Source organism: Streptomyces sp. A3M-1-3, assembly GCF_024213665.1.
Lineage (GTDB): Bacteria > Actinomycetota > Actinomycetes > Streptomycetales > Streptomycetaceae > Streptomyces.
This window is the reverse complement of record NZ_JANAVP010000030.1, coordinates 1-55,507: the sequence shown is the minus strand read 5'-3', so window position 1 is coordinate 55,507 and position 55,507 is coordinate 1. Positions and strand designations below refer to the sequence as shown.

At 70.3% G+C, this 55,507-nt stretch carries 56 protein-coding genes and 2 pseudogenes (1 of these 58 cut by a window edge); 28 read left to right on the top strand and 30 right to left on the bottom strand.

Annotation, left to right across the window (positions count from 1 at the left end; translation table 11 throughout):
* From NLX86_RS27710 to NLX86_RS27685, 6 genes are all read right to left on the bottom strand, one after another.
* A protein-coding gene (locus tag NLX86_RS27710) for a multifunctional oxoglutarate decarboxylase/oxoglutarate dehydrogenase thiamine pyrophosphate-binding subunit/dihydrolipoyllysine-residue succinyltransferase subunit (protein ID WP_254374534.1) crosses the window boundary here: on the bottom strand, window positions 1–2,887 show its 5' portion. 1,046 nt of this gene lie to the left of the window's left edge; 2,887 of the gene's 3,933 nt are visible here — the first part of the coding sequence; the start codon lies at window positions 2,885–2,887; its stop codon lies off the left edge, out of view.
* Window positions 2,888–3,124: 237 nt separating this feature from the next.
* On the bottom strand, window positions 3,125–4,189 hold the full coding sequence (locus tag NLX86_RS27705; protein ID WP_254374533.1) for an ATP-binding protein: 1,065 nt from the start codon (window positions 4,187–4,189) through the stop codon (window positions 3,125–3,127).
* Window positions 4,186–4,923 carry a response regulator transcription factor gene (locus tag NLX86_RS27700; RefSeq protein ID WP_254374532.1) on the bottom strand — a complete coding sequence of 246 codons (738 nt, stop codon included), beginning with the start codon at window positions 4,921–4,923 and terminating at the stop codon, window positions 4,186–4,188. Before NLX86_RS27700 ends, NLX86_RS27705 begins: the two co-directional genes overlap by 4 nt.
* A gap of 75 nt (window positions 4,924–4,998) precedes the next feature.
* Window positions 4,999–5,748, bottom strand: coding sequence for a spermidine synthase (locus NLX86_RS27695; protein ID WP_374213970.1), 750 nt, complete (start codon window positions 5,746–5,748; stop codon window positions 4,999–5,001).
* 47 nt (window positions 5,749–5,795) lie between these two features.
* On the bottom strand, window positions 5,796–6,413 hold the full coding sequence (locus NLX86_RS27690) for a hypothetical protein (RefSeq protein ID WP_254374561.1): 618 nt from the start codon (window positions 6,411–6,413) through the stop codon (window positions 5,796–5,798).
* Between the two features lie 14 nt (window positions 6,414–6,427).
* On the bottom strand, window positions 6,428–7,483 hold the full coding sequence (locus NLX86_RS27685; RefSeq protein ID WP_254374530.1) for a hypothetical protein: 1,056 nt from the start codon (window positions 7,481–7,483) through the stop codon (window positions 6,428–6,430).
* Window positions 7,484–7,617: 134 nt separating this feature from the next.
* Here NLX86_RS27685 and lon point away from each other — a divergent pair, with 134 nt between their 5' ends.
* The gene (gene lon / locus NLX86_RS27680) at window positions 7,618–10,014 is read left to right on the top strand and encodes an endopeptidase La (protein WP_254374529.1); all 2,397 of its coding nucleotides are present in this window, start codon (window positions 7,618–7,620) and stop codon (window positions 10,012–10,014) included.
* A 640-nt stretch (window positions 10,015–10,654) separates the two neighbouring features.
* Complete coding sequence (locus NLX86_RS27675; RefSeq protein ID WP_374213969.1) at window positions 10,655–11,110, top strand: MarR family winged helix-turn-helix transcriptional regulator; 456 nt, start codon at window positions 10,655–10,657, stop codon at window positions 11,108–11,110.
* 20 nt (window positions 11,111–11,130) lie between these two features.
* Here NLX86_RS27675 and NLX86_RS27670 read toward each other — a convergent pair whose 3' ends face one another.
* Window positions 11,131–11,913: a protein phosphatase 2C domain-containing protein gene (locus tag NLX86_RS27670; RefSeq protein ID WP_254374527.1), complete on the bottom strand. Its 783-nt coding sequence runs from the start codon at window positions 11,911–11,913 to the stop codon at window positions 11,131–11,133.
* A 364-nt stretch (window positions 11,914–12,277) separates the two neighbouring features.
* Here NLX86_RS27670 and NLX86_RS27665 point away from each other — a divergent pair, with 364 nt between their 5' ends.
* The 5 genes from NLX86_RS27665 (at window position 12,278) to NLX86_RS27645 (ending at window position 17,790) form a co-directional block, all read left to right on the top strand.
* Complete coding sequence (locus tag NLX86_RS27665) at window positions 12,278–14,947, top strand: nitrate- and nitrite sensing domain-containing protein (protein ID WP_374213968.1); 2,670 nt, start codon at window positions 12,278–12,280, stop codon at window positions 14,945–14,947.
* On the top strand, window positions 14,944–15,420 hold the full coding sequence (locus NLX86_RS27660) for a roadblock/LC7 domain-containing protein (protein ID WP_254374525.1): 477 nt from the start codon (window positions 14,944–14,946) through the stop codon (window positions 15,418–15,420). The genes NLX86_RS27665 and NLX86_RS27660 overlap by 4 nt, the downstream gene beginning before the upstream one ends.
* Complete coding sequence (locus NLX86_RS27655) at window positions 15,417–15,830, top strand: DUF742 domain-containing protein (RefSeq protein ID WP_254374524.1); 414 nt, start codon at window positions 15,417–15,419, stop codon at window positions 15,828–15,830. The genes NLX86_RS27660 and NLX86_RS27655 overlap by 4 nt, the downstream gene beginning before the upstream one ends.
* On the top strand, window positions 15,811–16,464 hold the full coding sequence (locus tag NLX86_RS27650) for an ATP/GTP-binding protein (protein WP_308409650.1): 654 nt from the start codon (window positions 15,811–15,813) through the stop codon (window positions 16,462–16,464). Before NLX86_RS27655 ends, NLX86_RS27650 begins: the two co-directional genes overlap by 20 nt.
* A gap of 78 nt (window positions 16,465–16,542) precedes the next feature.
* Window positions 16,543–17,790 carry a styrene monooxygenase/indole monooxygenase family protein gene (locus NLX86_RS27645; RefSeq protein ID WP_254374523.1) on the top strand — a complete coding sequence of 416 codons (1,248 nt, stop codon included), beginning with the start codon at window positions 16,543–16,545 and terminating at the stop codon, window positions 17,788–17,790.
* Here NLX86_RS27645 and NLX86_RS27640 read toward each other — a convergent pair.
* The 4 genes from NLX86_RS27640 to NLX86_RS27625 form a co-directional block, all read right to left on the bottom strand.
* Window positions 17,751–18,938, bottom strand: a complete 1,188-nt coding sequence (locus NLX86_RS27640) for a C40 family peptidase (protein ID WP_254374522.1) — start codon at window positions 18,936–18,938, stop codon at window positions 17,751–17,753. The genes NLX86_RS27645 and NLX86_RS27640 overlap by 40 nt on opposite strands.
* A gap of 185 nt (window positions 18,939–19,123) precedes the next feature.
* Window positions 19,124–19,399, bottom strand: a complete 276-nt coding sequence (locus NLX86_RS27635; protein WP_254374521.1) for a hypothetical protein — start codon at window positions 19,397–19,399, stop codon at window positions 19,124–19,126.
* Between the two features lie 10 nt (window positions 19,400–19,409).
* Complete coding sequence (locus NLX86_RS27630) at window positions 19,410–20,141, bottom strand: TetR/AcrR family transcriptional regulator (RefSeq protein WP_254374520.1); 732 nt, start codon at window positions 20,139–20,141, stop codon at window positions 19,410–19,412.
* Between the two features lie 30 nt (window positions 20,142–20,171).
* Window positions 20,172–21,101, bottom strand: coding sequence for a diiron oxygenase (locus NLX86_RS27625; protein ID WP_254374519.1), 930 nt, complete (start codon window positions 21,099–21,101; stop codon window positions 20,172–20,174).
* Window positions 21,102–21,281: 180 nt separating this feature from the next.
* Between NLX86_RS27625 and NLX86_RS27620 the strand changes: the two genes are divergently transcribed.
* Window positions 21,282–22,394: a ferritin-like domain-containing protein gene (locus NLX86_RS27620; RefSeq protein WP_254374518.1), complete on the top strand. Its 1,113-nt coding sequence runs from the start codon at window positions 21,282–21,284 to the stop codon at window positions 22,392–22,394.
* A 160-nt stretch (window positions 22,395–22,554) separates the two neighbouring features.
* Window positions 22,555–23,196 carry a Uma2 family endonuclease gene (locus NLX86_RS27615; RefSeq protein ID WP_254374517.1) on the top strand — a complete coding sequence of 214 codons (642 nt, stop codon included), beginning with the start codon at window positions 22,555–22,557 and terminating at the stop codon, window positions 23,194–23,196.
* On the opposite strand, the gene NLX86_RS27610 is transcribed toward NLX86_RS27615, so the two are convergent.
* From NLX86_RS27610 to NLX86_RS27595, 4 genes are read right to left on the bottom strand one after another with little or no spacing between them, the layout of a single operon-like run.
* Window positions 23,197–23,658, bottom strand: a complete 462-nt coding sequence (locus tag NLX86_RS27610) for a DUF3291 domain-containing protein (RefSeq protein ID WP_254374516.1) — start codon at window positions 23,656–23,658, stop codon at window positions 23,197–23,199. It lies immediately after the preceding gene.
* A gap of 33 nt (window positions 23,659–23,691) precedes the next feature.
* Window positions 23,692–25,158, bottom strand: coding sequence for a penicillin-binding transpeptidase domain-containing protein (locus tag NLX86_RS27605; protein ID WP_254374515.1), 1,467 nt, complete (start codon window positions 25,156–25,158; stop codon window positions 23,692–23,694).
* Entirely contained in the window at window positions 25,155–26,543 is a 1,389-nt protein-coding gene (locus NLX86_RS27600) for an FtsW/RodA/SpoVE family cell cycle protein (protein ID WP_254374514.1), read from the bottom strand. The genes NLX86_RS27605 and NLX86_RS27600 overlap by 4 nt, the downstream gene beginning before the upstream one ends.
* Before the next feature lie 53 nt (window positions 26,544–26,596).
* A complete protein-coding gene (locus NLX86_RS27595) occupies window positions 26,597–26,908 on the bottom strand; it encodes a zinc-ribbon domain-containing protein (RefSeq protein ID WP_254374513.1) in 312 nt (103 codons plus the stop codon).
* A gap of 144 nt (window positions 26,909–27,052) precedes the next feature.
* Here NLX86_RS27595 and NLX86_RS27590 point away from each other — a divergent pair, with 144 nt between their 5' ends.
* Window positions 27,053–27,898, top strand: a complete 846-nt coding sequence (locus NLX86_RS27590) for a nuclease-related domain-containing protein (RefSeq protein WP_254374512.1) — start codon at window positions 27,053–27,055, stop codon at window positions 27,896–27,898.
* 99 nt (window positions 27,899–27,997) lie between these two features.
* Here NLX86_RS27590 and NLX86_RS27585 read toward each other — a convergent pair whose 3' ends face one another.
* Window positions 27,998–28,900 carry an ATP-dependent DNA ligase gene (locus NLX86_RS27585; protein ID WP_254374511.1) on the bottom strand — a complete coding sequence of 301 codons (903 nt, stop codon included), beginning with the start codon at window positions 28,898–28,900 and terminating at the stop codon, window positions 27,998–28,000.
* Window positions 28,897–29,781, bottom strand: coding sequence for a non-homologous end-joining DNA ligase (ligD, locus tag NLX86_RS27580; RefSeq protein WP_254374510.1), 885 nt, complete (start codon window positions 29,779–29,781; stop codon window positions 28,897–28,899). The genes NLX86_RS27585 and ligD overlap by 4 nt, the downstream gene beginning before the upstream one ends.
* Before the next feature lie 60 nt (window positions 29,782–29,841).
* On the opposite strand from ligD, the gene NLX86_RS27575 reads away from it, so the two are divergent.
* A complete protein-coding gene (locus NLX86_RS27575) occupies window positions 29,842–30,816 on the top strand; it encodes a Ku protein (protein WP_254374509.1) in 975 nt (324 codons plus the stop codon).
* Window positions 30,817–30,897: 81 nt separating this feature from the next.
* Here the strand turns inward: NLX86_RS27575 and NLX86_RS27570 are convergent, their stop codons facing one another.
* The 3 genes from NLX86_RS27570 to NLX86_RS27560 form a co-directional block, all read right to left on the bottom strand.
* Window positions 30,898–32,454: a M28 family metallopeptidase gene (locus NLX86_RS27570; RefSeq protein WP_254374508.1), complete on the bottom strand. Its 1,557-nt coding sequence runs from the start codon at window positions 32,452–32,454 to the stop codon at window positions 30,898–30,900.
* Between the two features lie 198 nt (window positions 32,455–32,652).
* Entirely contained in the window at window positions 32,653–32,790 is a 138-nt protein-coding gene (gene pqqA, locus NLX86_RS27565; protein ID WP_254374507.1) for a pyrroloquinoline quinone precursor peptide PqqA, read from the bottom strand.
* Window positions 32,791–32,816: 26 nt separating this feature from the next.
* Window positions 32,817–33,752 carry a PQQ-dependent sugar dehydrogenase gene (locus NLX86_RS27560; RefSeq protein ID WP_254374506.1) on the bottom strand — a complete coding sequence of 312 codons (936 nt, stop codon included), beginning with the start codon at window positions 33,750–33,752 and terminating at the stop codon, window positions 32,817–32,819.
* A gap of 419 nt (window positions 33,753–34,171) precedes the next feature.
* Here NLX86_RS27560 and NLX86_RS34870 point away from each other — a divergent pair, with 419 nt between their 5' ends.
* From NLX86_RS34870 to NLX86_RS27550, 4 genes are all read left to right on the top strand, one after another.
* On the top strand, window positions 34,172–34,420 hold the full coding sequence (locus NLX86_RS34870; protein ID WP_308409649.1) for a hypothetical protein: 249 nt from the start codon (window positions 34,172–34,174) through the stop codon (window positions 34,418–34,420).
* 14 nt (window positions 34,421–34,434) lie between these two features.
* Complete coding sequence (locus tag NLX86_RS34865; protein WP_308409648.1) at window positions 34,435–35,508, top strand: DUF6880 family protein; 1,074 nt, start codon at window positions 34,435–34,437, stop codon at window positions 35,506–35,508.
* Window positions 35,502–35,840, top strand: coding sequence for a hypothetical protein (locus tag NLX86_RS34860; RefSeq protein WP_308409647.1), 339 nt, complete (start codon window positions 35,502–35,504; stop codon window positions 35,838–35,840). Before NLX86_RS34865 ends, NLX86_RS34860 begins: the two co-directional genes overlap by 7 nt.
* A 67-nt stretch (window positions 35,841–35,907) precedes the next feature.
* Entirely contained in the window at window positions 35,908–36,063 is a 156-nt protein-coding gene (locus tag NLX86_RS27550; RefSeq protein WP_308409652.1) for a DUF397 domain-containing protein, read from the top strand.
* A 48-nt stretch (window positions 36,064–36,111) separates the two neighbouring features.
* On the opposite strand, the gene NLX86_RS27545 is transcribed toward NLX86_RS27550, so the two are convergent.
* The 3 genes from NLX86_RS27545 to NLX86_RS27535 all read right to left on the bottom strand — a co-directional run bounded on the left by NLX86_RS27545 (window position 36,112) and on the right by NLX86_RS27535 (window position 39,350).
* Window positions 36,112–37,386: a type II toxin-antitoxin system HipA family toxin gene (locus NLX86_RS27545; protein ID WP_254374504.1), complete on the bottom strand. Its 1,275-nt coding sequence runs from the start codon at window positions 37,384–37,386 to the stop codon at window positions 36,112–36,114.
* Between the two features lie 903 nt (window positions 37,387–38,289).
* Complete coding sequence (locus NLX86_RS27540) at window positions 38,290–38,514, bottom strand: hypothetical protein (protein ID WP_254374503.1); 225 nt, start codon at window positions 38,512–38,514, stop codon at window positions 38,290–38,292.
* 161 nt (window positions 38,515–38,675) lie between these two features.
* Window positions 38,676–39,350 (bottom strand): hypothetical protein, encoded by a 675-nt coding sequence (locus tag NLX86_RS27535; RefSeq protein ID WP_254374502.1) that lies wholly within the window; start codon window positions 39,348–39,350, stop codon window positions 38,676–38,678.
* A gap of 49 nt (window positions 39,351–39,399) precedes the next feature.
* Here NLX86_RS27535 and NLX86_RS27530 point away from each other — a divergent pair, with 49 nt between their 5' ends.
* A complete protein-coding gene (locus NLX86_RS27530) occupies window positions 39,400–39,621 on the top strand; it encodes a hypothetical protein (protein ID WP_254374501.1) in 222 nt (73 codons plus the stop codon).
* A 1,111-nt stretch (window positions 39,622–40,732) separates the two neighbouring features.
* Here NLX86_RS27530 and NLX86_RS27525 read toward each other — a convergent pair.
* Both NLX86_RS27525 and NLX86_RS27520 read right to left on the bottom strand, forming a co-directional pair.
* A pseudogene (locus NLX86_RS27525) lies at window positions 40,733–41,047 on the bottom strand (DNA-binding protein); the annotation flags it as partial.
* Window positions 41,048–42,191: 1,144 nt separating this feature from the next.
* Complete coding sequence (locus tag NLX86_RS27520; RefSeq protein WP_254374500.1) at window positions 42,192–42,899, bottom strand: class I SAM-dependent methyltransferase; 708 nt, start codon at window positions 42,897–42,899, stop codon at window positions 42,192–42,194.
* Between the two features lie 113 nt (window positions 42,900–43,012).
* On the opposite strand from NLX86_RS27520, the gene NLX86_RS27515 reads away from it, so the two are divergent.
* From NLX86_RS27515 to NLX86_RS27490, 6 genes are all read left to right on the top strand, one after another.
* On the top strand, window positions 43,013–44,110 hold the full coding sequence (locus NLX86_RS27515) for a radical SAM protein (RefSeq protein WP_254374499.1): 1,098 nt from the start codon (window positions 43,013–43,015) through the stop codon (window positions 44,108–44,110).
* A 39-nt stretch (window positions 44,111–44,149) separates the two neighbouring features.
* Complete coding sequence (locus NLX86_RS27510; RefSeq protein ID WP_254374498.1) at window positions 44,150–44,428, top strand: hypothetical protein; 279 nt, start codon at window positions 44,150–44,152, stop codon at window positions 44,426–44,428.
* 181 nt (window positions 44,429–44,609) lie between these two features.
* Window positions 44,610–45,038, top strand: coding sequence for a hypothetical protein (locus NLX86_RS27505; RefSeq protein ID WP_254374497.1), 429 nt, complete (start codon window positions 44,610–44,612; stop codon window positions 45,036–45,038).
* A gap of 44 nt (window positions 45,039–45,082) precedes the next feature.
* On the top strand, window positions 45,083–45,997 hold the full coding sequence (locus NLX86_RS27500; protein WP_254374496.1) for a putative selenate ABC transporter substrate-binding protein: 915 nt from the start codon (window positions 45,083–45,085) through the stop codon (window positions 45,995–45,997).
* The gene (locus tag NLX86_RS27495) at window positions 45,994–46,737 is read left to right on the top strand and encodes a phosphonate ABC transporter ATP-binding protein (RefSeq protein ID WP_254374495.1); all 744 of its coding nucleotides are present in this window, start codon (window positions 45,994–45,996) and stop codon (window positions 46,735–46,737) included. Before NLX86_RS27500 ends, NLX86_RS27495 begins: the two co-directional genes overlap by 4 nt.
* Window positions 46,734–48,449, top strand: coding sequence for an ABC transporter permease (locus NLX86_RS27490; protein WP_254374494.1), 1,716 nt, complete (start codon window positions 46,734–46,736; stop codon window positions 48,447–48,449). The genes NLX86_RS27495 and NLX86_RS27490 overlap by 4 nt, the downstream gene beginning before the upstream one ends.
* Window positions 48,450–48,698: 249 nt before the next feature.
* Here the strand turns inward: NLX86_RS27490 and NLX86_RS27485 are convergent.
* A pseudogene (locus NLX86_RS27485) lies at window positions 48,699–48,812 on the bottom strand (DM13 domain-containing protein); the annotation flags it as partial.
* Window positions 48,813–49,339: 527 nt separating this feature from the next.
* Between NLX86_RS27485 and NLX86_RS27480 the strand changes: the two are divergent.
* Together NLX86_RS27480 and NLX86_RS27475 are read left to right on the top strand one after the other, a co-directional pair.
* Complete coding sequence (locus NLX86_RS27480) at window positions 49,340–49,870, top strand: hypothetical protein (protein WP_254374493.1); 531 nt, start codon at window positions 49,340–49,342, stop codon at window positions 49,868–49,870.
* 4 nt (window positions 49,871–49,874) lie between these two features.
* Entirely contained in the window at window positions 49,875–50,846 is a 972-nt protein-coding gene (locus NLX86_RS27475) for a cyclic nucleotide-binding domain-containing protein (protein WP_254374492.1), read from the top strand.
* 123 nt (window positions 50,847–50,969) lie between these two features.
* On the opposite strand, the gene NLX86_RS27470 is transcribed toward NLX86_RS27475, so the two are convergent.
* Window positions 50,970–51,350 carry a hypothetical protein gene (locus NLX86_RS27470; RefSeq protein ID WP_254374491.1) on the bottom strand — a complete coding sequence of 127 codons (381 nt, stop codon included), beginning with the start codon at window positions 51,348–51,350 and terminating at the stop codon, window positions 50,970–50,972.
* Window positions 51,347–51,934, bottom strand: a complete 588-nt coding sequence (locus tag NLX86_RS27465; protein ID WP_302061835.1) for a TetR/AcrR family transcriptional regulator — start codon at window positions 51,932–51,934, stop codon at window positions 51,347–51,349. The genes NLX86_RS27470 and NLX86_RS27465 overlap by 4 nt, the downstream gene beginning before the upstream one ends.
* Before the next feature lie 198 nt (window positions 51,935–52,132).
* Between NLX86_RS27465 and NLX86_RS27460 the strand changes: the two genes are divergently transcribed.
* Window positions 52,133–52,306, top strand: coding sequence for a hypothetical protein (locus tag NLX86_RS27460; RefSeq protein WP_254374489.1), 174 nt, complete (start codon window positions 52,133–52,135; stop codon window positions 52,304–52,306).
* Window positions 52,240–52,851 carry an FAD-dependent monooxygenase gene (locus NLX86_RS35180; protein WP_374213975.1) on the top strand — a complete coding sequence of 204 codons (612 nt, stop codon included), beginning with the start codon at window positions 52,240–52,242 and terminating at the stop codon, window positions 52,849–52,851. The genes NLX86_RS27460 and NLX86_RS35180 overlap by 67 nt, the downstream gene beginning before the upstream one ends.
* Here NLX86_RS35180 and NLX86_RS27450 read toward each other — a convergent pair.
* Window positions 52,734–53,279 (bottom strand): ABATE domain-containing protein, encoded by a 546-nt coding sequence (locus NLX86_RS27450; RefSeq protein ID WP_254374487.1) that lies wholly within the window; start codon window positions 53,277–53,279, stop codon window positions 52,734–52,736. The two genes, NLX86_RS35180 and NLX86_RS27450, sit on opposite strands and share 118 nt — an antisense overlap.
* 107 nt (window positions 53,280–53,386) lie before the next feature.
* Here NLX86_RS27450 and NLX86_RS27445 point away from each other — a divergent pair, with 107 nt between their 5' ends.
* Window positions 53,387–53,686 carry a hypothetical protein gene (locus NLX86_RS27445; protein WP_254374486.1) on the top strand — a complete coding sequence of 100 codons (300 nt, stop codon included), beginning with the start codon at window positions 53,387–53,389 and terminating at the stop codon, window positions 53,684–53,686.
* Between the two features lie 28 nt (window positions 53,687–53,714).
* Window positions 53,715–54,797 carry a DNA alkylation repair protein gene (locus tag NLX86_RS27440; RefSeq protein WP_254374485.1) on the top strand — a complete coding sequence of 361 codons (1,083 nt, stop codon included), beginning with the start codon at window positions 53,715–53,717 and terminating at the stop codon, window positions 54,795–54,797.
* 183 nt (window positions 54,798–54,980) lie between these two features.
* On the opposite strand, the gene NLX86_RS34570 is transcribed toward NLX86_RS27440, so the two are convergent.
* On the bottom strand, window positions 54,981–55,382 hold the full coding sequence (locus tag NLX86_RS34570) for an MgtC/SapB family protein (RefSeq protein WP_302061840.1): 402 nt from the start codon (window positions 55,380–55,382) through the stop codon (window positions 54,981–54,983).
* Window positions 55,383–55,507: the final 125 nt, after the last annotated feature.

The window sequence follows — 55,507 nt, the reverse complement described above, 5'->3', positions numbered from 1 at the left end:
CGATCGTGCCGTCCTCGACCGAGGCCGCGCGGCGCTGCATCTGCGGCATCAGACGCGGGTGCACGGTGACCCCGTCGGGGATGTTGACCTGGGACTCCGCGATCCGCTTGACGTTCTCCTGGGAGATCGCGGTGGTCACGGCGACCGGGAACTCGGGCAGAGCCTCCGGGACGTGGGCCGTGGCCGGGTGCGAGGTGGCCTCGCGGACCTCCGCGAACACCTTCTCCAGCTGACCCTGGAAGTCCTGCAGCGCCTGCTCGGCCTCTTCCAGCGTGATGTCACCGCGACCGATGAGCGACTCGGTGTAGAGCTTGCGCACCGAACGCTTCTTGTCGATCAGGTTGTACATCTGCGGGTTGGTGAACTGCGGGTTGTCGCCCTCGTTGTGACCGCGGCGGCGGTAGCAGATGAGGTCGATCACGACGTCCTTGTTGAACGTCTGCCGGAACTCGAAGGCGAGCCGCGCGACGCGGACCACGGCCTCCGGGTCGTCACCGTTGACGTGGATGATCGGCGCCTCGATCATGCGCGCCACGTCGGTCGCGTACATGGAAGAACGCGAGGACTCCGGGGCGGCGGTGAAGCCGACCTGGTTGTTGATGACGATGTGTACCGTGCCGCCGGTGCGGTAGCCGCGCAGCTGCGACATGTTGAGCGTCTCGGCCACGACACCCTGGCCGGCGAAGGCCGCGTCACCGTGCAGCGCGACGGGCAGGACGGTGAAGTCCGTACCGCCCTTGTTGATGATGTCCTGCTTGGCGCGGGCGACACCCTCCAGGACCGGGTCGACCGCCTCCAGGTGGGAGGGGTTGGCGACGAGCGAGACCTTGATCTGCTCGCCGTCCAGGCCGGTGAAGGTGCCCTCGGCGCCCAGGTGGTACTTGACGTCGCCGGAGCCGTGCATCGACTTCGGGTCGAGGTTGCCCTCGAACTCCCGGAAGATCTGCGCGTACGACTTGCCGACGATGTTCGCCAGGACGTTCAGGCGGCCGCGGTGGGCCATGCCGATGACCACCTCGTCGAGGCGGGCCTCGGCGGCCGAGTCGATGACGGCGTCGAGCAGCGGGATGACGGACTCGCCGCCCTCCAGGGAGAACCGCTTCTGGCCGACGTACTTGGTCTGCAGGAAGGTCTCGAACGCCTCGGCAGCGTTGAGGCGGCGCAGGATCCGCAGCTGCTCCTCGCGCTCCGGCTTGGAGTGCTGGCGCTCGACGCGGTCCTGGAGCCACTTGCGCTGCTTCGGGTCCTGGATGTGCATGAACTCGATGCCGGTGGTGCGGCAGTACGAGTCGCGCAGCACACCCAGGATGTCGCGCAGCTTCATCAGCTGCTTGCCGGCGAAGCCGCCGACCGCGAACTCGCGCTCCAGGTCCCACAGGGTGAGGCCGTGCTCGATGATGTCGAGGTCGGGGTGCTTGCGCTGCTTGTACTCGAGCGGGTCGGTGTCGGCCATGACATGGCCGCGGACCCGGTAGGAGTGGATCAGCTCGAAGACGCGCGAGGCCTTGGCCACGTCGTCGTCGTGCGAGACGTCGATGTCGCGGAGCCAGCGGACCGGCTCGTACGGGATGCGCAGCGACTCGAAGATCTCGTCGAAGAAGCCGTTCTCGCCGAGGAGGAGCTGGTTCACGACGCGCAGGAACTCGCCGGAGGCGGCGCCCTGGATGACCCGGTGGTCGTACGTCGAGGTCAGCGTCATGACCTTGGAGATGCCCAGCTTGTTCAGGGTGTCCTGGGAGGTGCCCTGGAACTCGGCCGGGTAGTCCATCGCGCCGACGCCCATGATGAGGCCCTGTCCGGGCATCAGGCGGGGCACGGAGTGGACGGTGCCGATGCCGCCGGGGTTCGTCAGCGACGCGGTGACTCCGGTGAAGTCGTCCATGCCGAGCTTGCCGGTGCGGGCGCGGCGGACGATGTCCTCGTACGCCTGCCAGAACTCGAAGAAGTTGAGCGTCTCGGCCTTCTTGATCGCCGCGACGACCAGCTGGCGGTCACCGTTCGGCTTCACCAGGTCGATGGCGAGGCCGAGGTTGACGTGCGCCGGCTTGACCAGCGTCGGCTTGCCGTCCTTCTCCGCGAAGGAGTAGTTCATCGACGGCATGGCCTTGAGGGCCTGCACCATCGCGAAGCCGATGAGGTGGGTGAAGGAGACCTTCCCGCCCCGGGCGCGCTTGAGGTGGTTGTTGATGACGATGCGGTTGTCGAAGAGCAGCTTCACCGGGACCGCGCGGACGGACGTGGCCGTCGGCAGCCCCAGCGAGGCGTTCATGTTCTTCGCCACGGCCGCGGACGGGCCGCGCAGCGTCACGAGCTCCGGGCCCTCGGGGGCTTCCTTCGCCTCCTTGGCCTCCTTGGCCGGCGACCCGGCAGGGGGCGCGGCGGCAGCCGCTCCAGTGGAGCCGGTGCTTGCACCGGGCTTGAGGCCGGCCGGCTGTGCGGCGGCCGGAGCGGGGGCAGAGGCGGGCTTCGCGGCTGCCGGAGAGGCCGGGGCCGGGGCGGGAGCCGGGGCAGCGGCCTGAGCGGCGGGCGCGGCGGCGACTGGGGGCGCGGCGGCAGCCGCTCCAGTGGAGCCGGTGCTTGCACCGGGGGGCGTCGCCGGGGCAGGAGCCGGGGCCTGGGCCGGGGCGGCCTGGGGCGCGGGGGACGCAGCCCCCGCGGCTGCGGCCTCGTCCGTGGGCTTCACCGCGGCCGGAGCGCCGGCCGCGCCCGGCTTGTAGTCGGCGAAGAAGTCCCACCAGGCGCGGTCGACCGAATTCGGGTCCTGGAGGTACTGCTGGTAGATCTCGTCGACGAGCCACTCATTGGGACCGAACGCGGCAGCAGGGTTCTTTCCCTGCCCGTCTTGGTCGGTCGAGATGCTCGGGTTACTGGGGGACTGTGGCGACACGGCGGTAACCGCCCTCTTCCGCTTCACAAGGTGATGGACAGCGGGAATAAAGGCTACGCCTCCCTGGCCCGGAGATGCAGGCCGGGCGGGCGATCCGTCGTGCAAGTCACATCGAAACCCGTGTTTCGCCGCTTGAAATGGCGGGAAACAAGCGGGGTTCCGGTGCATAGCGGGTACGCGCCACCGTGGGTGCGGCCCCACGGCCCGCACCCCTGCCTGATCTCCTCGAACCCTACGTCAACGCTGCGACGGGACGATTCCCGGAAGAGTGACCTGTATCCGGCAGCCACGGGATGATTCGGCCACTCCTATGCGTCCGCCGTGCAGATCGACGGCCCAGCGGGCGATGGCGAGCCCCAGCCCCGTACCGCCGTCGCCGCCGGACGCGCTGCCGCGGTTGAAGCGCTCGAAGACCCGGTGCCACTCCGACTTCGGAATGCCCGGGCCCTCGTCCAGCACCTCCAGGTCCAGGCTCTCCGGCTGGGCGCCGCGCCGGGCGCGGACGGTGACCCGGCCGTGTGGCGGGCTGTGCTTGACCGCGTTGTCGATCAGGTTGGCCACCACCTGGTGCAGCCGCTCCGCGTCGGCGTGAGCGGTCAGCTCGGGCGGCGAGACGTCGAGGTGGAGATGGACGTCCTTGCGGGTGTGGCTGCCGGAGCCGGAGGTGAGACCGCGCTGCGCGGCCACCAGATTGGCTTCCTTCAGGACGCCCGACAGATAGGGCCACACCTCGAAGCGGCGCGCCTTCAGCGGTACCACCCCGTTGTCGAGCCGTGACAGGTCGAGCAGCGTCTCCACCAGCCGGCCGAGGCGCTCGGTCTGCTTCAGCGCGGTCCGCATCGTCTCCGGGTCGGCGGCGGAGACGCCGTCGACGACGTTCTCCAGTACGGCCCGCAGCCCCGCGATGGGAGTGCGCAGCTCGTGCGAGACATTGGCGACCAGCTCCTTGCGGTGCCGGTCCACCGCCTCCAGGTCGTCCGCCATGCGGTTGATCGTGTCGGCCAGGTCGCCCAGCTCGTCGCGCCGGCCGGCGCCGCGCACCCGCCGCGTGTAGTCGCCGTGCGATATGGCCCGCGCCACGGTCGTCATCTCGTCCAGCGGTGCGGTCAGGCTGTGCGCCACGAACTGGGTGATCAGCATCGAGGCGATCACCGAGAAGACCGTGATGAAGCGCAGCTCGGTCTCGGTGCGCAGGGCCACCAGCAGCAGGCCCGTCGTGATGAAGACCGAGACGACGACGAGCGTGCCCAGCTTGGTCTTGATCGAGAACGGGCGCAGCCCCGTCCCGGGCCGGCGGCTCATGGCGCCGGTGTCTCCAGGGCGTATCCGACTCCGTGGACGGTACGGATCCGCTCGGCGCCGATCTTGCGCCGCAGCGCCTTGATGTGGCTGTCGACGGTCCTGGTCCCCGAGGCGTCCGCCCAGTCCCACACCTCGGCCAGCAGCTGCTCGCGCGAGAGCACCGCGCGGGGTGTGTTCGCCAGGCAGACCAGCAGGTCGAACTCGGTGGGGGTCAGGTGTACGTCCTCGGTACGGACCCGCACCCGCCGCTGGGCGTGGTCGATCTCCAGCTCACCGAGGCGCAGTATGCCGCTGCGCGGGGTGTGCGCGGCCTGCGTCGCGCGCTCCACGCGCCGCAGCAGGACATGCACCCGGGCCGCGAGCTCGCGCATCGAGAACGGCTTGGTCATGTAGTCGTCCGCGCCGACACCGAGTCCTACCAGCATGTCGGTCTCGTCGTCACGCGCCGTGAGCATCAGTACCGGAACCGGCCGCTGCGCCTGGACGCGGCGGCAGACCTCCAGGCCGTCGAAGCCCGGCAGCATGATGTCCAGTACGAGCAGGTCGGGCAGCCATGCCTCCGCCGCTTCCACGGCGGCAGGGCCGTCGGTGGCCGTCTGCACCTGGAACCCCTCGGCGCGCAGGCGCGCGGCGATGGCGTCGACGATCGTCGGGTCGTCCTCGACGACCAGCACCCGGCGCTGGGCGCCGGGGGTGGCGGGTACGCCGTTGTGCGTGGTGTGTGTCTGATCCATCGCCCCGCCCCTGGGAGTGCGCTTCCAAAGATCCGCGTACAGGGGAGCAGCGTAAAGGCAGTCGGACGCTCCCGGCTACGCAGGGCGATGTGCGAGGTGGACGACGTCGGGGACGCCTCGGGCAACCTGGACCTCTTTGGTCCGTACCCCGCTGAATCCGGCATTCCGCAATGACTCTTCGAAGCTGGCCGACGGTTGCGCGGACCAGACGGCGAGGACTCCGCCGGGGTTCAACCGCGCCTGGCAGGCGGCCAGTCCGGCCGGTGAGTAGAGGCTGCTGTTGTCCTCGGTGACCGTCCAGTCGGGGCCGTTGTCGATGTCGAGGCAGAGCGCGTCATATGTGTCCGAAGCGGTACGAGCGTACGCAACGAGATCCGTGTGCAGAATCACGGTCCGCGGATCGCTCAGCGCCTCGCGCGAGATGGCGCCGAGCGGGCCCTCGCGGTGCCAGTCGATGATCGCCCGCTCGCGCTCGACGACCGCGATCCGGCCCCAGCCGGGATTCGCCGCGGCTCGGGCGAGCGAGAAGCCGACCCCGAGCCCGCCGATGAGTACGGAGGCACCGCCGTACAGCGCTGCTCCATCCAGTGTCTCGAACGCGGCGTCGACCAGCAGCCGTTCGGAGCGGCCGTCGGAAGTGTCCATCAGGAAGCACCCGTTGGCGATGATCTCGTACCGCGCCCCGCGCTGCCGCAGGACGACCTCGCCGTGCGGTCCGTCACGCCGGTCGAGGACGACCGGTACTTGTGCGTCGGTGTCGGCGGGGTGCGGCGAGAGCACGGCGGTTCCTCCAGGTGACGGTTCGGCCTGCGGATGTCCGCACATCCTCGCAAAAGCCGTCCGGCGAAGCCACGCGAAAACGACCCCACGGGTCAGGTCCACGACCCCTCGGCGCGCGCCCCGCGCCACACGTAGAGCGCCCCGCCGCACAGGAACGCGGCGGCAGCAACGCCCCAGGCCGCGGCCTGGGGCCCCGGTTGCGTCCACCAGGCCCATACGGCGGCGAACCCGCCCGGGGTACGCGGCGCCGCCAGATGGACCGCGCCCGCGTAGACCGCCATGGGCAGCCAGCTCAGCCGCGCCCCCAGCACCGCCGCAGCGCCCGCTGTGACTCCACAGGCGCCCAGCACATTGCGCGCGACGGCCGGTGCCCCGAACTGCTCCGGGTGTCCGGGGGCGGCGTGGGCGAGGAGTCCGACCGCGAGGGCGAGGAGCCCGACCGCCAGGGCGGTCAGCGCCAGCAGGTGCACCAGCCGCCGGGGCCACCAGGGGCGGCCTGCCGTGGGGTCCAGCTCCTCGGCGTGCGTGTAGAGGCTGACGCCGACGGCGGCGGAGGCGAGCAGCGGGGCCGGCGTGAGGACCAGGAAGCGAGCGGCGTGGTCGAAGTGCAGCCCGTCCTGGAACCCGTACGCGGCCCAGGCGGCGGACGCCGAGATGGCGGCGAGGGCGCCGAGGGTCAGCGGGAGCCGGCGCGAACGGGCGTACAGCATCAGCGGGTTGACGCTCACAGAGACGGCACCTTCCGCGGGTCGCAGTCGCCACGGGTGGCGAAGTAGCGGCTGAGCCAGGCGCGGCGTTCCTCGTCGCCCATGGCCTTGAGGCGTGGCAGCTGCTTGGGTGGGCCGAACGGTTCGAAGTACCCGTGCGGCGGCGGTGCGAGCCAGTCCTGTACTGCCGTGTCGAGTTCTCTCAGCCGCTCGGCTCCGGCCCCGTCGCAGTCCCGCCAGGTCAGTGCGGCGGCGGCTTCCCAGGCGTACTGCTGGAGGTCGGTCAGCCGCCCGCGCAGCACGGACTGCCCGAGGGGCTCCAGCATGGGCAACTGGACCTCGTCCGCGCGCGGTTCGCCGGCAACGTCCTCGAACCGGACCGGAACGCCCTCCACCCCCTTCAGTCGGCCGGTGACGCCGGACAGAGCCCGGGAGACCTGGGGCAGCAACTTGGCGTTGGTGCTGTTGACGCAGACCTGCGGGGTGGAGTCGTCGCAGACCTGTCGGTTCAGCGCCGGGTCCATGCGCCACATGCCGTCGCCCGTCTGCGCGATGGCGATGGCCGCGGCGGTGGCGACCGCCAGGGGCAGCAGCGCGGTGGCCCGGCGGCGGGCTGCGTACGCGAGCCGGATGGCGTAGATGAAGGCGGCGGGCACCGGCTCGCCCATCGAGACGCGCGGCAGGTGCGGAAAGTCCGCCTCCTCCAGGGCCTTACGGAGCCAGGCGAGTTCGGGGGGCGTCAGCCTGCCCGGTGCGCCGGTCTTGCTTCCGGTCCGTGTGGTGTACGTGCCGTCGCCGTTGACCAGCCGCTGTCGTGCCGTCCGGCGATGCCGCCGGTTACCGTCACCGTGACCAGTCGCTCGTCCCGGCCGGTGGGCGCGGGGTCGGACGGGGTGGCGGACGGGGTGGCGGTTGCCGGGGGCGTCGACTCCGGTGCGGGGGACGAGGCCGTCCTCCGGTCCGGCGCATGGCTCGGCTCCGCGCCGCCGCCCGCGGTGCAGCCCGCCAGCAGCAGGGCGGCCGCCGGCAGCCCGCTCGTCGTCCACCCGGTCGGTCTCATGCCTGCCGAGCATGCCGGATCGCGCGTTCGTACGGGAGAGAGCGGGCGCGCAGAGCGATCGCTCAGAGCGAACGCCGGTGGGGGAACATCCCGGAGCGCCGAAGCATTGAGTCCGTACAGCTCAACTTCGCTGCCGAAGGGAAGATCATGGCTTCGACGTCCGCATCACTCACTCTCCCCGTGCTGCCGCTCGACGACGAGGTCGTGCTGCCCGGCATGGTGGTGCCCCTCGACCTCTCCGACAACGACGTACGGGCCGCGGTCGAGGCCGCGCAAGCCGCGGCCCGCGCGGGCGGCAAACCCAAGGTGCTGCTCGTGCCGCGCGTCGACGGGACGTACGCCGCGACCGGTGTGCTCGGCACCGTCGAGCAGGTCGGCCGGCTCTCCGACGGCGACCCCGGGGCCCTCATCCGGGGCCGCAGCCGGGTGAAGATCGGGGCGGGAACGACCGGTCCCGGCGCGGCCCTGTGGGTCGAGGGCGCCCCGGTGGACGAGACCGTCCCCGATCCGCTGCCCGGCTCGGTCGCAGAACTCGTCAAGGAGTACAAGGCACTCGCCACCAGCTGGCTGAAGAAGCGTGGCGCGTGGCAGGTCGTGGACCGCGTCCAGCAGATCGACGGGGTCTCCGCCCTCGCCGACAACTCCGGCTACTCGCCCTTCCTGACGTTGGACCAGAAGGTCGAACTGCTGGAGACCGCCGACCCGGTGGCCCGGCTCAAGGTCGCGGTCAAGTGGCTCGGCGAGCACCTCGCCGAGCAGGACGTCGCGGAGTCCATCGCCAAGGACGTGCAGGACGGCGTGGACAAGCAGCAGCGTGAGTTCCTGCTGCGCAGGCAGCTGGAGGCCGTACGCAAGGAACTCGCCGAGCTGAACGGCGACCCGGAGGACGAGACCGACGACTACCGGGCTCGCGTCGAGGCCGCGGACCTGCCCGAGAAGGTCCGCGAGGCCGCGCTCAAGGAGGTCGAGAAGCTGGAGCGGTCCAGCGACCAGAGCCCGGAGGGCAGCTGGATCCGCACATGGCTCGACACCGTCCTCGAACTCCCCTGGAACGAGCGGACGGAGGACGAGTACGACATTCAGAGCGCCAAGGCGATCCTGGACGCCGAGCACGCGGGCCTGCAGGACGTGAAGGAGCGGATCACCGAGTACCTGGCGGTGCGCAAGCGGCGTGCCGACCGCGGGCTGGGCGTGGTCGGCGGCCGGCGCGGCGGCGCGGTGCTCGCGCTCGTGGGCCCGCCGGGCGTCGGCAAGACGTCGCTGGGTGAGTCGGTGGCGCACGCGATGGGGCGCAAGTTCGTACGGGTGGCGCTGGGCGGAGTCCGCGACGAGGCGGAGATCCGCGGTCACCGGCGTACGTACGTCGGTGCGCTGCCCGGTCGTATCGTCCGCGCCATCAAGGAGGCCGGTTCGATGAACCCGGTCGTCCTGCTCGACGAGATCGACAAGGTCGGCTCGGACTTCCGCGGCGATCCGGCGGCGGCGCTGCTGGAGGTCCTGGACCCGGCGCAGAACCACACCTTCCGGGACCACTACCTGGAGGTCGAACTCGACCTGAGCGATGTCGTCTTCCTGGCCACGGCGAACGTCCTGGAGGCGATTCCGGAGGCGCTGCTCGACCGGATGGAACTGGTCCGGCTGGACGGCTACACGGAGGACGAGAAGGTCGTCATCGCCCGCGACCACCTGCTGCCGAGGCAGCTGGAGCGCGCGGGTCTGGAGCCGGGCGAGATCGTGCTGGAGGACTCCGCCCTGCGGAAGCTGGCCGGCGAGTACACCCGGGAGGCGGGTGTACGGAACCTGGAGCGCGCCGTTGCCAGGCTGCTGCGGAAGGTGGCGGCCCAGCACGAACTGGGTGAGCGGGAGCTGCCGTTCACGATCGGTGCGGAGCAGTTGCGCAAGCTGATCGGCCGTCCGCACCATGTGCCGGAGTCGGCGCAGGACCCGGCGGAGCGCCGCACGGCGGTGCCCGGCGTGGCCACCGGACTCGCCGTGACCGGCGCGGGCGGGGACGTCCTCTTCGTCGAGGCGTCGCTGGCGGACCCGGAGACGGGCGCCGCCGGTCTGACGCTCACCGGTCAGCTCGGTGACGTGATGAAGGAGTCGGCGCAGATCGCGCTGTCGTTCCTGCGCTCGCGGGGAGCGGAGCTGGAACTGCCGGTCGCCGACCTCAAGGACCGGGGCGTGCACATCCACTTCCCGGCGGGTGCGGTCCCGAAGGACGGGCCGAGCGCGGGCATCACGATGACGACGGCGTTGGCGTCGCTGCTGTCCGGCCGCCAGGTGCGGACGGATGTGGCGATGACCGGTGAGGTGTCGCTGACGGGCCGGGTCCTGCCGATCGGCGGCCTGAAGCAGAAGCTGCTGGCCGCGCACCGGGCGGGGATCACGACGGTCGTGATCCCGAAGCGGAACGAGCCGGACTTGGACGATGTGCCGGCCGAGATCCTGGACCGCCTGGAGGTCCACCCGGTAACGGACGTCCGCCAGGTCCTGGACCTGGCCCTGTCCCCATCGGAGGTGGAGGTCGCGGCGGCGGCGTGAGGGGGGCGTGGTTCGGGGTAACCCGGTGCCGCCCGGCTTGAGAGTCTGGCGATGCCCCCGCTTCACTGCCCATTAGGGCGCTCCTACGTCGCGTCGCTGCGCGATTCCGCTTCGCTCCACCCTGACAGGCAGCCGCGTCCCGCTACTGCGGATGTACGTCGGGCGGCCCCGGGGAGCGGGGCCGGGCACATCAGCTGCCCGGGCGGCCGGGCTTGGGCTCAGTGGCCGCCGGCTGGTGGCCGCTGAGCCGGGGCCGGGCTCGTCCCGCAGTGGCCGCGCCCCCGGCCACCGACCACCCGGTGGCCGCTGAGCCGGGGCCGGGCTCGTCCCGCAGTGGCCGCGCCCCCGAGCCGCTCACCGGCCTGCGGCCGGGCGCGGACCGTCGCGGGATGAAGGGTCCACGGGCCCCGCCCCCTTCCCGAAGCATGCGCTCCCCCGATCAGCTCAACCCGCCCTCACCCACCGGCCTGTCGGCCGCCGAGCCGGGCCGGCGCCCATCCCCAGGTGACCGCGCCCCCCGCCCCTCACCGGCCTGTCGGCCGCCGAGCCGGGCCGGGCTCAGCGCCGGGCGGCGCGGCGCCACGCCGCAGCACCCCGCCCGCGCCTGCGAAATACTGTGCCGTCGGGCAAACGCAAGGAAATGGGAGCAGCTGTGCAAGGGACCGGAGACCAGGAGTTCCTCGCTCTGGAGCGGGAGCTGTCTGTCTTCCTCCGGCGCGCCCGCGCCTCCTCGGGCGAGATGGCCCGTGAGGTCCATCCCGAGCTGGAGCCCGCCGCGTACGGCCTGCTCGTACGCCTGGAGGAGACCGGCCGGCAGCGGGCCACCGAACTCGCCGCCTACTTCGGTGTCGGCAAGGCGACCATGAGCAGGCAGCTGCGGGCGCTGGAGGGCCTCGGCCTGGTGACGCGCGAGCAGGACCCGGCCGACGGGCGGGCCTTCCTCGTCCGGCTGACCGACGAGGGCCGTGCGCGCTTCCTTCGGGTACGGGACGCGCGGCGCAGCCGGTACATGCGCAAGCTGGCCGGCTGGGACCGCGGCGAGGTCGCGGAACTGGCCCGGCTGTTGCATCAGCTCAACAAGCGCGCCGAGGCATGACCGAGCCAGGCCGCGCCTGGTTACAGCTCCGCGTACACCACCGACGCGTCGTCGTGGAGCTTCCAGCGCTCGAACGAATTCAGCTCCGCGTCCGCCTCCTCCAGCGCCCGCACCCGGCCGATCAGCCCGGCCGGCCCCTCCTTGCGCAGGACGGCCAGGCAGTCCGCCCAGTCGCCCTCCCCGAAGACGTCCGCCCAGCAGCTGGCCCCGTCGGTCAGCGCCGCGACCGTACGTACCTCCGCGCGCGGCGACACACCGGTCACCGCGCGCTCCGCCACCGCGGGGTCCGCGGCCGCCGTGAAGAAGCCGCCCTCGGCGTTGCGCAGGGCGTCGATCGCCGCCAGAGAGCGGCGGGTCTCCCGCGGAACGCGGCTCAGCCGGTCGTCCGCGACCGCGGTCACCCGGCCGTCCGGCGCCTCCAGCAGCAGTACGGAGTCGCAGAGGACGAGATGCTCGACCTGCTCGTCGTCCCAGCGCGCCACGACGACCGTTGCCTGAGGCGTACGTACGTGAGAAAGGTCACAGGTGCCGCGGTGTGCTTCGGCGGTGCGCCTGATTGCTTCCGCGAGGATCTCCCGCAAGGTCATATCCCGCCGTGAACCGGACAGTTCGACCAGTGCGCCACCGAGCCGCGCGGTGAACCAGGGCACATCGTGTACACAGCCGTCGTCGTTCCGTGGAGGCGTGACACCGTCCAGCGCCACCAGCACTCCACCCCGGCCCGAGGCTGGTAGGGCCGCTGAGATCCAGTCCTCGTTGGGGCGTGCGGGGTCGCCGGGGACCGAGGCGAGTTCGATGCGCATACGGTAAGTCTGCACGAGCTCTTCACGACCTCGGCCGAACCAAGGTCAATTGGCCCATACCAGCAGGTCAGGCCCGCATTCGGACGGAATCGACCGCTCCGGGAAGCTGTGGGCGCGCATCCTGCCAAAGCCCGCCGCGAAGTTTCAACCGGCGCGCCGAATCGGCCCCTCGATGCGACAGGGGCCGAGTTGTCTGCCAACTCCTGAGTGATGTTCACTCGTTCGGGTGGCCAGGCGGGCGATGCTCGCCCCCCTCCCAAACACACTGGAATGGTCGGAAGCCGTACCGAGGATGTACGAGGGGTGGGGGCGCTTACTTGTTGACCGGCCGTCACCTCGGCCTCACGAGTATGACGACTCAAGATTGCGAGCACCGGTGCAGAACAAGCGGTCTCGGGGTAACGGCCATGGCGTGGCGGGAGCCGATCGCACCGTACGGGTGCGCAGCCGGCTGATCCTCGCCGTAGCTGTCGTCGGCATCACCGTCCTCGCGGCAGGCGCCCCCTCCATCGTCACCGCCTCCGCGGAACTCAACGAGTCGCAGCGGCTGGTCACTCTCGCCCAGCAGAGCCGCCAGACCGTCACCCTCGCGCACTCCCTCGCCGACGAGCGGGACGAGGTTGCCGTGTTCATCGCCGCAGGCCGGGGGAGCAGGGCCGAGGGCACCGAAGGGGCCGAGTCGGACGCCAAGCGGCCGAAGGTCTCCGAGGAGCGCACGGCCCGCGTGGACCGCCAGATCGCCGAGATCACCCCGGACGCCCCCGGCGACCTCCGCCGCGACCTGGAGCGGATCGACACCGTCCGCGCGGCGGCCCTCACCGGCAAGGGCTCGGCCTCCGACGCCCACCAGGCGTACTCGGAGGTGATCGGCGAACTCCTCGCCCTCGCCGGGCAGCTGGCCGAGCAGACGCCGCCGCGCGCCACCGGCGCCCTCGGCGCCACGCGTGCGCTGGTCCCCCTCGGTCAGGCCGTCGAACAGGCCTCCGCCTCCCGGGGCCTGGCCCTCGGCGCGTTGGCCGTGCCCCGCGCCGAGGACCCGGTACCGCAGTACAACCCGGCCACCGGACTCTGGGAGACCGCCGAGAAGTCCTCCGCCGAGGACGGCGAGCGGGACGCACTCAGCGCCGCCGCCCAGCAGTCGCGTGTACGCGAACAGGCGGCCCTGGCCGACTTCCGGCGGACGGCGCGGCCCGACGCCCGCGACTCGCTCGCCTCCACCGTCACCGGCCCCGAGGTGAAGACCGCCGAGGGCTACCTCGACCGCCTCACCGACCAGCCGACCCTCTCCAAGGCCGACCGCAGGCTCGACCGGGAGCGCGTGGACTCCGCGCTCTCCGCCCGGATCGACCGTATGCGCAGCGTCGAGTCGGCCCTCGCCTCCGACCGGGCCGACGCCCTCGCGCAGCTGCGCGACGACGACGTCACCTCCCTGGAGGTACGCATCGGGTTCCTCGGGGTCTGCCTGCTGATCGCCCTGGGTGTCAGCATGGCCGTCGCCCGTACGCTGACCCGCCCGCTGGCCGTCCTGCGGCTCGGCGCGGCCCGCCTCGCGTCCTCGGCCTCGGCCACGGCCGCGTCCTCGGCCTCGCCCGTCACCGAGGGACCGATCCGGTTCACCGGCCGCAACGACGAGTTCGCCGAGGTCGTACGGTCGCTCAACGCGCTCCACGAGCACACCGCGCAGCTGCACGAACGCGCCACACGGCTCGACGCGGACCGTACGAAACTGATCGGCCGCAACGAGAAGCTGGCCACCGAGCGCACCGCGCTGACCGAGCAGCTGGCCGAGCTGCGGACCGGCCTCGAACAGCAGCGCCGCACGCTGACCACCACCTCCGTCAGCCTCTCGCTGCGCACCCTCGGACTGGTCGAGCGCCAGCTCACCGTCATCGAGCAGCTCGAAGCCCGCGAACAGGACCCGGACCAGCTCGCCACGCTCTTCAAGATCGACCACTTCGCCACGGTCATGCGCCGCCACAGCGAGAACCTGCTGGTCCTCGCGGGCGCGGAACACGGCCAGGGCCACCCCGGTCCGGTGCCGCTCGTCGACGTCATGCGCGCCGCCGTCAGCGAGATCGAGCGGTACGAGCGGATCGACATCCAGTCCCTGCCGCCGCACGCCCGGATAGCCGGCCACGCGGCCGACGACATCAGCCACCTGGTCGCCGAACTGCTGGAGAACGCCACAATGTTCTCCCCGCCCGACGCCAGGGTGCAGCTCTCCGGCTGGCTGCTGGAGAGCGGCGAGGTCATGCTCTCCGTCCAGGACGAGGGCATCGGCGTGACCGTCGGCCGTATCGAGGAGCTCAACGAGCGCCTCGCGGACCCGCAGGCGTACGAGACCGAAAGCGGCGCCGAGAGCATCATGGGGCTCGGTCTGTACGTCGTGGCGCGGCTGGCCGCCCGCCACGGTGTACGCGCCGAACTGCGCGCCCAGAAGCAGGGCGGCGGCACAGCGGCGGTCGTGGTCGTACCGACCTCCCTGCTGCCGGCCACGCCGCCGGCCGAGCCGGAGCACACCCCCGCCGTGCCCGGTGCGCCCGCGCTCCACCTGCCGGGGTCGGTCGCGGAGGCCAACTCCAATGCGCTGCCCGGCCGTTCCGCGCTGCTGTCCGGCCAGGACCCGCTGGTGGCCCTGGCGGAGCGTACGGTCCGGGAGGCGGACGCCGAGCCCGCTCACGAGCGGGCCCCCGAGACGACGGCGGAACCGGAACCGAAGCCGCCGGCCGCCGAGCCCGAACCCGTACCCACCGACGCCCCCCAGGCCGACGCGCACGACGACGACCAGCCGCCCACGCGGGAGCGCATCACCGACAAGGGGCTGCCCAAGCGCACCCCCAAGGTCGTCTCGCCCGGCGCCGCACCCGCCCCGGAGCGCAGCGGCAAGGTCGACGCGGACGAACTGCGCCGCCGCCTCGGCGGCTTCCACCAGGGCGCCAAGGACGGTCGGCGCGACGTCGAGACCGAGATCGCCGAACGGACCGAGGACGAGACCGAGGACGAGGGGAACACCGTCGAGGAGGCACGCACGTGACCGCGCCCAGTACGTACGGACTGAGCAGCCAGGCCCGCAATCTGCAATGGCTGCTGACCGATCTCGTCGAGGAGGTGCCAGGCCTGCTCTCCGTGGCGGTCGTGTCGTCCGACGGACTTCTGCTGCTGTCCTCCGACCCGGGACAGACCGGAGCCCGGCAGGACGGCAGGGACGGCCCCAAGGGGGCGAGTGCGGATCTCGCCACGATCGTCTCCGGCCTCGGCAGCCTCACCGCCGGCGCGGCGAAGCTGATGGACGCCGGCGGCGTCAAGCAGACGATGATCGCGATGGAGCACGGCAGCGTCTTCGTCATGTCGATCAGCGACGGCTCCCTGCTCGGCGTGCATGCCACCCCGGACTGCGACATGAGCGTCGTGGCGTACCACATGGCGCTGTTCGTCGGCCGCGCCGGCCACGTCCTCACCCCCGAACTCCGCAGTGAACTGCGCAAATCGATGGAGAGCGCCCAGTGACGCCCGGCAAGACCGCCCCCCAGCTACCCGTCCGCGGCGGTGAAAGGCGTACCGCCCGCGTCCGCCCGTACTCGCTCACCGGCGGCCGCACCCGCTTCGGACATGTCCTGCTCGTCGAGACGTTCGTGGCCGCGCTCGAAGCGCCCGAGGAGCGGCGGGAGCTGACGAACGGCGGCCCCGGCCCGCGCGGCGTCATGCCGGAGATGCAGGCCATCGTCGAGATCTGCCGCCGGATGCGTACGGTGGCCGAGATCTCGGCGCTGCTGAAGATGCCGCTCGGCGTGGTGCGCGTACTGCTCAGCGACCTAGCCGACCAGGGAAAGATCCGCGTGTACGGGACAGGACACGGCGCAGGCCGGCCCGAGCGCGCACTGCTCGAAAGGGTGCTGAGTGGACTCCGTCGTCTCTGAGAGGCCCGTCGCCGACACGGACACCGACACGAAAAACGACACCGATACCGAACAAGGTGCACAGGCCTGGCAGACGGACCGCACGCGGGCCCCGATCGCCACCAAGGTCGTCGTCGCGGGCGGCTTCGGCGTGGGCAAGACGACCTTCGTCGGCTCCGTTTCGGAGATCACGCCGCTGCAGACCGAAGCGGTGATGACCGAGGCCGGCGAGGACACCGACGATCTGACCGCGACCCCGGACAAGGTCACGACCACGGTCGCGATGGACTTCGGCCGGGTCACGCTCGACGACGACCTCGTGCTCTACGTCTTCGGCACACCGGGTCAGCAGCGCTTCTGGTTCATGTGGGACGACCTGGTGCGCGGCGCGATCGGCGCCGTGGTGATGGCCGACACCCGCCGGCTGGCCGACTGCTTCCCCGCGCTCGACTACTTCGAGAGCTGCGGCCTGCCGTACGTCGTCGCGGTCAACCAGTTCGAGGGGACGCCGGTCTACGAGGCCGAGGACGTCCGGGAGGCCCTGACGATCCCGCCGCACGTGCCTGTTGTGATCATGGACGCGCGCCGCCGGGTCACGGTCATCGAATCGCTGCTCGCGCTCGTCGGCCACGCGCTGGACGCCACCCCGGAGTAGCCACCCATGGCCACCCGGGGGCGCTGTGCCCGCCCCCGCCCGTACGTACTCAGACACCCGTAGAGAGAAGACCTCGCCATGCGGAAGATACTCATCGTCGGAGCCGGCCAGTCCGGTCTCCAGCTCGCCCTCGGACTCCAGTCGCAGGGGTACGAGGTCACCTTGATGTCCAACCGTACGGCGGACGAGATCCGGACCGGCCGGGTCATGTCCACCCAGTGCATGTTCCGCACCGCGCTCCAGCACGAGCGTGACCAGAAGATCAACTTCTGGGAGGGCCAGGCCCCGCGTATCGAGGGCCTCGGCGTCTCCGTCGCCGCTCCCGACTCCTCAAGGGCCATCGACTGGGTCGGCAAGCTGGACGGATACGCGCAGTCCGTCGACCAGCGGGTGAAGATGGCTGGCTGGATGGAGACCTTCGCACAGCGCGGCGGTCAGCTGGTCATCCACGGCGCGGCCGTCTCCGACCTCGACTTCTTCTCCCGCACCTACGACCTCGTCATGGTCTCGGCCGGCAAGGGCGAGCTGGTCTCGATGTTCGGCCGCGACGCGTCCCGCTCGCCGTACGACGCCCCGCAGCGCGCGCTGGCCGTCGCTTACGTCCACGGCCTCGGCCCGCGCCCCGAGCACCCCGACTACGACGCGGTCCGCTGCAACCTGGTGCCGGGTGTCGGCGAGCTGTTCGTGATGCCGACGCTCACCACGTCCGGCCGCGCGGACATCCTCTTCTGGGAGGGCATCCCGGACGGCCCGCTCGACGTCTTCCGCGGCGTCAAGGACCCGGCCGAGCACCTCTCCCTCACCCTGGAGCTGATGGAGAGGTTCACGCCCTGGGAGTACGCGCGCGCCACCAAGGTCGAACTGACCGACGCGGGCGGGACGCTGGCCGGCCGCTACGCGCCTACCGTACGCAACCCCATCGGCCGGCTGCCCGGCGGCGGCCTGGTGCTGGGCGTCGCGGACGTCGTCGTCGCCAACGACCCGATCACCGGGCAGGGCTCCAACTCGGCGTCCAAGTGCGCGGCCTCGTACCTCGCCTCCATCGTCGAGCGGGGCGAGGAGCCCTTCGACGAGACGTGGATGCAGTCCACGTTCGACCGGTACTGGGCGACGGCGCAGCACGTCACCAAGTGGACCAACGCGATGCTCGGCGTCCCGCCGGAGCACGTGCTGAACCTGATCGGCGCGGCCGGCCGGCTGCAGCCCGTCGCGAACCGCTTCGCCAACGGCTTCAACGACCCGGCGGACTTCGAGAACTTCTTCTACGACCCCTCGCTCACGAACGCCTACCTGGCCGAGGTGTCCGGAGCCGCGGCCGCGGAGTAACCCGTGTCCGACCCCGCCGTCGCGTCCTCGGGCAGCTGCGGCGGGGTGTACGACGCCAGCGCGCTCGCGCCGGGGTCCGGGCGGACCGCGCCCAGCAGCGGATTGGCGGCGATCGGGGAGACCTTGACCCGGGCGCCGGGGCGCGGGGCCTGGACCACCAGGCCGTGGCCCAAGTAGATCGCCACATGCGTAGCCCTGGGGAAGTAGATCACCAGGTCGCCCGGGCGCAGCGAGCGCAGCGGTACCTTCGGGAGCTGCCTCCACTGCTCCTGGCTGGTCCGCGGGATGGACCGGCCCGCGTAGGCCCACGCCTGCGAGGTCAGTCCGGAGCAGTCGAACGAGCCGGGCCCCTCAGCGCCCCACACGTACGGCTTGCCGATCTGGCGGACGGCGTAATCGAGCGCCTCGCCGCCGCTCGCCGACGGCGCCCGGACACCGGCCAGTTCGCCCGTGCCGAGCAGCTCGTCCTGGGCCCGGTCGGTGCCCTCCAGCTCCAGCCTGGCCAGCTCGGCCAGCTGCTCGGCGGTCAGCGAGGCGAGCAGCTCCTCAACTTCCTTCAGGCGCGCCCGCACCTCGTCGCGCTGCTTCTTCTGCCGCGCGGCCAGGACCTGCTGGGCGTCCAGCGCCTTACGGGCCCGGGTGGCCAGTTCGTCGGCGCGTTTCTCGTTGCCGGTCAGCCGGGCCAGTGTCGCCGCCCGGTCGGCCGACTCGCGCCGGATGAGGTGGCGCTCGTCGAGGGCGTGCTGCGGGTCCTGGGCGAGCAGCAGCCGCAGGTACGGCGAGAAGCCGGTGCGGCCCTGGTACTGCTCACGTGCCAGCCGGCCGGCGTCCCCGCGGCTGCCGTTCAGGGCCAGGCGCGCCCGGGAGAGCGCGGCGCTCAGCTTCCGGGTCTCGGCCTGACGCTGCTTGAGGGTCTCGTCGGTCCCGTTGTACGCCTCGGTGGCCTCCTCGGCCTTCCGGTACAACTTCTGAAGCTCCGTCAGCAACTCGGCCACGGGCCGCTCCGGCACCGCGCTTCCGGCCGTGGGAGCCGGGGGAGGGCCGACCGCATGGGCAACGGCGGACGCCGCCGGCCCGCCCGCCACGACCGCGGCCGCCAGGGCCGCCGTACCCGCCGTACACACCGAGCGCAGGAACCGTCCTGACACGTGATCACCTCCGTGGGAGGGATCGTGGCACGGTCAGGGCCGGTCGGCTCCCGTAGCGAGCGAACCGGGGCAAATCGCTCACTCGTCCAGCGCCACCCCGGCGTGGGGGCTTTACAGCCGCTCGCCGGCGAGCCGGAGCGCGGCGCGACGGGTGTCGTGGACCAGGTCCGTCACGGCTGCGGATGTTACGCGCCGCGATCAGGTTTCGACCAGGGCCACTTGAGGCCACCGCGCCGCCTGCCGGCCGGGTCGTACTCGTACTTCCAGCCGGTCTGCAGGCCCAGCCGCTTCGTCTGCCCGGCAGGCACCCGGTGGTAGACGAGCACGGTGGGCGGGCCGCCGTCGGCGTCCGGCACCGGTACCTCGTACACCTTCGGCGGGTGCCCGGTCGGACCGACCAGCACCGGCAGTACCTGGCCGTCCAGGGGGCCGCCCACGAAGGGCGTGTTCTCGCTTCTCACCCCACCAGTCTCACAGCAGGTGGGCGGCCTCGCTCACGATGGGGATCACCCGGCGGGCCAGGATTCCCACCGGGCCGTCGGCGGTCTCCAGTGCCAGCGCGGCCTTCGCCGCCGCCGCGGTCTGGGGGTCGGTGGCGGCGGTCGCCGTCAGCAGCGCGACGAAGTGGTCGACCAGCCAGTCCCGCAGCTCACGGACCGGCGGCTGCTTCTCCTCGTCCAGCCAGATGAGCGAGGCGGCCTCGACCGCCGTGATCCAGGTGCGGACCATCATCCGCAGCCTGACCCCGGGCTCGGGGACCGCGAGATGTACCAGGATCTGCTCGGCGGCGGCCCGCCGTACCTCGTCGACGATGGCGGTCGTACGGGAGGTCTCGGCGACGCTGCCGCCCTGCAACAGCGCGCTGAACCCGGCGTCGTGCTGGTCGACGAACGCGAGATAGCGGTCCAGTACGCGGCACAGCCGGCGGGTGAGCGGACCCGTCTGCGGTTCGGCGAAGCACAGCTCCAGCTCGTCGGCGGCGGACCGCAGGGCGGCCTCGTACAGCTGCTGCTTGCCGCCGGGGAAGTAGCGGTAGACGAGCGGCCGCGACACCCCCGCCGCCTCGGCGACGTCGTCGAAGGAGACCTCCTCCGGGGCGCGGTGCGCGAACAGCGAGAGAGCGGCGTCGAGGAGCTGGACGCGACGCTCCTCGACACTGAGCCGTCGGTACGCGCGGGTGGCCGCCGGAGTCGTCGGGGTCATGCTCCGCAGCGTAACCGCACACTTCACCGATTACGCCAGCAGTCCGGAGGACTTCCAGAGCCGCCGGCCCACACCCCGCATGACCCCGATGTCGTCGAGGAAGTCGGTCAGCCGCTTCGCGCCCGACTGCATGATCTCCCGGCGGTGGCCGCTCTCCTTGACCTGGGCGACCGCCTCACGCCGGTCGAGTCCGACGTTCGTGTAGACCTGCGGGTTGACGAAGGCGATGGAGAACACGCGGGCCGCCTCGCCCGAGCTGATCCGGGTCAGCTCCTGCTCCCAGCGCGGCGCGGTGACCATCTGGCGCCGCAACTCCTCGCGTGCGTACCGGACATGGCGTGCTTCCTCGATCACGTGGATGCGGGTCACTCCGCGCACCAGGGTCTGGACCCGCTCGTCCGGGAAGGTGAGCCGCTGCATCCAGTCGAGGATCTCCTCGCCGAGCAGGGTGCAGGCGAAGGAGCCGGGGGTGGTCGAGACGGTCTTCAGGACGCGGGCGAGGTTGTGGTTGAGCTTCGAGACCGGGTACGCGGGGGCACCGCCCTTCTGGATCATGCGGGCGAACATCATCGAGTGCCGGCACTCGTCGGCGATCTCGGTGAGCGCGTAGCGGACGTGGTTGCTGGTGAGCGACTTGTCGTAGATGTGGCGGACCAGCAACTGCATCAGGATGATCTCGAACCAGATGCCGAGCGAGGCGAGCGAGGCCGCTTCGTGCCGCGCCAGGTCCATCCGCTGTTCCTCGGACATCTTCCGCCACAGCGGGGTGTCGTAGAGGGACACGAGTTCCGGCGGCCAGAACCACTTGCCCTCCTCCACCGGGGCTTCCCAGTCGAGTTCGGTGTCCGGGTCGAAGGAGTGCTTGGCGGAGGACTCGAGCAGCCGCTCGGCGACCTGCTCACGGTCCTTGAGCAGGCCGAGTGCGTCCCTGAGCACTTCGAGTTCGATGACGGTCGTCATGTGTGCGGGCACCTCGCGCATTCGTTTCCGGGGGTTGCGTCTTATGAGACTGCTTGTCAGCAAGGCCGTCAATCCCTTGTGCGCGACTTGTTGACGCCGCATCTACCAACGTGTGAACCTGCCAAATATCTGCCAACCGTCCAGTCCTGTACGGCAGTCCGCGAGGCGAAGGGGGCGTCAGTGTCGACGCACGAGCTCTACGTGAACAACCCGGGAGACCCGTTGTGGGAGGTCCCCGCCTCCGGCGCGGCCCGTTTCAGCTGGGAGTACGACGACGGGCGCGACCGTCTCCTCGCCCTGTACCAGAAGGGCAAGGACAAGCAGTGGGACGGCGCCACGCGCATCGACTGGGACCTGGAGGTCGACCCCTACGACCCGCTCGGCACCCCCGACGAGGCGCTCAACCTCTACGGCACCCGCCACTGGGCCAAGATGACCGAGAAGGACAAGGGCGAGCTGCGCAGGCACTACACCTCCTGGCAGTTCAGCCAGTTCCTGCACGGCGAGCAGGGCGCGATGGTGTGCGCGGCGCGGATCGTCGAATCAGTACCGGATCTGGACGCGAAGTTCTACTCGGCCACCCAGACCATGGACGAGGCCCGGCACGCCGAGATCTACGGCCGCTTCCTGCACGAGAAGGTCGGGATGCTCTACCCGATCAACGACAACCTCCAGGGGCTGCTGGGCGACACCCTGCGCGACTCCCGCTGGGACATGCCGTACCTGGGCATGCAGGTCCTCATCGAGGGCCTCGCGCTCGCCGCCTTCGGCATGATCCGCGACACCACGGACAAGCCGCTGCCCAAGCAGATCCTGGCGTACGTCATGCAGGACGAGGCCCGGCACGTCGCCTTCGGGCGGATGGCGCTGCGCGACTACTACCAGCAGCTCACGGACGCCGAGCTGCGCGAGCGCGAGGAGTTCGTCATCGAGGGCTGCTACCTGATGCGTGACCGGCTGCGCGGGGTGGAGGTCCTGGAGAACTTCGGTATCGGCAGGAAGGAGGCCGAGGAACTCTCCGAGCAGTCGGAATTCCTGCACCTCTTCCGCAGACTGCTCTTCAGCCGCATCGTGCCGTGCGTGAAGGACATCGGGCTGTGGGGTGAGCGGCTGCAGAAGGCCTATCTGGACATGGGCGTGTTCGAGATGGGGAACTCCAACCTCGACCTGCTGATGACACAGGACGAGGAGATCGCGGAACAGCTGGACAGGGAGCGCTTCGCGGCGGAGGAGCAGGCGCGGGTCGCGGAGGTCGAGGCCGCGATCGCGGATGGCGCTCAGCTCTCCGGCTGACCTCCGACGACGAGGTCCGGGCTCGAGGCGCCGCCGGCCCCAGAGGCGCCCGCCGTACTGGTCAACACTGGAGCGCGGTTCACTCGACGGAGGGCTGATTCGGCGTTCTCGGTGGGTACGCTGGCTGTGCCAGGCAGACTCCGTCGCATGGGGAGCGATCATGAGCGCCGCACGCGAGTACGGGCTGGACGACCAGTACGAGTGGGCCCGCCCGCCGGCCGACGGCTGGACGGCGGACGACCTCGACAGGCTTCCGAACCTGCCTCCGCACACGGAGCTGATCGACGGGAGCCTCGTTTTCACGAGTCCGCAGACCCACTTCCACATGGCCACCCTGCGCCTGCTGGAAAACGCCTTGCTGGACCAAGCGCCGGAGGACCTCTACGTCGTCCGCGAGATGACCACCAAGCTGGGCAGGCGGGACCGGCCGGAGCCTGATCTGATGGTGGTGCCGCACAGTGCCCGTACCGGCCCGCGCCAGACCTGGTACGACCCCGACGACATCCTGCTGGCCGTCGAGATCGTCTCCACCGACTCCGTCGAACGTGACCGCGAGGTAAAGCCCCGCAAGTACGCCAGGGCAGGCATCCGGCACTTCTGGCGTGTGGAGGAGAAAGACGGACTCCCTGTCGTGTACGTCTATGAGCTCGACCCCGCCACCCACACGTACGCCGACGCCGGTGTCCACCACAAGCAGCTCAAGCTGGACCTCCCGTTCCCCGTCGACGTCGACCTCACCGCCGTCAACCGGCCTCGGCGCAGGGCAGCCCCTGCCGAGGGTGCGGGACCCGAGCACCACTGATCACTCTGCCCCCGGCGAGAACGACGTCCGCAGGGTGAACGCGTGGGGCGTCGGGCCGTGTTCGCGCAGGTGCAGCAGGCGCTTCTCGGCCTCCTCCACCGTCGGGCGGTGGCCGGCCTCGACCCACCACAGCGCGGTCATGGCCTCCTTCACCCGCTCGAACCACTCATGGCGGCGGGCCATGAGCTCCCGGTGCTGACCCTGGTACATGAACGCCGTCAGCGCGTTCGTATCGCGCCAGACCGACATGTTCACGATCATCCAGGAATCCCCGAACACCGGCACATCGGTCGCGTTGCCCGCGTCGCTCTTGAGCCGCCAGATGAACCCCTCGGCCCGGTCCGCCACCGCGTTGACCGGGTCCAGTCCTTCGACGAAGTCCTTCAACTCGGGGGAATCCAGCGGGAATCTGAGGCGGGCTATGTTCACCTGGGCAAGTTCGTACACAGCTGAATCGGTCATGGCGGCACCATAACCTCAACGTCCCCTCACCCCTCACCCCTCGCCCTTGTCCAGCAGCGCCGCCTCCATCACGGCCCGAGCGATCGGCGCGGCGCTGCCGCCTCCGCTGATGTCCTCGCGGTGCGCGGACGCGTCCTCGACCACCACCGCGAGCGCCACCGCCGGCTGCGGGGAGCCGTGTGCCTTCGCCCACGAGATGAACCAGGCGTACGGGGCACCGGTGTTGCCGAGCCCGTGCTGCGCGGTACCTGTCTTGCCGCCGACCTCCGCGCCCGGGATCGCCGCCTTGTGTCCCGAGCCCTCCTTGACGACCTTGACCATCATCCGCCGGAGTTTCAGGGCGGTGGACCGGTTGATCGCCCGGGACAGCGATTTCGTCCCGGTGCGGGTCACGGGATTGCCGGCCGCGTCGGTCGTCCGCTCCAGCAGGTGGGGAAGCTTGATGTCGCCGCCGCCGGCGACCGCCGCCGCCACCATCGCCATCTGCAACGGCGTGGCCCTGGTGTTGAACTGACCGATGGAGGACAGCGCCAGCTGGTCCAGGCTCATGTCGGTGTCGAAGTTGCTCCGGGAGACGACGAACGGCATCCGCAGCCCGCTGTCGTTGAAGCCGAACTTCCGCGCCGCGTCGACCATTCCCTGGAGCCCGACCTTCACCCCGAGGCCGGCCATCACGGTGTTGCAGGACCACTGGACCGCGTACGCGAGGGACGCGTTCTCGCAGCCCACCGCCTCGTTGGGGAGGACCGTGCTGGTACCGGGCAGTACAAAGGGGTCGGGCGTCCGGGTGGGCGCGTCGATATCGCGGACCACGCCCGCGTCCAGTGCTGCCGCCGCTGTGATGATCTTGAAGGTGGAGCCCGGCGGGTACGTCTCCCGGATGGCCCGGCTCAGCATCGGCCGGCTGGGATCGGCGTTGAGCCGCTGCCACGCCTCGGTGACCGCCGAGCTGTTGCCGGAGAGCAGCTGCGGATCGTACGAGGGGCTGCTGACCAGCGCCAGGATGCGGCCGGTGGCGGGCTCCACGGCGGCGACCGCGCCCCGTCGCCCGGCCAGCCCGGTGTAAGCGGCCCGCTGCATCGATGCCCTGATGGTGGTCGCGGCATGGCCGCCGCGCGGCAGGGCACGGGTGAGGTCGTTCCACAGGGGGAACGCGAGCGCCGGATGCCCGCCGGAGAGGATGTCGTCCGCGGCGTGCTCGACGAAGCTTGTGCCGTACGTCTGCGAGGCGTACCCGGTGACGGGCGCGTACAGCGGTCCCTCGAGGTACGTCCGCTCGTACCGAAGCTGTTCCCCGCTGTCCCGGGACCCGGTGACCGGTCTGCCGTCCACCAGGATGTTGCCCCGCGACTGCCCGTATCGGGCGATGCTGTGGCGGCGGTTGGCGTGGTTGTCGGCAAGCTTCTCGGCCTGGACGAGCTGTACCCGGGCGGTGTTGGCCAGCAGGGCGACCAGCAGCACCACGCAGAACAACGCCGCGCGCCGGATGCAGCGGGTCACCGGGCGCGCCGCCCGGCCGCTGCGGGCGCGGCGAGGACGCCGGCCTCGACCGGCTCGGTCGCCGGCCGCCGCGCCGAGTCGCTCACCCGGATCAGCAGCGCCACGATGATCCAGTTGGTGACGACGGACGAGCCGCCCTGGGCCAGGAACGGCATCGCCATGCCGGTGAGCGGGATCAGCCCCATCACTCCGCCCGCGATCACAAAGACCTGGAGGGCCAGGATCGAGGCGAAGCCGACGGCGAGCAGCCGCCCGAAGGCGTCGCGCAGCAGGAGGCCGGCCCGGTAGCCCCGGCCCACCAGCAGCGCGTACAGCAGGAAGATCGCGCTCAGCCCGACGAGCCCGAGTTCCTCGCCCGCGGTGGCCAGGATGAAGTCGGACTTGGTGGCGAAGCCGATGAGGATGGAGTGGCCGGCGCCGAGGCCGGTGCCGAGCATCTCGCCCTCGGCGAAGGCGAAGAGGGACTGGGCGAGCTGCTCGGGGCCCTCGCCCGCGTCGATGGAGGCGAAGGGGTGCAGCCAGTCATCGACCCGCTCGTTGACATGGGGTTCGAGTGAGCCGACGGCGAAGGCCCCCAGGGCGGCGAGCAGCAGGCCGACGGCGATCCAGCCGGTGCGGCCGGTGGCCACGTACAGCATGATGACGAAGAGTCCGAAGAAGAGCAGCGAGGTGCCGAGGTCCCGTTCCAGCACCAGGACGACCACGCTGATCAGCCAGATCGCCACGATCGGGCCGAGGATCCGGCCGGTGGGGAGCCGAAGCTTCCAGATCCTGCGGCCGGTGTACGCGAGGGCCTCGCGGTTGGCCGCGAGGTATGCGGCGAAGAAGACGGCGAGCAGCATCTTCGCGAACTCCCCGGGCTGGAAGGAGAGTCCGCCGATCCGGACCCAGATTCTGGCGCCGTTCACGGCCGGGAAGAGGATCGGCAGCAGCATCAGCGCGAGCGCGGCGGCGACCGACACGTAGGCGTACCGCTGAAGGATCCGGTGGTCGCGCAGCATCACCACGCACGCGATGAAGAGCGCGACCCCCAGGGTCGACCAGATCAGCTGCGCCGGGGCCGCCCGGTCGAGCGGGGTCTCCAGGTCGAGCCGGAAGATGAGCACCAGGCCGAGGCCGTTGAGCAGGACGGCGATGGGGAGCAGCAGCGGGTCCGCCCAGGGGGCGCGCAGGCGTACGGCGAGATGGGCGACGAGCGCGAGCGCGCCGAGGCCCGCTCCGTAGCGGAGGGCGTCCGCCGGAACGTGGCCCTCCCTGGTGAGGCCGACGTCGATGTAGCCGTAGACGGAGATGAGAACGGCGCCCACGAGGAGCGAGAGTTCCACGCCTCGACGCTTCGGGAGGCGTACGCCGGGCGGGGGAGCATCCGCCGTCGTTGCGGTCATTCCCGCAACGTAGCAAGCAGCCGAAGCTTATGTCCGTTTATGTCTGCGTTACGTCAGCGCTGGTACGGATTCTGCTGCTGTACGCCACCCTGCTGCGGGGAGTGCGTCCCGCCGTGCCCGCCGCTGCCGTCGCTCTGCGCCACGAGCTGCTCCGCCTGCTCCTGCGTCACCTGCTGCTCCAGACCGCAGAAGGTGCACTGCGTCCGGTACTTGGTGGAGACGGGAAACAGGGGCACGAAGAACAGGGTGAACTTGGTGACGCGCTTCCTGAGCGTGTGCGCGGCCGGATTGCCGCAGCTGCCGCAGACCAGCGTCAGTATCGCCAGCTGGTGCAGGTACGTCTTGGTGCCGAAAAGTACGATCATGCTCCGGTCCCTCCCGGGTCGGTGGCGGGCCGGCGCGACGGCGCTGGACCAGTGGCTACCCCTCCAGCGTGTCATGACTTCCCGGACCGGGTTATTGCCCCTCCGCGCCTTCTCCTGCTCCCATGGTCGGTGGGGTGATGGGCGATGCGAGGACTCCGGGTCACACCCGCGCGGCGGTACGGGCAGGACCGGCTCTATGTCAGCCTGCCGGACGGCCTGACCGTCGCCTGGTACGACCGGGAGACCGCCCGCGTCAGCGTGCTCTCCGCCGACCACCGCGACGCCGCGCTGGCCGCTCTCGCCCCCTATCTCTCCGGCCCCTGCACGGTGGGGCCGCCGCCTGTCCCGACCGCCGCCGACCTGGCCCGCCTCGCCCTGCACCCCGACGACGACCTGGCCCCGAACCGCCCCGGCGAGGGGCTGTACGGGGAGGCGCTGTGGGGCGGGGCACTGTACGGCGGGGCACTGTACGGCGGGGCACTGTACGGCGGGGCCTGGGGGCGCCGCAGCGAGAGCGGCCGCCGCCGGGCCCTCGCCGCCCAGCAGCTGATCGGCGACGAGCTGGACCGCCTGGAGGGCGCCGGGTGGCGCGTGCTGCACTCGGTCCCGCTGCCCGGCGGGGGTCGCATCGACCACCTGCTGATCGGCCCGGCCGGGGCGATGACCGTACGTACGGTGGACGCGCGCAAGCGGCGCGCCCTGGTCGGCGAGCAGGCGGTCGCCATCGGCCGCGCCGAGCCGCTCCCGCAGACCCGCTGGGCCCGCCGCGAGGCCGCCCGAGCGGCACACGCCCTCGTCGCCTCGGTACGGCCGGTGCTCGCAGTGGTGGCGGCGGCCCGGCTGGAGGTCGTGCCGTCGCTGCACGACGTACGGGTGCTGCGGGACGTCGAGGTACGCACCCTGGGCACGCTGGGCGGTGAACTGAAACCGGCGGACGTAGAGTCGCTGTACGCAACGGCCCGCGACCGCCGCACCTGGCTGAGGGCGTAGGGGCGTCGTCAGGCCCCACCTGGCCCGAGGCTCCCTGGGGGAGTCGCGGCCCCCGGCTCTTCTGGCGGACGGCGCTGCATTGACGGCACCCCCTCGGGCTCACAGATCGGACCTCAGCCTCAGTACCGCCACCGTCGCGTGCCGGGCCGTCGTTCCGTACCGCACCTCCACGGTGATCTCCGGAGCCACCGACCGGTACTCGACCTCGCCCCAGCCCAGCGCCATCGCGGTCGCCGCCTCGCCTGTGGGCCGGCCGGCGAGCGCCGCGCCCGCCTCGTTGCGCAGTGCCGGGGCCAGCGGGCTGGAGACCACCGGGGTGTCGTCGCCCGGCAGGACGAGCACCAGCGCGGACGGCCGGGACGCGGGGCCGGTGAAGCCGACCACGACCGCGTCGCGGGTGTCGGTGTGCCGCAGCTTCCGCCAGCCGCGGCGTCCGGCCGGGTACCCCTGGGCGAGGCGCTTGATCACCAGGCCCTCGACCCCGATGGCGGGCAGGGTCTCGTACCACGTGGCGGCGAGCGCGGGATCGGTCGTCATCGGCACCGCCTGGAGCGGCGGCCCGAGCGGGTCGAGCACTTCGACCAGCCGCCCGCGGCGCTTCTCGTACGGCGCCCTGCGCACATCCGTCCCGTCCGCGGCCAGCAGGTCGAACGCCGCGTACGAGGCCGGCAGCGAGCGCGCCAGAGCCGCCGCCCGCCCTGCCGACGCGGCTGCCGCCCGCTTCTGCACCGCCGCGAAGTCCGTACGGCCCTCGTTCCACACCACCACCTCCCCGTCGAGCACCGTGCCCGCCGGCAGCTGCCGCGCGGCCTCCGCCAGATCGGGAAAGGCGGGGGTGACGATCCGCCCCGAGCGGGCCTGGAGCACCACCCGCTCCGCGTAGACGAAGACGACGACCCGGTGCCCGTCGAACTTCGGCTCGTACGCCCAGCCGGCTCCCCGCGGCATCTCGTGCACCGTCTGGGCGAGTGCCACCCTCAGCGGGGGTTCGAGCGCGCTCATGGCAGCGGGCGGGCCTGGCCGGGGTCGGTGAGCGGGCCGAGCAGATCCCCGTACCGCTCCAGCCGGCCACTGATGTCACCGGCATGGAAGACCAGCTGCCCGGGCTCCTGGCAGCCCGCGACCTCCTCCCAGGTGACCGGGGTGGAGACGGTCGGCTCGGTACGGGCCCGCAGGGTGTACGGCGTGGCGGTGGTCTTGGCGGCGGCGTTCTGGCTGAAGTCGACGAAGACCCGGCCCGGCCGCAGCGCGCGGGCCATCTTGTGCACGACCAGTCCGGACAGCTCGCGCTCGGCCTCCTGTGCGAGCCTCTTGGCGTACGCGGACACCTGCTCGGACGGCGTCGGCTCCACCGGCACCACCAGATGCAGCCCCTTGGACCCGGAGGTCTTCGCGTACGCGTGGAGTCCGTCCGCCGCCATCCGTTCGCGCAGCCACCCGGCGACCGCGCAGCACTCCACGACCGTGGCCGGCGGGCCGGGGTCGAGGTCGAGGATCAGGCGGTCCGCGATGCCGGGGTCGTCCGCCTGCCACTGGGGCGTATGGAACTCCACCACCAGGTTCGACGCCCAGACCAGCGACGCCATGTCCTGCACCATGACCTGCTCGGCACCCGGCGCGTCGGAACGCGGCACGCTCGCGACCTTCACCCAGGAGGGTGTGCCCGGGGGCGGATTCTTGGTGAAGAACTGCTGGCCCGTCACGCCGTCGGGATAGCGCAGGAAGGACACCGGCCGGTTGTGGAGATGCGCGAGCAGCGCCCCGGCGACCGTCGCGTAGTAGTGCAGCACCTCGCCCTTGGTGAACCCGCTCTCCGGATAGAGGATCTTGTCCAGATTGCTGAGCGCCAGGCGCCGCCCCTCCACGTCTGTGATCGGCGTCATACGATGAGAATCCCACGTATCGCAACAAAGTATGAGGAATCACCATGTAAGGGGTGAACCGTGCGATCCATCTGGAACGGGTCCATCTCGTTCGGCCTGGTCAGCATCCCGATCAAGCTCGTGAACGCCACCGAGAACCACTCGATCTCCTTCCGCCAGGTCCACACCACGGACGGCAGCCGGATCCGCTACCGCAAGGTGTGCGAACTGGACGAGCACGAAGTCACCAGCGCCGAGATCGGCAAGGGGTACGAGGACGCGGACGGGACGATCATCCCGATCACCGACGAGGACCTCGCCGCACTGCCGCTCCCGACGGCCAAGACGATCGAGATCGTCTCCTTCGTCCCCGCCGCCGAGATCGACCCGCTCCAGATGGACACGGCCTACTACCTGGCGGCCAACGGTGCGCCGGCCGCCAAGCCGTACACGCTGCTGCGCGAAGCCCTCAAGCGCAGCAAGAAGGTCGCCATCGCCAAGTTCGCGCTGCGCGGCCGGGAACGCCTCGGCATGCTGCGCGTCGTCGACGACGTGATCACGATGCACGGACTGCTCTGGCCCGACGAGATCCGTACGCCCGAGGGCGTCGCGCCCGAGTCCAACGTCTCCGTACGGGACGCCGAACTCGACCTCGCGGACGCCCTGATGGACACCCTCGGCAAGGTCGACATGGACTCCCTGCACGACGAATACCGTGCAGCGGTCGAGGAACTGATCGCCGCGAAGGCGTCCGGCGAGATCACCGCGCCCGCCCCGGCGGAGGAGGGCGAGGGCAAGGTCCTCGACCTGATGGCAGCGCTGGAGAAGAGTGTCCGCGCGGCCCAGGGGGCTCGCGGCGAGGGTGAGGGCGAGGGCGGGTCGGCGGAGGTCACCCCGATCCGCAGGACGGCGAAGAAGTCGGCGGCGGCGGTGCCGAAGTCGGTGGGCGGCAGGAAGACCACCGCGAAGCAGACGGCGGCCAAGAAGACGGCGACGGCGAAGACGGCGACGGCGAAGAAAACCGCCACGAACACGAAACGACGCAGCCCGGGCTGACAAGGACGGACCGGCCCCGGTCGCAGGTACGGACACCGCCTGCGACCGGGGCACTGTCGTGCTCCGCTGGAGCCAGGGCCGCTACTCGGTCACATCGTGCCCGTGGCCGTCGTGCAGACCGCCGCCGCTGCCCGCGTCGCCGTCGGTCGGGACCGACTCGACCGGGACGGACAGCGGGCTGAGGTCGTGGGCGTAGTGGCCCACGGCGTCGGCGATGATGTCGATGTTGATGTCGAACGCCTTCATGTCGATGTTCTCGATGGTGTCACCGGCGGCGTGGTAGTTCGGGTCGTACGCCACCCCCGCCGTGCCTCCGAACTTGACCGCCTGGGCAGCGGTCTTGATGCCCTCGGCGCCGGTGAAGGTGCCGCCGGAGGGTATGCCGACCTCGATGAAGGGTCCGTAGTCGGAGCGGCCGGTGAAGTCGGTGCCCTCGTGCGGGATCTTCTTGGAGTCGAGGAAGTTGTTGATGCCCTTCTCGAGCTGGGCGGAGCCCTCGGGGCCCGGACCCGCCCCGACGCCGTCGGAGTCGTCGCCGTCGTACACGAAGTAGCCGGCGTTCGGAGACGCGATCATGTCGAAGTTCAGGTAGAGCTTGATCTGCTTCTTCTGCTCCTCGGTGAGTGAGGCGACGTACGCCTCGGACCCGAGCAGGCCGAACTCCTCGGCCGACCACCAGGCGAACTTCACCTTGTTCTTGGGCTTGGCGTGGGACTTGGCGAGTTCCAGGGCGACCTGGAGGATGCCGGCCGAGCCGGAGCCGTTGTCGTTGATGCCGGGGCCGGCCGCGACCGAGTCGAGGTGGGCGCCGAGGAAGACGGTGTTGTCCGCGTCCCCGCCGCGGGTCTCCGCGACGACGTTGTACGTCTTGCGGTTCTCGCGCAGCTCCCGGATGTCCAGCGTGACGCTGACCGGCCCCTTGGCCGCGTCCGCGGCGAGCGCCTCGCCGTCCGCCTGAGTGACACCGCCGGTCGGGACCTTGCCGAGCGTCGGGTCGCCGATGGTGCCGTTGAGGGCGCCCGCGGTGTTGTTGTAGATCACCGCGCCGACCGCGCCGGCGTCCGCGGCGTTGGCCTGCTTGGTGGCGAAGGTGCACCCGCCGCGTTTGATCAGGGCGATCTTCCCGGTGAAGGCGCCGGCGGCGAAGTCAGCGGCCTCGCAGCCGTTCGTACCGTCGGCGTCGACGGGAGCGACGGCGAGCGGCGCGGTGACACCGCCGGCGGGCGAACTCGCCGTGTACGTCATGAGCTTGACCGGCACATCGCGCGGCGCGGGCGAGACGACCTTGAGGCTCTCCTCGATCGTCTCGGTGTACACGAAGTCGAACTCGTGTCTGGAGACCTGGTAACCGGCCAGTCGCATCAGGGCTTCGACGTACTGGGCGGACTGCTTGTGCCCCTTGGAACCGGCGACGCGGTTGTCACCGTTGTGGTCGGCGATCTTCTGCAGCACCTGAAGGTGCCGGTAGGCGTCCTTGGCCGTGGACTCCTTGACCAGCTTGCGGGCCAGCGCATCACCCTTGTGGGGGGCGGATCCCGTCGCACTGCCGGCGGTGGCCGACCCGGCGAAGAGGAGCGGAGAGACCAGTGCTGCGGCCGCCAGGGTGGCGGTGGCCGCGGCTATACGGCGTGAGGGCATGGAAGTCCTTTCACGTCAGTCGGAAGAAAGCGCTGCGGGGGGTGGTGAGGTTGAGGCACGTTAAGCGCCACGCAACCCCCCTGACCAGAGGTCTGCTGTCTCGGCTGTGTGAAATCTGCTTCACGCGAGGGGGCGTTGGTCTCGCGGCAAGAGCCGGAACCGGTCAGTCCGGGTCCGGCTCTTCGGTGTTGCGACGGCCTAACGGGTGGCGAGGGAGTAGGCGGTGACCTCGAGCGCGGTCTCGACGACTACGTACTGGGGCGTCTGCCAGCCGGCCTCCATGTCCTCGGCAGAGGTCTGAGTGACCTGCTCCTGCTGCTTCATGGCTTCGTTCATGGGGTGTACCAGCCTTTCGATGAGGGTCACTTGATGGTCACTTTGAGGATTTGGTCCTTGTCGCGCCCGGGGTCGCTGGTGCCCAGCCACAGCTGGTCCGTACCCGGGACCTTGGCGATGGCCCGCAGCCGGCCGTACGCCTTGGTGTAGTACGCCGTTGCGGTGCCGACGCGTTCGCTGTTCCCGTCGATGGGGACGCGCCACAGCCGCTGGCTGCGCAGCGTTGACACGTAGATGACATTGCGCTCGATCGCGATCTGGCTGGGCACGCCCTCCTGCGGGGTCCAGGACTTCTTCGGGTTGGTCATGCCCGCGACGCTGCAGACGCCTTCGCAGGTCGGCCAGCCGTAGTTCGCGCCCGGCTTGATCAGGTTGAGTTCATCAGCCGTTGTGTGGCCGATTTCGGCCGACCGGAGACGCCCGTTGCGATCCCAGGCCAGGCCCTGGGGATTGCGGTGGCCGTAGCTGTAGACGTGAGTGCCGAACGGGTTGCCGGGGGCAGCGGCGCCGGTCTTGGTGACCCGCAGGATCTTGCCGTTGAGCGAGCTCTTGTTCTGCGCCAGCTTCCCCTGCGAGGGGTCACCCGTGGCGACGTGGAGGAATCCGTCGGGGCCAAAGGCGATCTTGCCGCCGTTGTGCTGAGCGTCCCTTTGGATTCCGGTGAGAACGGGGGTGTAGCCGCTGAAGGAGGTGCCGTCGAAGGACATCTTCACGACCCGGTTGTCCATGGCGGTGGTCTGCATGAAGAACACGGCCTTGTCCGTCGTGCCGTTCCAGCCCGGCGAGACAGCGGCACCCAGCAGCCCGCCCTTCTCCTCCTTCTCGGCGTCCCGCACGGTGTAGGGGACCGTACCGATCTGCTTCTTGGATCCGTCCAGTTGGATCCGCCAGACCACGAAGGTGTTGCGGTCGGTCACCACCGCCGACTTTCCGTCCGGAAGGAAGGAAATGCCCCAGGGCACGTTCATGTTCGTGGAGAGCGCACCGATGTCGGAAGGAGCGCCCCCGTCGCCGGCCCGCGGCAGCCGGTATCGCCGCTGCTGAGGGCACCTGGAATATGGGGACAGCCAGCAAAGCGGCGGCGGCGGTGAGCGCAGCTACACCCGAACGGGGAAAATGCAGCGCCCTGCGCGCTGAACAGGCCATGTCTCCACCTCTCATGATTTGGCGTCGAAGAGCAGTCGCCACATGGCGACCGCCTGTGCAAGGAGTCTTGACCGCGTGTGACCGCCATGCCACTCGGATTGACCCTCTTGACGTACGGACGGGGACGGCGCGAGAGAACCACAGAAGCCACGGAGTCCCCCGGCCCGGGGTATGCGGGACACACGATCGCAGTGATGGCTGCCGACACCACTGCGCTTCTGTTTGAATGGGCGGTGTGACACGCGAGGTTGGTTTCGGCGAGGACGATCTGCGGGGGATGGCCGGGACGCGCTCACTCGACCGGCGCCTGGGATATCTCGACGCGGTGACCGGCCTGGAGGTCGGGGACGGGCAGATCACCGCCACCGTTCATGGCTCGGACGCCTACATGGTCGAGCTCTCCGAGGAAGAGGGGCTCTTCGGCGCGTGCGACTGCCCGTACGGGAGGGCAACTTCTGCAAGCACTGCGTCGCGGTGGGCCTGACAGTGCTGAGGCAGATGAACTCGATCCCGCAGCAGCGAGCCGCTGCCGTCGCCAGGGCCGGGAATCTGGAGTCCTGGCTGGAAGCCCTGTCCCGCGACGAGCTGCTCGCACTGGTGCGGGAACAGCTCACCGGTGACCGGGAGCTGCGTCGGCGCCTGGAACTGCGCGCCGCAGCCGCCCGTTCCGACATCGCTGTGATCCGGGACCGGATCGCGAGTTTGCTGGACACCCGCCCATTCGCCCGGTACGGGTACATCGAATACGCGGATGCCCGTGGCTATGGCGAGCAGGCAGCGGAGGCGGTGACCGCGCTCCGTACGCTCACCGCAGACGGCCGGGCCGCCGAGGCGGCTGCCCTGGCGCGGGAGGCGATCCGGGCGATCGGCCAGGCGTACGGAGAGATCGACGACTCCTCCGGCTACGTCGGCTCGGTCGCGGCCGATCTCGCAGAGGTCCACATGGGGGCGTGCCGTGAAGCTCGGCCCGACCCTGCTGAGACGGCCGAGTGGCTGGTCGGACATCTCCTCGACGACCTGAACGACGCGACGGACATCGACCTCCTCGACTACTGCGAGGTCCTCGGCGAGGCGGGCCTGGCCCGGGTCCGCCAACTGGCGACTGAGGCATGGCGGCGCAGGCCCTCCGGCTGGGCTGAGAAGTACCTGATGGAACGCCTGGCCAAGGCCGAAGGCAATGTGGACGCGCTGATCGCCGTACGTGCCTCGGACTTGTCCCCCACAGGATCCACCCACCTGCAGATCGCCCAGGAGCTTGAAGCGGCAGGGCGTGGGTCCGAGGCCCTGGAGTGGGCCGAGCGAGGCCTGCGGGAAGCCATGGGCCACACGGGCGCCGACAGCCGCTTGGTGGACATCTCTGTGCCCGGTACGCGCAGGCAGGTCGCCTGCCCGAGGCAGTCGCGGTCCGCCGGAACTACTTCCATGCTCACCGCTCGCTCGCCGCGTACCGGGCGCTGCGCAAGGTCGCCGGTGAGGCCGGGTGCTGGGATGCGGAACGCGAGTCCGCGCTGGAGCGGCTGCGTGCCGACGCCGAGAAGCGGCGCGGCGGCTGGTACGGCGGGTCTGTGCTGATTGACGTCCTGATCGACGACGGCGACCTTGAAGCCGCATGGCAGGCCGCTGACGGTCACGCTGACGAGCGGCAGTGGCTGACCTTGGCCGACCTCGTGAAGGACGAGCGGCCCGCCGACGCGCTCCGAGTATACCTGCGCCAGGTCGAACCGCTGAGGAAAGTCACCGGCGACGGCAACTACCAGCACATGGCCCGGCTGCTGCTGAGTGCCCGAACCTGCCACCAGGAGCTGGGCACATCAGAAGAGTTCGGGGCGTATCTCTCCGCCCTGCGCGCCGACCAGAAGCGCAAGAGGAACCTGCTGAAGATCCTTGACCAGCACCGGCTCTGAATGCCGTGCCTGCTCGCGGTATTGCGGCGTGGCTGTCAAGCGGCGTGGTGCGAAGCATGTATGGGGGATGCCAGGCATGGCGCTCCCCCAGAGTCGAACCCGCCCTGGCGGCACGAGCAGCTACGGCACAGGCTCCGGCGGCGAATGCGTCGACCTTGCTGTGACCGCTGCGGCCGTTCAAGTGCGCGACTCCAAGCACGTCTTACAGGCGGGGCGGAGCTGACGCTCGCGCCGAAGTTCCTCGCGGCACTGTGAGCCGTTGCGGTGGGTGTCAGACGTCATTCAGGAGCCGCTTCGACGAGGCGTTGATCCAGTCTTCGATCCCTGCGCGGAGGCGCGGGCTGTCAGCCAAGTGGTGCTCGTACGACGGCCATTCAGCTCGTACTCGCTGAACGATTTCGGCCGAGATGTCGCGGAGGTGCGCTCCAGACGGTCCGAAACGGTTGTCGAGGGCAGACTCGAGGCGGTCGAAGGTTGCGAGCCGCACTCGTTCGAAGACCTTGCTGCCTCCGAACTTAAGTCCCAGGTCCTCGGGTGCGTCGCTGGGCGCATAGGGGACGGTGGATACCAAGTCGTAGACGGGAGAGAGAGCGGGGGTGCGATGGTCGCGGTAGATGAGCGACCAGTTCTTGAGGTGAGCGTCTCCGTTGCCGACGGCCACAGAGAAGATGATGCGCCGGACTGCCTCCCGCAGGGAGGAGAGGTCGTGGCCGCGGTAGGCGATGGCGGCCACCGTCTCGAAGGAAGACTGGAACTTGTCCTGCGGGTACTTGTCGCGAACCTGCGCGAAGTCCTCGATGTGGACGGGTGTGCGGGCCGGATCCGGTGATCGGTCGAAGCGGCGGACGGCGTACGCCCACTCCTCCGTACTCGGCCACATGCGGTCGGGGAGTCTTTCATCAAGCTCGTCTCGGTGCACGAGCCGCACGTCGGGCACGTCGAGACCGGCGGCCTTGGCGAGGGACATGACCGTTCGGGGCGGGTCCTGTCGCCCAGATCTGCGCTGTCCGACCATGCCCAGCCTTCGTCGGGGCCGTCGGTCGTGCAGTTCGACGAGGCGGGCGACATCGTGTTCGGTGCGCGGCACCATGCCGGGCAGGTACCAGTCGTAGCGCTCGGCGGCCTGGATGACGAGGGCGCGTGGCAGGTAGCCGGCCTGGGTCAGCGTCACGCCGTCGCCGACCGACTCCAGCAGCCAGCGCAGGGGTTCGGCCGTGGCGTCGGGCACCTCGGGCGCCACGGCCAGCAGGTCTGCCACGGGGCCGCGCAGTCGGCGCCGGGCGGCGGGCGGGGCTTCCGCCCATGTTCGGCGGCGCTCGATGTGGATCGCGTCCAATGGGGTACGGCCTTCGTGCGCGGGGTGCGGGGTGGTGAGCCAGCGGTCGAGGTGCGTGAGGCGTGCGGCGGCGTAGCCACGGGAGCCGGGCAGCAGCACAGCGTCGTCCAGCAGCTGTTCCAGCAGTCGGGAGGCGTCGGCGCGGGCGACGGCCTCGTCGAAGCCCATCACCAAGCCGCGGCGATCCTCGAAGTGCTGCGGTACCTCCATACGCAACAAGGCGGGTGCGTGGGAGGTGACGAAGGCCCGCGCCTCCAACCAGACAACCGCTGACCCGAGTTCCCATGTTCTGGGTCCCCCTGGGGGTTCACACCCGCGCAAACACCGCCATGCCTGCCGACTCTCCCAAAGGCCCGGGTGACCTGTGGGTTTCGGTGAGGTGGCGGCCGGGAGTCGCGTATCGCGATATATATCGCAAAAAAGCCCGCTCCCTGGAGGGAGCGGGCTTAAGGCATGCTGACCTGCGAAAACGCAGTCTCTCAGTGTGCCCCCGGCAGGATTCGAACCTGCGCACACGGCTCCGGAGGTCGGATTTTCACATGTTTCAGCAGGTCAGCGAGCTGCCTGACGGGTTATCAGGCCCGCCGTCCCACGTATGTCCCGCGAAAATGAAATGTCCGATCTGGTGGCCTTGGCGCGATTGCCGTGCTGCGTTGATTGGCTCGCGCGACGTGACGGAGGTCACGAAGCTCCTGCAAGGGTATGGGGCGTGCATCCCGGTTTCAATCGAACGAGCGGGCGGCTGGAAGCGTGCGGGCAGCCGAGTGGGCCGGGCGTGCCTGGGTTCAGCGGATTTCCCGCGATGCCCCGGGGGTGCGGCGGGTGGAGGGCGTGCGTCATGGCCTCCCGTGGATAGCCGGGAGGCTTCCGAGTGTCGGTGCGGAGGCGCCGGCTTGTGGCCGAGGGCAGAAGGCCCGTCGCCTGGCCTGAGTGACGGGGTCCGTGCCGCGTCGCGAATGGGGGGCGGCTGTCTATGTAATTGCGGGTTCGGTTTGGGTGCGGCCTTTCGACGTGGTGGTCAGGGAGTGGCGGTGGGTCTTCCATGATGCGCAGGATCCCCGGTTAGGCCAACCGGGGATCCTGCGCTCTATGGGGTGGTCCTGGGGGTTCGGATCAGAGCGGGCGCCTTCTGCGGACGGGCAGGGTGTTCAGGGCCATGACGGTGCCGTCGGGGTGGAATGAGATCGGGCCGTTCCATTTCTCGGTTTCATGGGTGCCGGGGCGTGTGGAACGCAGTTCGTAGGCTGCCTGCCGGTACTCCTCCACACGGCCGTCTTTGACCAGGTTGAACAGGCCCGACGCCATACCGGAGAACGCCTCGATTCGTACCGTCTCCATGCGGAAGACGTGGTCGGTGCCGACGAATTTCGTGCCGCCGACCGTGATTTCCGCGTCGTGGTAGCTGGAGGTGGCGGCGAAGGTGGGGACGTCGTAGTGCTCTCGGCCTTGGCGCGTGGTGAGGTACTGGGCCGTATTTTGTCCGCCGCCGGCGAATGCGGTCAGGCCGGCGGTGCCGGTGCGGGCCAGGAGCTGGCCGAACCAGCCGAGGTTTCCTCGCCCACCTGGAAGCCGTCGGCATTCCGCAACCGGTTCCCGTCGCGGGCGGGTATACGCATGGCGTTGGGGTAGGGGATGCCGGCCTTGTCCTTGATCTCCTCATCCGCGTTTCCGGGGGTACCCAGTAGACGGAGAGGGAGCAGGGATTCGCCGGGGGATTGCAGGGCATTGACCACGATTCCGCCCTGGCCCATGAGCTCGGTGGAGAGGAGAAGGCACGGTGTCGTCTTCCACGGGCCGATCTGCATGCCCTCGGCCAGTTCGGCTCCCTTGACCAGTTGCCGGATCGTGGTGCTGCGGGTCCGGCCGGTGCGCTTGCTCGGCTTGGGATGGTTTCCCCGACAGACCACGAACATGACCTTCGACGGTTCGCCGGGCTTCCACGCTTCGATGACGTAGTCAGGCCGGGGCCGAGACCCCTTGTCCCGTTGTGAGCCGCCCAGGGCCCAGCCGGCCCGCAGAATTGTGCTCGTGTCCACGGCCGAGACGATGTGGTCCGGGTAGCGCTGCTGCACGATGTGTTCTGCCGCCGCGAGGCCGAAGCCCACGGCCAGCTCCCGGGCCTGCATGGCCTTGTACCAGCGCTCGGGAGTGCGGCCCTTGTCGGTGAGGTCCATCGATCCGGCGCGATTGCCGTGAAGCGCCGCAGTACTTCAGGCTCAGCCAGTGTTCCGCGAGCCCCCGGCCCATTCCCTGGCCGGCCAGCATGTAGCCGCGCGCCACGGCGTGCAGCACCTGCCACGGCGTCAGCTCGAGGGAACGGCCGCACTCGGCCTGTGCGACGGGCCGCAGGCCGGGTTTCCTGCGTACCGCTTCCTGGCGGTTTTCCCGGCGTTGCCGGTCGATGGCCGCCGCTGCGGAGTCGACATGGGCAACGAGTTCCGCTGAAGACCGGATGCGAACGCTCCGGTGGCGGTCGAGGGTGTTCAGGATCTGTCGCGCTGTTCTTGCCATGCATCCCCCCCGCGGTGTCCGCGTGCCCCGGCCGGCCGGGAACGGTAGTGCGGGGTGCGGGGGCGCATGCAAGTGCGCATGGGGAAGCGCGGTGCGGAACCGGCCACACCGGAGCCGGATATGACTGCGGCGGAGCCCTGTCGAACGTCCGACAATCCGCACTCGTCAACCGGGCGATACCCGAGTGCCCTCTTGCCGGGGGATGTTCGAGTGGATGTGCCGGGCAGTCATGCCCCCGCCGATCTGAAGGAGGCGGGCATGGACTCGAACGGGCGATACAGCGGTGCTGCAACGGACTTCGCGGCGCGGTCGGATGGTGACGGGTGCCAGGAGCGCGGCAGCGCTGTCGCGGACTTGGCGGGCGAATTCGGCGCGGAGCTGGTGCGGGCCATTCGCGTGGGCCTGGCCCAGGGCAACACGGCTGCTCACACGCCCCGGGGGCCGTCTCAGCTGAGCTGGTACGCCTTCGCGACCGAGTACGCGCGGGCCCACTGGCCCGGCCGGGCGGCGAAGACCCGTGACGAGGTCAGCGACGGGCTGACAGCCGTCACTCTGGCGATGTGCTGGGACCTTCCCGGCCGGCCGAACGTGCTGCTGCTGCGCCGAGCCCTTCGGCACTGGGCTTTCGTCGTACCCGGGCCGGGGCAGACGGGTCGCCGGCGGAGGACCGGCTGGTGCTGCAGTGGGTGGCGAAGGCGTCCCGGCCGCTGGTCGACCTGCACGATCCGATTCTGGCGCGTGACGTGCTGGAGTCGCTGCGTCGCAAGCTCGACGGTGGTGAGGCGGCCGTCGAGACGATGCGGCGCAAGCGCAAGGTGCTGGTGCACGCCTTGCACTACGCCATGGAGCGGGGCGAGCTGGGCAGCAACCCGCTGGCGCGGGTCCGCTGGCGGGTGCCCAAGCCGGCCGTCTCGGTGGATCCGCGCGTCGTGGCCAACCCGTACCAGGCGCGCGATCTGCTGACCGCCATCTCCTACGTCGGCGGATACCGGCGGGCCCGTGGCCGCCGGCTGATCGGGCTGTTCGCGGGCATGTACTACGCGGGCTTCAGCCACAGGGCCGACTGGTTGTGCAGGAGGTTCTCCCACCAGCGGCCGACCACGTGCTCGGGGATGAAGACGCTGACCACATCGCGCGTGCTGTCGCGCCGGATGGACCGCACGTACTCCACCACCGGACGGGTGATCTCGCGGAACGGGGAGTCGATGACCTTAAGCGGGGTCTGGATGTCGTACTCCGCCCACTGCCACTGGAGTTCGGCGGCGCTCTCCCGGTCCACCGAGACGGTCAGGGCCTCCAGCCGGTCCGGGCGGACGGCACGCGCGTAGGCGAGGGCCCGCAGGGTCGGCTTGTGGAGCCGTCCTGGCGGCGACCGGAAGCATCCTCACGGTGGCTCCGCAGCCCGCGCAAACGGCGCTGCCGGCGCAGTCGATCGCCGACCCGGTGCACTGCTGGAACGACGTCCTGTCAGAACGTCTTCAAGAGGGTGGGCGGCGGTCCCGTCCCGATGGCGCGGGCCGCGGCCATGATGAACGGGGCCATCTACGACGCCGAGAGCTCGTACCAGCTCAAGTGGAAGGGCAAGATGACCTCCGCGACCGTACATCCACGCGGAGAAGTACGCGGGCTGGGTGGAGAGCCCGGACGAGGAGGAGCGAGTCATCGGCCGCACCGCCTACAACATCCTGCTCACTCTCCTTCGGCGCGGCCGCCCTCAAGGCCGCCTGACATGCGCGACCCTGGTCGGCTCGGGAGTACAGCCCGCACTGATCCTGCGGGCAGAGCGTCTAACCCTGGCTGATCGCAGCCACGAGCCGCCCGCGGGGCGATCTATCACCACTTCCCCGGGGGAAGGGCCAGCTGGCTGCTGACCCTTCCCCCGACGCCGGTCTCTCGCCCGAGGATGCCCAGGGCAGGGCGAGCCTGTTGATCAGTCTGCTCGAAGGGAGCTCAGGTGCTCAGCCGCGCGGCAGGCAGTACGGCCCCCCTTCGACCGTGTGGTCCGCGCTGCCTTGGCCCTGTTCGACGCGAAGCTCTGACCCGCCCCGGTCATGGTCGCCGCCTCCACGGCGTTTCCCGCGGGCAGGTGTGCGGCCAGCAGGAGCTCGGCGGTTGACCGCGCGGTCAGGGCGCTGGCGGGGGAGCGGTCGAGGTGGGCCGCGGTGATGGCCCCGTCGCAGAGTTGCACGAGGGCGGCGATCAGGCCGCTGTCGGAGTCGCCGCCGAGCGGTTCCAGCAGGCGGGCGGACAGGGCGGGCAGCCAGGCGCGGTCGTCGGCGATGGCGTCCCGGATTCCCTCGTGGTGGGGGTACTCGGCGGCTGCGTTGGTGAACGGGCAACCCCGGAAGCCGGGGTCCTGGAACGCCTCGTGGAAGACGTCGAAGACCGTCAGGACTCTGCGGGGGACCGACCTGCTCGGCGACGTGTTGTCCGGACTTCATCAGGTGGGGCCCGGTACGTTCCTCTTTGTCGGCGGAATGTTACATCTCCAGCACGGCTGCCGGTTAGACGTCGCGCCCCACCTGGTGCGCGTTTTGGCGCGCCGTTACCCCCGCAGGGGTGGTCGTGTCGGTTGCGCGTCGCAGCAGGACCGCGGTGAATTGCTGGGAGGTTCCCCATGGGGTGCGGTGGTCCTCCCCTGCCGTGTCGACGAGCTGAAAGCCGGGGAACTGGTCGGCGAGTTCGGCGTGGGTGTAGCGAACGATCGGCAGGCCGCTGCACGTGGTCGGGCCGTCCGGGCCGAACGTCGCCGCGACGAGCCATCCGCCCGGTCGCACAGAGCGTTGCAGCGACGCCAGGTAGTCGGCGCGCTCTTCCGGTTCGGTGAGGAAGTGGTAGACGGCTCGGTCGTGCCACAGCGCGTAGGTGCGGCCCATGCGCAGGTCGAGCACGTCGGCGACGGTCAGAACGACGTCCGCGCCCGCCGGGCCGAGCCGGTCCCTGACGGTCTGCAGGGCGGTGACCGACAGGTCGACCGCCGACAGGTCGCGGTAACCGCGTTCCACCAGGTGGTCTACCAGCGTTGACCATCCGGCCCCTACATCGATGATCGGCTCGTCGGGGCCGAGCCCGGTCTGGTCGACGAGGCCGAGGGAGAGTCCTGGGACCGACTGCCACCAGGAGACTCCGTCGACGTTCTTGCCGTGATGGACCTCTTCCCAGAACGTCGCGCGGGACGCTGCGTTGTCGGGGCGCGTCATGCCGTCGGTCATGGCTCCGACAGTAGACCCCAGGGACTCGGTTCGCAGAGGCGGACGACGACATCACCGTTTCGTCATCACTGATCAGCTCTACGCCGGGCATTGTCGCCGCTACCGTGGGAGACATGTCTCAGCCGGCTGATCCCGATCGGGCACCGAATCCCCTTGGTGAGGTCGCTGCCCTCGTCGACGGCGGTGACATGGACTGCGGCAGCGGTCTGCTGCTGCTGATCACCCGCGCGATGAGGCGTCTGGAGCCCGGGCAGCTACTCGGTGTGCGCAGCGCGGAGGTCAGCGTGGTCACCGACCTGCCGGCCTGGGCGGACCTGGTCGGGCACGATGTGGTGACCGAGTTCGCCGAGTCGTCCGAAGGCCCATGGTGGTTCGCGGTGAGCAAGACGGGCGCGTCCACCGGTCCGGACACGGTCTTCAGCCGGGGCGAGCGGACACCGGTGGGCCGACGACTGTGGGTCTACACCAATTTCAACTGCAATCTCGCCTGCCGCTACTGCTGCGCCGAATCCTCTCCGAAGGCCGCCGCCCGGCGTTTCGATCCCGCTGTCGCCACCGCGGCCTTCGCCGAGTTCCTCCCCCAGGGTGGCCGCGAGGTGTTCTTCACCGGCGGCGAGCCCCTGATGCACCCCGAGCTCGGTGCCCTGGTGGCCGCCGGCGCCGGCCTGGACCGCACCGTCCTGACAAACGGCATGATCTTCGCAAGGGGCAGCCGCCGCGACACCCTGGAGAACCTGGACCGTGACGTGGTGCTGCAGATCAGCCTCGACTCGGCCACGCCCGAGCTGCACGACCGACAGCGGGGTGCCGGCTCGTGGTCGAAGGCCATGGACGGCATCGCGCTGGCCCGCTCGCTCGGATTCCGGGTGCGGGTGGCCGCCACGTTGTACGACGAGGACCCGCAGGGCGTCGACGCGCTGCACCGGCGCCTCGACGATGTCGGGATCGCTCCCGAGGACCGTGTCATCCGCCCCGTGGCCCAGGAAGGTTTCGCGACCGAGGGAGTGCACGTCTCCCTCGAGAGTCTTGAGCCGGAGCCGACTCTCACCGCGGACGGCGCCTGGTGGCACCCGGTGGCCGTGACCAACCCGCACCTGCGGATCGCCGACGCCCCGCTGCCGCTGTCCGAGGTCTTCGGCGTGGTGCGCGACACCCTCGCCGTACAGGACGCCGCCGCCCGGTCGGGACGTGAGGTCTTCCGCTGTGCCTGAGCAGGACTCACCGGTCCACCCGAGATGAAGGAGACACCGATGGCGACTGCGCTCAGGGGGAAGAATCTCGTCCGCTGGCTCTTTGCTCCCGCGGCCGAGGACGTCCCCCGCGGACACGCCGCCGCCGCGGTGTTCCTCCGCGTCCTCCTGCTCGGCCTGATGTGGCTGTACAACGTCGAGTGGAAGCGTCCCCCAGGCTTCAGCGGGCTCACCCACTTCGCCTCCTTCGCGGTGAGCCATCCGGTCCTCCCACCGTTCAGCTGGGTCGTGGAGCATCTCGTGCTGCCCCATATCGAGGTTTCGGCTGGGCAGTGCTGATCGTCGAGACCGCTCTCGCGGTGATGCTCCTGACCGGTGCCTGGGTACGGGTGGCCGCCGCACTCGGCGTGGCCCAGTCACTGGCCATCGGCCTCTCGGTCGCCTTCGCCCCCCACGAATGGCCGTGGTCCTACTGGCTGATGATCGGCGCCCATGCGTCCTGTTCTCCTCGGCCGGGCGGATGTTCGCCGTCGACGCGGTACGGTCCGGACTCCCCGCCCGGCGCCTCGGAGAGATCTGGGGTGCGGTCGCCGTCGTCGTCGGCGCGTACAGCGTGGTGCGCTCCGCTGGGGATCCCCTCGACCCGCGTGGTCCCGGGCTGGTTTCGACCGACCTGTCGCTCAGCCTCGGCGAATACAACCTGGCCGGCGGTGTGGTGCTGGTGCTGGTCGGCGGACTGCTGCTGGCGGCCGCCCGCAGCGGCACGGCCCTCCTCGGACGTGCGGCAGCAGTCGTCGGCCTCGTGGCAGCCCTTTCCCTCTACGCCCAGATCGGCTTCACCGATCCGTTCCTGGGCGGCACCGCGACGTCGGCGGCCTTCCTGTTGTCCATTGCGGTGGTCGCCCTGGCGGTCGTCGGCGCTCGGGACCGATCCTCACCCCGCGACTGATCTCGAAAGCGCGATCACCATCCGCCCGGCGGTAAGGGAGAGCAATGCCCCAGAACCCGTTGACCCGTCGCACCTTCCTCCTCGGCACCGGTGCGATGCTGGTGCTGAGCGCCTGTGGCAGCGGGGGCGGGGGCGGTTCGGATGCCCGACAGCTCGGAATCTCCGCCATCCCCGACCAGGACCCCGAACTCCTCAACCGGCTCTACCCGGCGGTCGCCGAACGGTTCGCCGACGCCACCGGCGTCCCGGTGGCCTACCGGCCCGTCACCGACTACTCCGCGGTGGTGCGTGCTTTCGAGATCGGCGACATCCACCTGGCCTGGATGGGCGGGCTCACCGGCGTCCAGGCGCGGGTACGCGTGCCTGGTGCCACCGCTCTCGCGCAGCGTGACATCGATGCTGACTTCCACAGTGTCTTCATCGCCGGCGCCGACTCCGGTCTGCGGCCGTTCGACACGATCGACGGTCTGCGCTCTCTCGCCGGACACACCCTCACCTTCGGCAGCGAGACGTCCACTTCGGGCCGGCTCATGCCGCAGTTCTTCATGCGGAAGGCGGGACTCGAGCTGAGCGACCTACGAGGGGCACCGGGCTTCTCCGGTTCGCACGACGCCACCATCGAGGCGGTCGCCACCGGCAGCTTCGAGGTCGGGGCCGTCAACGAGCAGGTGTGGAAGGCGAGTGCCGCGGCCGGCGAGATCGACCTGAGCGGGGTGAGGGAGCTGTGGCGCACCCCCGGCTACGCCGACTACCAATGGCTGGCACGTCCGGATCTCGACGAGACCTTCGGGTCCGGCACCCGGCGGAAGGTGCTCGACCTGCTCCTGGATCTCGACGCCGGGGATTCCGAGGATGCGGAGATTCTCAAGCTCTTCGGAGCGCAGTCGTTCGTCCGGACCGAGAACTCCGCCTACGACCGCATCGAGGATGTGGCCCGCGACCTGGGGCTGCTGCGGTGAACGCCTCGCCCGTGCTCCGGCTGTGCGGGGTCGGGCACAGCTACGGCTCGCACGAGGCGCTGCGCGATCTCGACCTCACCGTCCACGCCGGGGAACGCGTGGCGGTTCTCGGCACCAGCGGCGCCGGGAAGAGCACGCTGCTGGCCTTGCTCAACGGGTCCCTGACGCCGACCACGGGCACCGTGGAGGTCTTCGGCGAGAACCCGGCGCTCCTGTCGGCCTCACGGCTTCGACTGCTCCAGCAGCGCATCGGCACGGTGAGCCAACACTTCGCTCTGATCGAACAGGTCCGGGTGCTGCACAACGTCAACGCGGGCAGGCTCGGTCAGTGGAGTACGCCCCGCGCCCTGGCCTCGCTGGTCTGGCCCCGGTCACTCGACGTCGTGCGGGACGCACTCGCCCGCGTCGACCTGAGCTGGGCGCTCCACGAGCGCACCGAACGCCTCTCCGGCGGCGAGCGGCAACGGGTGGCGATCGCCCGGCTTCTGGTGCAGGAGCCGGAACTGGTGGTAGCCGACGAGCCCGTCTCCAGCCTCGATCCCGTCCGCGCGGCACGCACCCTCGGCCTGCTCGGCACCTCGTCGCACGTGCGCACGCTGGTGGTGAGCCTGCACCAGCCGTCACTCGCCCGAGAGCACTGTGCCCGCGTGGTGGGTCTGCGCGACGGCCGGATCGTTCTCGACGATCCCGTGGCCGACGTGAGTGATGCCGCACTGCACGATCTCTACGCACTCGCATGACGCTCCAACCCGTCCGCTCGCCGTCACCGCCGGCCGCCGCCGCTGAGCGGAAGGGCGTCAGCGGGCGGCGGGTGACGTTGCGCAGGCTGGCAGGGCTGGCCGCGTTCACCGGTCTGCTGGTCTGGGCCGTCAACCGCGCCACGCCGTCAGGCGGCGCACTGGTCAACCGAGGCGGTCTGCATCTCCTCGACGACCTGGCGGCGACCGCACTCCACCCCTCCCTCGAGGCCGAGTTCCTCGGCGTGGTCCTCGAAGCGACCGCCACCACGCTGGCCTTCGCCCTGCTCGGGACGGCCGGAGCACTGGTCATCGGACTGATCGGCGGGCTGGTCCTCAGCGACGTGGCGTGGGGCAGTTCGCCGCCTTGGCCGATTCGTGCGGGCCGACTTCTGCTCTGCGGCCTGCTGGTGACGGTTCGCTCGGTCCACGAGCTGGTGTGGGCGCTGTTCTTCGTCAGCGTCTTCGGCCTCGACCCGCTCGTCGCCGTCCTGGCCCTCGCCCTGCCCTTCGGCGCACAGAGCGCCCAGGTCTTCGGGGAGACCTTCGACGCCGTGCCCGACACGGCGCTGCGTGCGCTGCGCGCCCTCGGCGCCCGCCGTGGTTCCGCGCTGGCCTACGCCCTTCTTCCCCGCACAGCGCCGTTGCTGCTGTCCTACTCCTTCTACCGTCTGGAGTGCGCACTGCGGTCGGCGGTCGTGCTGGGCATCGCGGGCGTGGGCGGCCTGGGATTCGAACTGATCGTGAGTCTGCAGTCCCGCAACTGGAGCGAAGTCTGGACGCTTGTCGCAGCACTGCTCCTGCTGGCGGCGGCCGTCGAGCTGTGGAGCAACCGCGTTCGCCGCGACGTCGCGGTGGTGACCTGCGCCGACTGGTCGGTCGGGCGCGAGCGCACCCGCGACGAGAGCCGGACGCCGCGCGGCCTGTCCCGCCCGACCCGCTGGTCCCTGGCCTTGATGCTGCCGGCGGTCGCGGCCGCGTGGTGGTGGGTGGGCCTTTCGCCTGCCGGCCTCGTCTCGGCTCGCACCCGGGATCTCGGCAGCCGGCTGCTCACAGACCTCTGGCCGCCCGCATTCCCCGCAGGCGGTGGGCGGGTGCTGGCGGACGCCGCCCTCGACACGGTGAGCATGGCCGTCCTCGCCATGCTCGTGGCGATCGCGATCACCCTGGTCGTGGGCCCCTGGGCAAGCCGCCCACGCGCCGACCGCCGCGCCCCCGCGGCCGTGGCCCGGACAGGCGTCTGGGGGGCGGCCCGGCTGCTGCTCCTGGCTCTGCGGTCGGTGCCCCCGACGGTGTGGGCCGTCGTCGCACTCCTGACCCTCTTCCCAGGCGTACTGCCCGGGGCGTTGGCGCTGGGGGTCTACACCGGCGGCATCCTCGGCAGGCTGGTCGCCGAAGCCTGGGAGACCATGGACCTCCAGCCACGGGATTCCCTGCGCAACGCCGGCCTGCCCCGGACAGTCTCTGCCATGCTCGCCGTCGGGCCCCCGTCCGCCCATCACCTTGTCACCTACACGCTGTACCGGTTCGAGATCTGCGTGCGTGACACCGCCATCGTCGGCGTCGTCGGCGTCGCAGGCCTGGGCCGACTCCTCAGCGAACGCCTTGCAGCCTTCGACTTCCCCGTCGTCGCCGGCATCCTGCTGGCGTCGCTGGCCCTCAGCCTCACCGTCGAGGTCCTCGGACGCCGACTGCGACGCGCGCTACGGGCCTGAGGTTCGTCTTGTCGAAGGTCGAGCTGTACGCGGCGATCCGGCGCGAGCATCGCGCGCGAGGGGGGGACCGACGGCACTGTCGGCTCGTTCCCAGCAACCCTTCCTTCGCGTCGGCCGATCGACTACGAACACGAGTACCGGGCCGGCCTCACCATGGGACGGGCTCCATCGAGCAGGTCTCCACGAAACGAGGGGATTGTCAAAGCGGCCCGCCGACCCCGGGTCGGCGGGCCGCTTGTCGCCAGGCTGTCAGGCCTTCGCGAGGGCCGCGGCACGGAAGGAGACATTGAAGCGGTCGCACCAGATGCTCACACTCGTGTACTGCGAGAGGTCAACATCCGCGGGAAGAGCGTAGTTCTGGTCGCGACCTCGCGCATGGCTGCCGGTGCCCGGTCAGCGATCACAGCAGCGATACCAGCGGCACGGCCTGCGGAGCCGGGCCAGGGCCTGTCAAACACGAACGGCCCCGTTGAACGATTAATCCGTATTCATACCGATCGCCGACCTTGGGGGTCGAGCAGGGTTCCGGATCGGATGATCTCGAGTGATGAGTGCATGAGGGCAGGACCTCTTGGTAGTTCGGGGGTGTTGAGTGTCATTGACACTCGAACCGGTCGGCGAAAGGCACCCTGCCGCGCCTGGCCCACCGCATCCTGCCCTCCGAGGCGTGCACCGCCCACGCGGAAGGCTGGATGCACTGCGTCCGGCGCCTGGTGGTATGGGCGGAAGGCGGTGACCCCGACCCCTACACTGGGTGTGACCGATGACCCGCACGGCGCCGGGCGATCTACCAGCGGGTACGTAAGCGCTTTTTTATAGCGGCGCCCACCCCGCCTCCTAACGTCGTCCTGAGGACGAGGGAATCCGAAGCCAGAAATCGGCGATATGCAATGACCAGCGCGTTGCGGGCCTACGCGAGCACAGCCGTCATCCCGGACCACACGGTCTGGGGGGCCGCGGCGGGTCTGGTCGGCGGCGTGGGGATGGGCATCTGGATGTCGGTGTCCCGTCCCGTGATGGACACCGCGATGATCACGATGGTGGCCGGGCTGCTCGGTACGACCAACGCCTTCGCCGGTTGGCTGATCCACCTGTCCATCGCGCTGTTCGCGGGCGTCAGGTTCGGCGCGCTGCTCGGCCCCTTCGCCCGGAGCCCCTTGCCCGCCGCCGTCCTCGGTCTCGTCTACGGTGCGGCGTGGTGGACCTTCGGCGCCCTGTGGATCATGTCGGCCAACATGGGCATGCCGGTCTTCGACTGGAACGAATTCAGCGCCTCCAGCCTCGGCGCCCACCTGGTCTTCGGGCTCCTCGCCGGTCTGACGTTCGCCACGATCGCCCGCGCGACGGCTGGCCGCGGAGTGGTACGGCCGGAGGATGAAACCCGCACCGCCCGATACGCGTCGCATCCGGGGCGGCGGTGACGCCGTGCCCCACTGTCTGGCCGACAGCGCGGACGCGCTGGGCAGCCCGGCGTGGGGCGCCGCGCCCCCGCCCTGGGCACCGGGACGACGCGAGGGGACACACGCCATGACCGCAGACGACACGGACCAGCCCTGGTGCGTGGCCGAGGTCGACATCTTCTGCGACATCTCCGAACAGGAGATGGAATCCATCGCCACCGCGGCCCCCATGAAGTCCTACAGCTCGGGCGAAATCCTGTACGAACCGACCCAGCCCAGCGAGGTGCTGTTCATCCGCAAGAAGGGCCGCGTCCGCGTCTTCCGCGTCTCCGCCGACGGCCGCGCCCTGACCACCGCCGTCATCACGCCGGGCACGATCTTCGGCGAGAACCCGTACCCTCGTCCCAGCCGCCTTGGCCGCTGCCCTTCTCACCCTCACCGGGTGCGAAGCGGACGAGGGTTCGGGGCCCGCCACCGGCGCGGGCGCCGCCCCAGCGACGGCGTCCGCGCCCGCCCCGTCGGACCCGGGCTCGACCGGCGCCGCCGGCGCCCAGGCCCCCGCCGTACTGGACTTCTCCGCCACCACTGTGGACCGGCAATCCCTTCGACGCGAAGACCCTCGCGGGCAGGCCCACCGTGCTGTGGTTCTGGGCGCCCTGGTGCCCCACTGACCCGCACCACCGCCGTCACCCACCTGCGCCGCGCCGGCGCGCTCGCACCCCGGATCGGCGGCGGACTCCTGCTCCTCGTCGGCGCGTACGTCGCGTACTACGGCTGGTACGAGATCCGGGTCCAGCGCGACCCCGCCACCCAGGATCCGGTCATCGACGCCGCCGGCGCCGTACAGCGCGTGATCGCCGACACTCTGGACGCCGTCGGCCCGGCCCTCTTCGCTACCCTGCTCCTCGCCGGATACCTGAGCAGGCGTCGACGCAGAGTCCGCCACCCGCCAGAACCGAGCCCCGACACCCCGCCCCCGCCCCGCCACAGCGCCTGAACCGTCACCCAGAACTGGCGCTGGCTGCCCCGGCTGGCGGACCCCGAAACCGACCCACGGTCGCCGCCGTACATGCAGGCGACGGCCGGAGTGAACCGGACGACGCTCCTGCCCGGGTTCTAGCTACGTGGCGCCGGCCATGGTCATGAGTGCGACCGGCAGGAGCAGGATCCACTGCGGCAGCCGGAGCAGTGGCCTGGGCCAGCCGACCGTCAGTGTGATGGCCAGGAAGACCGCCCCGTAGGCGAGGAAGTGCGCGGCCACGAACCATGCGACCAGGTCGGTCCCCGCTGTGTCGTTCGCCAGCGACAGGTAGACCAGAGCGCCTCCGGAGAGCAACAGGTCCGTGGTGACCATGTGCCACACGGCGTGGAGCGCGCGCTTGGGCTCGTCTGCGAGCCCGCTGGAGAGCAGCGGTCGCACTGTGTCGCGGTGCCCGCCGGCGATGTGCACTGCAGCGACGCCGAGTGCGGTGATGCCTGCTGCGAGGAGCCATCCGTTCATCGGATTTCGATTCCTTGGGCTACGACGGCAGCCAGCCGACCGGCCAGCTGCGGGGTGGGATGTTCTCCGACCAGTCCGATGTGGAAGAACACCGCTCCTGCGAGGGTGTCGAGGACCAGGTCGACTGGTGTGCTGGCCGCGATCTGCCCGCGCAGCGCGGCGCGTTCGAAGACGATCAGCAGTCGCTCCTTCGACGGGGCCAGGAACTCGCCGCGGATGCACGCCTTCAGAGCCGGATCGGCGGCGAAGTCGGCGAGCAGTCCGGGGAGCGCCGCTGCGGCGGCAGGCGACCGGAACTCCTCGACCAGGCCCTGGAGCAGTACGGTCAGGTCCCCGATCAGTGTTCCGGTGTCCGGTATCGGGGCGTGGTCAGTGGTGGTGAACACGGCCTCGAAGACCAGCTCCGGCTTGCCCGGCCATCGCCGGTAGATCGTGTCCTTGCCGACGCCGGCCCGCGCCGCCACGGCCCCGATCGATGTTGCGGCGTAACCGGACTCAGCCACCAGCTCTACGGTCGCGCGAATGATCGCCTGGTGCGAACGGGGATCCCTGGGACGCCCCCTGGAGGGCGGAGAGGAACTCATGGCATTTATCTTACGGGTCGACCCGTAAGATAAATAGGCTCATCGGCTCAAGCGCAGGGGAACGTGCGGGCCGAGGCCTCGGCCGTCAGTCGGTAGGCGGGCCGAGCTGGCACTGTCGCGTGACGCGGTGTCCGTCTGGCTCAGCGGCGACCGCGTGCTCGGAGCGTTCCCGCTGCCCGGGGAGGGCCGGTGGAGGCCATGACGCCCGCCGAAGAGGACACCCCGGAGGGTGACGTCCCCGGCGCCGCGGCCTGCGCCCTGGAGGCCCTGGCCGGGGTCCCCGCCGCCGTGATCCGTCACGTCGACTGGGCCTCGCGCTTCGGGTCCACCGGCGCCCGGCCGGCACCTACCGCAGCGGTCGCGTGCTGCTAGCAGGGGATGCCGCGCACATCCACAACGGTGAACGTGGCCTTCTTCACGACGTTCGAGAACTCCTCGCCCCCGGCGAACACGAGATTGCCCTTGTCGGTCAGCCGCACGGTGCAGTCCAGCAGGAAACTGCCGTCCTTCAGTACATGGACGCGCGTCAACGAGTCACCGATCGCCTTGCCCGAGTCCGGATCCACCGCGGGTTCCTCGAAGAGCAGCACGTCGCCAGGCTGCGGATCGGCCATGTTCCCGAAGACGGGCGGCTTGTTCTGCAGGACGGCCTTCACGGTCTGGTCCTTGCTGCTGTCGCTGCCATTTGCGGCCGCCGGACCGGCCGTCGCGGTTCCGGTCGGCAGGAGTGCGAAGACAGCGCGGGTCGGTGGGCTGGCTCGGCCCGGTCGCCGCCTCGTCGGGCGGGGGTGCGCAGGGGTCATGCGGGTGGCTGTGATTGCCGCCGTGCCGAGCGGGCCCGGTTGCCGCAGCCGAGTGAGCACCATGCCTGGTCCCGCCTGCGGGCGAGGAAGAACATGCCGCAGCTGGGGGCGTAGCAGCGCCGGAGCCTTGCCTGATCCGGTCCGGCGGCGAGGGCGAGAGCCTGACGGGCGACCGACGCATCGGCCGCCCCGCCGGTCTCGCGTTGGCCGAGTCGGCCGTCGGCGCTGACGAAGAGAGTCACCGGGGCCGCGGAGGCGAGGTCGTTCAGCCGCGTCCGCACGCTCTCGGGCAGGGCTGCCTGCCCGGCCGCCGCGTCCAGCGCGCACCGGACCAGGTCGCGCAACGCCGTGAGGTCCTCCAGGGGCAGGTCGGCCAGCCGTCGGTCCAGCGTCCGGCTTCTCCAGGAGGCCAGAAGCCGAGCATCGGCCAGCAGGTCGATGTCACCGCGTGCCGGCCCCGCATCGCAGAGCACCGTGTTGGCGAGGTCGAGGACCGGATCCTCGCCTATCCACGGCATCTCGTGGAGGTTCCGGATCGTCATACCCCCAACCTACCGGACTACTGGATTCGCCTGCTCGAAGCCGTGATAGCTTGGACTCACGTATTTATGCTGCCAAATCCGTGAGTCATGACTGGAGGGGAATCGCGATGAGCGCGACCATCGAGTACGTACGGTTCGAGACCACTGATCCCGCGGAGCTCGTGGCCCACCGCGAACAGCTCGTGTCCCAGCTGCGCGAGCGGTACGGGTCCGACTTCCTGGGCGCGCACCTCGCCCGCTTCGAGGACGGCTCCATGCTCGACTTCGTCGTGTGGTCCTCGCCCGAAGCCGCCGCACGGGCGGCTGAGGAGATGCCGGGCGATCCCGCCGCGGCAGGGTTCTTCAGCCGGATCGGAACGGTCCACGAGATGCGCCACGCGCAGGTGCTGCACAGCACCCAGCCGTAACCGCCACCACCAGCAAAGGAGGAGCGTCGTGCCGACGGCAGACGAATTGCTCGGCGAGGACACCGTCCGCGCCCTGGCCGCCCTGCTGGCAGGGGTGAACGGCGGGGCGGGCGCCGATCAGCTCCGGCGGTGCGGCGCCCTCCTGGACGGCCGGTCGTTCAGTGAGCGGGTCGCCGCCGTCAAGGCGGCGGTGCTCTCCGATCTGCCGGACGAGTATCCGGCCTTCGAGGAGGTCGTGCGGGCCGCCCTGCGGGATCCCGGCTTCACCGGGTGGATGACCTTCCCCGTCGCCGAGGCCGTCGCGGAGCGCGGCCTCGAACTCTTCGAACCCGCCCTCCATCTTCTGGCGGAGCTCACCCCGCGCCTGACGGCGGAGACCGCTGTCCGACCCTTCCTCCGCCGCGATCTCCCTCGCACGCTGCGGACCGTCCAGGGCTGGACCGGCCATGCCGACCCGCACGTACGCCGGCTCGCAAGCGAAGGGACGCGGCCCCGACTGCCCTGGGCGTCACGGCTCCCCGAACTGATCGCTGACCCTGCCCCGGTCCTGTCGGTTCTGGACGCGCTGTACCGCGACGGATCCGATTACGTCCGCCGCTCCGTGGCCAATCACCTCAACGACATCAGCAGGGACCACCCCGAGGTGGCCGTCCAGGCCGCCGCGCGGTGGCTGGAGGCCCCGGCACCCACGACGGCGAGCCTGGTCCGGCACGGCCTGCGAACCCTGGTCAAAGCCGGCCACGCGGAGGCGCTCACCCTCCTCGGCCACGATCCGGACGCCCCCGTCACGGTTGCCGCACCCCACGTCCGTACACCCGAGATCCAGGTGGGGGACCATCTGCTCTTCGACTACGAGGTCGCCAACAACGGAGACCGGACGGTGCACGTCGTGATCGACTATGTGATCCACCATGTGAAGGCCAACGGCGATCGTAGTCCGAAGGTCTTCAAGCTCACCACCCGTTCACTGGCGCCTGGCGAGCGGTGGACCGGCACCCGCCGGCACTCCTTCAAGCCGATCAGCACGCGCCGCTACTACCCGGGCGTACACCACGTACACATCCAGGTCAACGGACGGCCTCACGCAGACTCCGCCTTCACGTTGACCTGAATGACGCCGCCTACGACGAAGACGGCCGTGACATCGCCCTGGGCGGCGCCGCCCCGATGTTGATCGCGTTCTTCTCGTACGTCGGCGACTGCCTTGGCCTCACAATCACCGGCCCGCTGTTCGACATCAGCTGAGCCCGCTCCTCGGCTGCGACGTCGGCCTCCGGCGCGCATCAGGCGCGCATCAGGCCATGAAGGTCAGCCAGGGCGGCGACCGGAACTTGTCGCGGAGGACGGTCAGGGGTTCGCGGTCCCGGATGAAGTAGATCTTGTCGTCAGCACCAGGGAGACGCTCCCGGGCGCCGGTGGCCGCGGCGCTCGGCCTCGGTGGATTCCTCGCCGGCAATGGCCTGCGGTCAGGTCGGCCGCTCGGGTCCAGGAAATGGACGCAGTCACACGAGCGTGCCGTGTGCGGTGTGGTCCTGGGGGTAGTGGCAGCGATGTACCGGTGCAGGTCGCGTATGCCGGTAGCGCCAGTGGCGACCAGGGCATTGGTGCGCAGACTCGCCATGCGGGCGCGCCACTGGCGTTCCATGCCGATCAGGGCGCCGCAGCCGACCCACGAGCGTCGCGCTTCCGCACGCAGCGCCCATAACGCACACCCCTCACCTCACGGAGCCAGGTTCACAAGGCACTGACGCGTAAATAGAACCTGGTCAGGGTGGGTGTGGGCAGGGCTGGGTGCCCGGTGGCCGTGGAGGGCCGTCGGGT

Coding starts and splice junctions, on each gene's coding strand:
- NLX86_RS27450 (WP_254374487.1), bottom strand. CDS start 53,279: ATGACGATCCGGAACCTCCACGAGATGCCGTGGATAGGCGAGGATCCG.
- NLX86_RS27460 (WP_254374489.1), top strand. CDS start 52,133: ATGACGCCCGCCGAAGAGGACACCCCGGAGGGTGACGTCCCCGGCGCC.
- NLX86_RS27490 (WP_254374494.1), top strand. CDS start 46,734: ATGACGCTCCAACCCGTCCGCTCGCCGTCACCGCCGGCCGCCGCCGCT.
- NLX86_RS27610 (WP_254374516.1), bottom strand. CDS start 23,658: ATGACCGATTCAGCTGTGTACGAACTTGCCCAGGTGAACATAGCCCGC.
- NLX86_RS27625 (WP_254374519.1), bottom strand. CDS start 21,101: ATGACGACCGTCATCGAACTCGAAGTGCTCAGGGACGCACTCGGCCTG.
- NLX86_RS27445 (WP_254374486.1), top strand. CDS start 53,387: ATGAGCGCGACCATCGAGTACGTACGGTTCGAGACCACTGATCCCGCG.
- NLX86_RS27705 (WP_254374533.1), bottom strand. CDS start 4,189: ATGAGCCGCCGGCCCGGGACGGGGCTGCGCCCGTTCTCGATCAAGACC.
- NLX86_RS27585 (WP_254374511.1), bottom strand. CDS start 28,900: ATGAGCGCGCTCGAACCCCCGCTGAGGGTGGCACTCGCCCAGACGGTG.
- NLX86_RS27670 (WP_254374527.1), bottom strand. CDS start 11,913: ATGCGCATCGAACTCGCCTCGGTCCCCGGCGACCCCGCACGCCCCAAC.
- NLX86_RS27470 (WP_254374491.1), bottom strand. CDS start 51,350: ATGAACGGATGGCTCCTCGCAGCAGGCATCACCGCACTCGGCGTCGCT.
- NLX86_RS27645 (WP_254374523.1), top strand. CDS start 16,543: ATGCGGAAGATACTCATCGTCGGAGCCGGCCAGTCCGGTCTCCAGCTC.
- NLX86_RS27540 (WP_254374503.1), bottom strand. CDS start 38,514: ATGGAGACGGTACGAATCGAGGCGTTCTCCGGTATGGCGTCGGGCCTG.
- NLX86_RS27505 (WP_254374497.1), top strand. CDS start 44,610: ATGTTCGCCGTCGACGCGGTACGGTCCGGACTCCCCGCCCGGCGCCTC.
- NLX86_RS27535 (WP_254374502.1), bottom strand. CDS start 39,350: ATGGACCTCACCGACAAGGGCCGCACTCCCGAGCGCTGGTACAAGGCC.
- NLX86_RS27675 (WP_374213969.1), top strand. CDS start 10,655: ATGGGAGCAGCTGTGCAAGGGACCGGAGACCAGGAGTTCCTCGCTCTG.
- NLX86_RS27510 (WP_254374498.1), top strand. CDS start 44,150: ATGGCGACTGCGCTCAGGGGGAAGAATCTCGTCCGCTGGCTCTTTGCT.
- NLX86_RS27600 (WP_254374514.1), bottom strand. CDS start 26,543: ATGACCGCAACGACGGCGGATGCTCCCCCGCCCGGCGTACGCCTCCCG.
- NLX86_RS27520 (WP_254374500.1), bottom strand. CDS start 42,899: ATGACCGACGGCATGACGCGCCCCGACAACGCAGCGTCCCGCGCGACG.
- NLX86_RS27570 (WP_254374508.1), bottom strand. CDS start 32,454: ATGCCCTCACGCCGTATAGCCGCGGCCACCGCCACCCTGGCGGCCGCA.
- NLX86_RS27700 (WP_254374532.1), bottom strand. CDS start 4,923: ATGGATCAGACACACACCACGCACAACGGCGTACCCGCCACCCCCGGC.
- NLX86_RS34865 (WP_308409648.1), top strand. CDS start 34,435: ATGAACTCGATCCCGCAGCAGCGAGCCGCTGCCGTCGCCAGGGCCGGG.
- NLX86_RS27595 (WP_254374513.1), bottom strand. CDS start 26,908: ATGATCGTACTTTTCGGCACCAAGACGTACCTGCACCAGCTGGCGATA.
- NLX86_RS27500 (WP_254374496.1), top strand. CDS start 45,083: ATGCCCCAGAACCCGTTGACCCGTCGCACCTTCCTCCTCGGCACCGGT.
- NLX86_RS27690 (WP_254374561.1), bottom strand. CDS start 6,413: ATGCTGTACGCCCGTTCGCGCCGGCTCCCGCTGACCCTCGGCGCCCTC.
- NLX86_RS27465 (WP_302061835.1), bottom strand. CDS start 51,934: ATGAGTTCCTCTCCGCCCTCCAGGGGGCGTCCCAGGGATCCCCGTTCG.
- NLX86_RS27685 (WP_254374530.1), bottom strand. CDS start 7,483: ATGCTCGGCAGGCATGAGACCGACCGGGTGGACGACGAGCGGGCTGCC.
- NLX86_RS27480 (WP_254374493.1), top strand. CDS start 49,340: ATGACCAGCGCGTTGCGGGCCTACGCGAGCACAGCCGTCATCCCGGAC.
- ligD (WP_254374510.1), bottom strand. CDS start 29,781: ATGACGCCGATCACAGACGTGGAGGGGCGGCGCCTGGCGCTCAGCAAT.
- NLX86_RS27515 (WP_254374499.1), top strand. CDS start 43,013: ATGTCTCAGCCGGCTGATCCCGATCGGGCACCGAATCCCCTTGGTGAG.
- NLX86_RS27615 (WP_254374517.1), top strand. CDS start 22,555: ATGAGCGCCGCACGCGAGTACGGGCTGGACGACCAGTACGAGTGGGCC.
- lon (WP_254374529.1), top strand. CDS start 7,618: ATGGCTTCGACGTCCGCATCACTCACTCTCCCCGTGCTGCCGCTCGAC.
- pqqA (WP_254374507.1), bottom strand. CDS start 32,790: ATGAACGAAGCCATGAAGCAGCAGGAGCAGGTCACTCAGACCTCTGCC.
- NLX86_RS27590 (WP_254374512.1), top strand. CDS start 27,053: ATGCGAGGACTCCGGGTCACACCCGCGCGGCGGTACGGGCAGGACCGG.
- NLX86_RS27545 (WP_254374504.1), bottom strand. CDS start 37,386: ATGGAGGTACCGCAGCACTTCGAGGATCGCCGCGGCTTGGTGATGGGC.
- NLX86_RS27695 (WP_374213970.1), bottom strand. CDS start 5,748: ATGTGCGGACATCCGCAGGCCGAACCGTCACCTGGAGGAACCGCCGTG.
- NLX86_RS27630 (WP_254374520.1), bottom strand. CDS start 20,141: ATGACCCCGACGACTCCGGCGGCCACCCGCGCGTACCGACGGCTCAGT.
- NLX86_RS27550 (WP_308409652.1), top strand. CDS start 35,908: ATGCCAGGCATGGCGCTCCCCCAGAGTCGAACCCGCCCTGGCGGCACG.